36 protein-coding genes and 1 pseudogene are annotated in these 50,494 nt (G+C 68.7%); 17 read left to right on the forward strand and 20 right to left on the reverse strand.

Annotation, left to right across the window (positions count from 1 at the left end):
- The 8 genes and pseudogenes from ACQI46_RS25075 to ACQI46_RS25110 form a co-directional block, all read left to right on the forward strand.
- Positions 1 to 187, forward strand: a pseudogene (locus ACQI46_RS25075) (HNH endonuclease signature motif containing protein); the annotation flags it as partial.
- Positions 188 to 222: 35 nt separating this feature from the next.
- Entirely contained in the window at positions 223 to 618 is a 396-nt protein-coding gene (locus ACQI46_RS25080) for a GtrA family protein (protein ID WP_427096791.1), read from the forward strand.
- A gap of 32 nt (positions 619 to 650) precedes the next feature.
- Positions 651 to 2,033: an FAD-binding protein gene (locus tag ACQI46_RS25085; RefSeq protein ID WP_427096759.1), complete on the forward strand. Its 1,383-nt coding sequence runs from the start codon at positions 651 to 653 to the stop codon at positions 2,031 to 2,033.
- Positions 2,034 to 2,798, forward strand: a complete 765-nt coding sequence (locus tag ACQI46_RS25090; RefSeq protein ID WP_427096760.1) for a decaprenylphospho-beta-D-erythro-pentofuranosid-2-ulose 2-reductase — start codon at positions 2,034 to 2,036, stop codon at positions 2,796 to 2,798.
- Positions 2,798 to 4,672, forward strand: coding sequence for a galactan 5-O-arabinofuranosyltransferase (locus tag ACQI46_RS25095; RefSeq protein ID WP_427096761.1), 1,875 nt, complete (start codon positions 2,798 to 2,800; stop codon positions 4,670 to 4,672). Before ACQI46_RS25090 ends, ACQI46_RS25095 begins: the two co-directional genes overlap by 1 nt.
- A gap of 4 nt (positions 4,673 to 4,676) precedes the next feature.
- Entirely contained in the window at positions 4,677 to 7,919 is a 3,243-nt protein-coding gene (locus ACQI46_RS25100) for an arabinosyltransferase domain-containing protein (RefSeq protein WP_427096762.1), read from the forward strand.
- Between the two features lie 72 nt (positions 7,920 to 7,991).
- Positions 7,992 to 11,174, forward strand: coding sequence for an arabinosyltransferase domain-containing protein (locus ACQI46_RS25105; RefSeq protein ID WP_427096792.1), 3,183 nt, complete (start codon positions 7,992 to 7,994; stop codon positions 11,172 to 11,174).
- 98 nt (positions 11,175 to 11,272) lie between these two features.
- Entirely contained in the window at positions 11,273 to 14,392 is a 3,120-nt protein-coding gene (locus tag ACQI46_RS25110) for an arabinosyltransferase domain-containing protein (RefSeq protein ID WP_427096793.1), read from the forward strand.
- Positions 14,393 to 14,461: 69 nt separating this feature from the next.
- Here the strand turns inward: ACQI46_RS25110 and ACQI46_RS25115 are convergent, their stop codons facing one another.
- The 14 genes from ACQI46_RS25115 to glf all read right to left on the reverse strand — a co-directional run bounded on the left by ACQI46_RS25115 (position 14,462) and on the right by glf (position 36,419).
- Positions 14,462 to 15,796 (reverse strand): serine/threonine-protein kinase, encoded by a 1,335-nt coding sequence (locus ACQI46_RS25115; RefSeq protein ID WP_427096763.1) that lies wholly within the window; start codon positions 15,794 to 15,796, stop codon positions 14,462 to 14,464.
- Between the two features lie 32 nt (positions 15,797 to 15,828).
- A complete protein-coding gene (locus ACQI46_RS25120; RefSeq protein ID WP_427096794.1) occupies positions 15,829 to 16,746 on the reverse strand; it encodes a DUF4331 family protein in 918 nt (305 codons plus the stop codon).
- Between the two features lie 27 nt (positions 16,747 to 16,773).
- Positions 16,774 to 18,324, reverse strand: a complete 1,551-nt coding sequence (locus ACQI46_RS25125; protein WP_427096764.1) for an acyl-CoA carboxylase subunit beta — start codon at positions 18,322 to 18,324, stop codon at positions 16,774 to 16,776.
- Positions 18,321 to 23,786 (reverse strand): polyketide synthase Pks13, encoded by a 5,466-nt coding sequence (gene pks13, locus ACQI46_RS25130; protein ID WP_427096765.1) that lies wholly within the window; start codon positions 23,784 to 23,786, stop codon positions 18,321 to 18,323. The genes ACQI46_RS25125 and pks13 overlap by 4 nt, the downstream gene beginning before the upstream one ends.
- 64 nt (positions 23,787 to 23,850) lie before the next feature.
- A complete protein-coding gene (gene fadD32 / locus ACQI46_RS25135) occupies positions 23,851 to 25,740 on the reverse strand; it encodes a long-chain-fatty-acid--AMP ligase FadD32 (RefSeq protein WP_427096766.1) in 1,890 nt (629 codons plus the stop codon).
- Between the two features lie 200 nt (positions 25,741 to 25,940).
- Positions 25,941 to 26,948, reverse strand: a complete 1,008-nt coding sequence (locus tag ACQI46_RS25140) for a cutinase family protein (RefSeq protein ID WP_427096767.1) — start codon at positions 26,946 to 26,948, stop codon at positions 25,941 to 25,943.
- Between the two features lie 17 nt (positions 26,949 to 26,965).
- Positions 26,966 to 27,412, reverse strand: coding sequence for a DUF732 domain-containing protein (locus tag ACQI46_RS25145; RefSeq protein ID WP_427096768.1), 447 nt, complete (start codon positions 27,410 to 27,412; stop codon positions 26,966 to 26,968).
- A gap of 53 nt (positions 27,413 to 27,465) precedes the next feature.
- On the reverse strand, positions 27,466 to 28,368 hold the full coding sequence (locus tag ACQI46_RS25150) for an alpha/beta hydrolase-fold protein (RefSeq protein ID WP_427096769.1): 903 nt from the start codon (positions 28,366 to 28,368) through the stop codon (positions 27,466 to 27,468).
- A 138-nt stretch (positions 28,369 to 28,506) separates the two neighbouring features.
- The gene (locus tag ACQI46_RS25155; protein WP_427096770.1) at positions 28,507 to 29,580 is read right to left on the reverse strand and encodes an esterase family protein; all 1,074 of its coding nucleotides are present in this window, start codon (positions 29,578 to 29,580) and stop codon (positions 28,507 to 28,509) included.
- A gap of 217 nt (positions 29,581 to 29,797) precedes the next feature.
- A complete protein-coding gene (gene zomB, locus ACQI46_RS25160) occupies positions 29,798 to 31,807 on the reverse strand; it encodes a flagellar motor control protein ZomB (protein WP_427096771.1) in 2,010 nt (669 codons plus the stop codon).
- Positions 31,785 to 32,720: a decaprenyl-phosphate phosphoribosyltransferase gene (locus tag ACQI46_RS25165; protein ID WP_427096772.1), complete on the reverse strand. Its 936-nt coding sequence runs from the start codon at positions 32,718 to 32,720 to the stop codon at positions 31,785 to 31,787. The genes zomB and ACQI46_RS25165 overlap by 23 nt, the downstream gene beginning before the upstream one ends.
- Positions 32,717 to 33,256, reverse strand: coding sequence for a phosphatase PAP2 family protein (locus ACQI46_RS25170; protein ID WP_427096773.1), 540 nt, complete (start codon positions 33,254 to 33,256; stop codon positions 32,717 to 32,719). The genes ACQI46_RS25165 and ACQI46_RS25170 overlap by 4 nt, the downstream gene beginning before the upstream one ends.
- Positions 33,249 to 35,192 carry a glycosyltransferase gene (locus ACQI46_RS25175; protein ID WP_427096774.1) on the reverse strand — a complete coding sequence of 648 codons (1,944 nt, stop codon included), beginning with the start codon at positions 35,190 to 35,192 and terminating at the stop codon, positions 33,249 to 33,251. The genes ACQI46_RS25170 and ACQI46_RS25175 overlap by 8 nt, the downstream gene beginning before the upstream one ends.
- Positions 35,193 to 36,419: a UDP-galactopyranose mutase gene (glf, locus tag ACQI46_RS25180; protein WP_427096775.1), complete on the reverse strand. Its 1,227-nt coding sequence runs from the start codon at positions 36,417 to 36,419 to the stop codon at positions 35,193 to 35,195.
- A gap of 191 nt (positions 36,420 to 36,610) precedes the next feature.
- Here glf and ACQI46_RS25185 point away from each other — a divergent pair, with 191 nt between their 5' ends.
- Entirely contained in the window at positions 36,611 to 37,531 is a 921-nt protein-coding gene (locus ACQI46_RS25185; RefSeq protein ID WP_427096776.1) for a hypothetical protein, read from the forward strand.
- Positions 37,532 to 37,656: 125 nt separating this feature from the next.
- Entirely contained in the window at positions 37,657 to 39,288 is a 1,632-nt protein-coding gene (locus ACQI46_RS25190; RefSeq protein WP_427096777.1) for an N-acetylmuramoyl-L-alanine amidase, read from the forward strand.
- A 4-nt stretch (positions 39,289 to 39,292) separates the two neighbouring features.
- Here ACQI46_RS25190 and ACQI46_RS25195 read toward each other — a convergent pair whose 3' ends face one another.
- Genes ACQI46_RS25195 through ACQI46_RS25205 form a run of 3 tightly spaced genes read right to left on the reverse strand, consistent with a single transcriptional unit; the run spans position 39,293 to position 41,612 of the window.
- Entirely contained in the window at positions 39,293 to 40,111 is an 819-nt protein-coding gene (locus ACQI46_RS25195; protein WP_427096778.1) for an HAD family hydrolase, read from the reverse strand.
- Positions 40,108 to 40,854 carry a lysophospholipid acyltransferase family protein gene (locus ACQI46_RS25200; RefSeq protein WP_427096779.1) on the reverse strand — a complete coding sequence of 249 codons (747 nt, stop codon included), beginning with the start codon at positions 40,852 to 40,854 and terminating at the stop codon, positions 40,108 to 40,110. The genes ACQI46_RS25195 and ACQI46_RS25200 overlap by 4 nt, the downstream gene beginning before the upstream one ends.
- Before the next feature lie 2 nt (positions 40,855 to 40,856).
- Positions 40,857 to 41,612 (reverse strand): lysophospholipid acyltransferase family protein, encoded by a 756-nt coding sequence (locus ACQI46_RS25205; protein ID WP_427096780.1) that lies wholly within the window; start codon positions 41,610 to 41,612, stop codon positions 40,857 to 40,859.
- Between the two features lie 106 nt (positions 41,613 to 41,718).
- On the opposite strand from ACQI46_RS25205, the gene ACQI46_RS25210 reads away from it, so the two are divergent.
- Both ACQI46_RS25210 and ACQI46_RS25215 read left to right on the forward strand, forming a co-directional pair.
- Positions 41,719 to 43,281, forward strand: a complete 1,563-nt coding sequence (locus ACQI46_RS25210) for a Rieske 2Fe-2S domain-containing protein (protein ID WP_427096781.1) — start codon at positions 41,719 to 41,721, stop codon at positions 43,279 to 43,281.
- Positions 43,278 to 43,619, forward strand: a complete 342-nt coding sequence (locus tag ACQI46_RS25215; protein WP_427096782.1) for a hypothetical protein — start codon at positions 43,278 to 43,280, stop codon at positions 43,617 to 43,619. Before ACQI46_RS25210 ends, ACQI46_RS25215 begins: the two co-directional genes overlap by 4 nt.
- Here ACQI46_RS25215 and serS read toward each other — a convergent pair.
- Positions 43,616 to 44,875 (reverse strand): serine--tRNA ligase, encoded by a 1,260-nt coding sequence (gene serS / locus ACQI46_RS25220; RefSeq protein ID WP_427096783.1) that lies wholly within the window; start codon positions 44,873 to 44,875, stop codon positions 43,616 to 43,618. The genes ACQI46_RS25215 and serS overlap by 4 nt on opposite strands.
- Positions 44,876 to 44,967: 92 nt before the next feature.
- On the opposite strand from serS, the gene ACQI46_RS25225 reads away from it, so the two are divergent.
- From ACQI46_RS25225 to ACQI46_RS25235, 3 genes are all read left to right on the forward strand, one after another.
- Positions 44,968 to 46,344, forward strand: coding sequence for a septum formation family protein (locus ACQI46_RS25225; RefSeq protein ID WP_427096784.1), 1,377 nt, complete (start codon positions 44,968 to 44,970; stop codon positions 46,342 to 46,344).
- A gap of 4 nt (positions 46,345 to 46,348) precedes the next feature.
- Positions 46,349 to 46,699 (forward strand): metallopeptidase family protein, encoded by a 351-nt coding sequence (locus ACQI46_RS25230; RefSeq protein ID WP_427096785.1) that lies wholly within the window; start codon positions 46,349 to 46,351, stop codon positions 46,697 to 46,699.
- Positions 46,700 to 46,760: 61 nt separating this feature from the next.
- On the forward strand, positions 46,761 to 46,967 hold the full coding sequence (locus tag ACQI46_RS25235) for a hypothetical protein (RefSeq protein ID WP_427096786.1): 207 nt from the start codon (positions 46,761 to 46,763) through the stop codon (positions 46,965 to 46,967).
- On the opposite strand, the gene ACQI46_RS25240 is transcribed toward ACQI46_RS25235, so the two are convergent.
- Both ACQI46_RS25240 and pheA read right to left on the reverse strand, forming a co-directional pair.
- Positions 46,947 to 47,639 (reverse strand): histidine phosphatase family protein, encoded by a 693-nt coding sequence (locus tag ACQI46_RS25240; RefSeq protein WP_427096787.1) that lies wholly within the window; start codon positions 47,637 to 47,639, stop codon positions 46,947 to 46,949. The two genes, ACQI46_RS25235 and ACQI46_RS25240, sit on opposite strands and share 21 nt — an antisense overlap.
- The gene (gene pheA / locus ACQI46_RS25245) at positions 47,636 to 48,562 is read right to left on the reverse strand and encodes a prephenate dehydratase (protein WP_427096788.1); all 927 of its coding nucleotides are present in this window, start codon (positions 48,560 to 48,562) and stop codon (positions 47,636 to 47,638) included. Before pheA ends, ACQI46_RS25240 begins: the two co-directional genes overlap by 4 nt.
- Positions 48,563 to 48,676: 114 nt before the next feature.
- Here pheA and ACQI46_RS25250 point away from each other — a divergent pair, with 114 nt between their 5' ends.
- Together ACQI46_RS25250 and ACQI46_RS25255 are read left to right on the forward strand one after the other, a co-directional pair.
- Positions 48,677 to 49,456 carry a DUF2470 domain-containing protein gene (locus tag ACQI46_RS25250; protein ID WP_427096789.1) on the forward strand — a complete coding sequence of 260 codons (780 nt, stop codon included), beginning with the start codon at positions 48,677 to 48,679 and terminating at the stop codon, positions 49,454 to 49,456.
- A gap of 10 nt (positions 49,457 to 49,466) precedes the next feature.
- Positions 49,467 to 50,234: a CPBP family intramembrane glutamic endopeptidase gene (locus ACQI46_RS25255; RefSeq protein WP_427096790.1), complete on the forward strand. Its 768-nt coding sequence runs from the start codon at positions 49,467 to 49,469 to the stop codon at positions 50,232 to 50,234.
- The last annotated feature ends 260 nt before the right edge of the window (positions 50,235 to 50,494 follow it).

A 50,494-nucleotide genomic window follows, 5' to 3' on the forward strand; every position in this document is an offset into this window, starting at 1 on the left:
ATGGACCAAAGACCCACCCCCACCACCACCAACACACCAACGCCGCGGCACCATGATGCCCCGGCGCCGATACACCCGCGCCCAAGCACAAGCCCGCTACATCAACGTCCTCCGCCGTATCAACACCGAAGCCCTCACCACCAACGGCGAAGAACTCACCCCACCCGACGACACACCCCCGTTCTGAGCAGACCGTAAGCTGCCCGGGTGGCCGAGCCCCCGATCTCACCGCAGCTGAGCCTCCCCACTCAGATCTGGCGTTTCCTGGTCACCGGTGGACTCGCGGCCGTCGTCGACTTCGGCCTGTATGTAGCCCTGCTGGCTGTCGGACTGCACGTCAACGTCGCCAAGACACTCAGCTTCGTCGCGGGCACCACCACGGCCTACCTGATCAATCGCCGTTGGACCTTCCAGGCGCCGCCGAGCACCGCGCGCTTCATCGCCGTCGTCGTTCTGTACGCGATCACCTATGCAGTCCAGGTCGGCATCAACTATGTGCTCTACATGGAATGGGAAGATCAGGCCTGGCAGGTGCCGGTCGCGTTCGTCATCGCCCAGGGCACCGCGACGGTCATCAACTTCATCGTCCAGCGCACAGTGATCTTCCGGCTCCGCTGAATGACCGGCTCCTACCGGTACCCTCTGTGACGATGTTTGGCACCGAAGTTCCGACAACCCCGCGACGGCTGACCGGCTGGGGTCGCACTGCGCCGACCGTGGCGCACGTCTTGTCGACGCCAGACCCCGAGCTCATCGCGACGGCCGTCACGCGCGCCGCCGAGCAGGGTGGTCGCGGCGTCCTGGCGCGCGGGCTGGGCCGCTCCTACGGCGACAACGCCCAGAACGGCGGCGGCCTGGTCATCGACATGACCGCCCTCAACCGAATCCACACGATCAACTCCGACGACGCGCTCGTCGACGTCGACGCCGGGGTCAACCTCGACCAACTCATGCGCGCCGCGCTGCCCCTGGGTCTGTGGGTGCCGGTGCTGCCGGGCACCCGCCAGGTCACCGTCGGCGGCGCCATCGCCTGCGACATTCACGGCAAGAACCACCACAGTGCGGGCAGCTTCGGCAACCACGTGCGCTCCATCGATCTGCTGACCGCCGACGGACAGGTTCGGCACCTGACCCCGACTGGCCCGGAAAGCGAGCTGTTCTGGGCCACCGTCGGCGGCAACGGCCTGACCGGCATCATCCTGCGCGCAACGATCGCGATGACGCCCACGGAGACCGCGTACTTCATCGCCGACGGTGACGTCACCGGCAGTCTCGACGAGACCATCGCCTTCCACAGCGACGGGACCGAGGACAACTACACGTACTCGAGTGCGTGGTTCGACGCGATCAGCGCACCGCCGAAGTTAGGCCGGGCGGTGATCTCCCGCGGCTCGCTGGCGACGCTCGATCAGCTACCCGCCAAGCTCCGCAAAGAGCCACTGAAATTCGATGCGCCGCAATACTTCACAGCACCGGACGTGTTCCCCAACGGCCTGGGCAACAAGTACACCTTCGGTGCCATGACCGAACTGTGGTACCGGACCGGCAAGACCTACCGCGGCAAAGCTCAGAATCTGACGCAGTTCTACCACCCGCTCGACATGGTCGGCGAATGGAACCGCGCCTACGGTAAAGTCGGTTTCGCGCAATACCAATTCGTCGTGCCGACCGAAGCCGTCGACGAGTTCAAACGCATCATGGTCGACATCCAGCGCTCGGGACACCCGTCGTTCCTCAACGTGTTCAAGCTCTTCGGACCGGGCAACGACGCCCCGCTGAGCTTCCCGATCCCCGGTTGGAACGTCTGCGTCGACTTTCAGATCACGCCCGGGCTCAACGCGTTCCTCAACGGTCTCGACAAACGGGTGCTGGAGTTCGGCGGCCGGCTCTACACCGCCAAGGATTCCCGCACCACTGCCGACACCTTCCACGCCATGTACCCGCGCATCGACGAATGGATCTCGGTGCGCCGCAAGGTCGATCCCGACGGGGTCTTCGCCTCCGACATGGCCCGACGACTGGAGCTGCTCTAGATGGTTTTCGACGCGACGGGTAACCCGCAGACGATCCTGCTGCTCGGCGGCACCTCCGAGATCGGTCTGGCGATCTGCGAACGCTACCTGCGCAACGCCAAAGCCCGTGTGGTGCTGGCCTGCATGCCCGCCGACCCGCTGCGCGACGCTGCCAAACAGCAACTCGAACAGGCCGGGGCCAAAGAGGTCGAGATCGTCGACTTCGACGCCGTCGACACCGACAGCCACCCCAACGTGATCGCACAGGCTGCGAGTACCGGGGACATAGATGTCGCCATCGTCGCGTTCGGCCTCCTCGGCGACGCCGAGGAACTGTGGCAGAACCAGCGCAAGGCCGTCCAGATCGCCGAGATCAACTACACCGCAGCGGTTTCGGTCGGCGTGCTGCTGGCCGAGAAGATGCGGGCACAGGGCTTCGGTCAGATCATCGCGATGAGTTCGGCAGCCGGTGAACGGGTCCGCCGCTCGAACTTCGTCTACGGCTCCACCAAGGCCGGTCTCGACGGCTTCTACCTGGGTCTCGGAGAAGCCCTGCGCGAGTACGGTGTTCGGGTTCTCGTCATCCGTCCCGGACAGGTGCGCACCCGGATGAGCGCGCATGTCAAGGAAGCACCGCTGACCGTCGACAAGGAGTACGTCGCCGAGCTGGCGGTCACGTCCGCGGCCAAGGGCAAAGAGCTGGTGTGGGCTCCCGGCGCCTTCCGCTACGTGATGATGGTGCTGCGTCACATCCCGCGGCCGATCTTCCGCAAGCTTCCCATCTGATGCGTAGCGCCCTGGCCGCGCCGGCGAAAGTGGCCGGCCAGATGGTCGTCGCCGCGGCGGTTGCGGTGGCGGTCGCGGTGGTCAGCCTCCTCGCGATCGCCCGCGTCGAGTGGCCCGCCTACAACTCGTCGAACCAGCTGCACGCACTGACCACCGTCGGGCAGGTCGGCTGTCTGGCCGGCCTGCTGGCCAGCGGACTGCTGTGGCGCCGCGGCCGACGCACCCCTGCCCGCGCCGGGGCGCTGCTGTTCCTGGCCGCGTTCTCGGTCGTCACGTTGGCGATGCCGCTGGGCGCCACCCGGCTGTATCTGTTCGGCATTTCCGTCGACCAGCAGTTCCGCACCGAATACCTGACGCGCCTTGCCGATTCGCCGACGCTGAACGACATGACCTACATCGGTCTGCCGCCGTTCTACCCGCCGGGGTGGTTCTGGCTCGGCGGCCGCCTGGCCGCGCTCACCGGCACGCCCGCGTGGGAAATGTTCAAGCCCTGGTCGATCATCTCCATCACGATCGCCATCGTGCTGGCACTGGTGCTGTGGGCCGCGATGATCCGCTTCGAGTACGCCCTGGTGGTGTCCACGGCGACGGCAGCGGCGGCACTGGCTTACTCCCCCGCCGAGCCCTACGCCGCGATCATCGCGGTGCTGCTGCCGCCGGTGTTCGTGCTGGCGTGGTCGGGGCTGCGCGGCGGGAGCAGACACGGGGGCTGGGCCGCGGTCATCGGCACCGGCATCTTCCTGGGCGTCGCCGCGCTGTTCTACACGCTGCTGTTGGCCTACGCCGCGCTGACGCTGACCGTGATGGCGCTCCTTGTCGCTGCGTCCCGCAGGCATTGGGAGCCGCTGCTGCGACTGGCGGCCATCGCCGGCATCTCCGGGCTGATCGCGCTGATCGGATGGGGGCCCTACCTGCTGGCCGCGGCGCGCGGCACCCCGGCCGAAACCGGCACGGCCCAGCACTACCTGCCCAAGGACGGTGCCGAACTGTCCTTCCCGATGCTGCAGTTCACCCTGCTCGGCGCGCTGTGCATGCTCGGCACGGTGTGGCTGGTCGTGTACGCGCGCAGTTCCGCAAGAGCGGGCGCGCTGGGTGTGGCGGTCCTGACCGTCTATCTGTGGTCGCTGCTGTCGATGCTGACCACGCTGGTGGGCACCACGCTGCTGTCGTTCCGACTGCAGCCCACGCTGACGATCCTGCTGGCCGCCGCCGGGGCGTTCGGCTTCATCGAGGTGACGCGCGCCGCCGCGGCACGGGTGCAACGGACCAACGCCGGCAAGGTGGTGGCCGTGGCCACCGCGATCGGCGCGCTGGGCGCGGTCACGTTCAGCCAGGACATCCCCGACGTGCTGCGCTCCGACATTGTCGTCGCCTACACCGACACCGACGGCTACGGCGAGCGCGCCGACCGCCGCCCGCCCGGCGCCGAGCAGTACTACCGCGAAGTCGACGCCCGCATCCAGGAGGTGACCGGCAAACCACGCAACGAGACCGTGGTGCTGACCGCCGACTACAGCTTCCTGTCCTTCTATCCCTACTACGGCTTCCAGGGACTCACGTCGCACTATGCGAACCCACTGGCCCAGTTCGAGCAGCGGGCCGCAGCGATCGAGAGCTGGGCCAGGCTCGAGGACGCCGACGCATTCATCGAGGCGCTCGACGCCCTGCCCTGGGAGCCGCCGACGGTGTTCCTGATGCGCCGCGGCGCCAACGACACGCTGACCCTGCGGCTGGCCGAGGACGTCTACCCCAACCAGCCCAATGTGCGTCGCTACCACGTGTCGCTCGACGACGCGCTGTTCGACGATCCGCGCTTCGACGTGTCCACGATCGGCCCATTTGTGCTGGCCATCCGCAAGCCAATTACCATCTAGCCCCGTGGTGCGACAGCCTCAGTCGGCGGAGCCGGCGCCTGGAACGGGCGTGAACCACCGCACCGCGCGGCTCATCGCGATCGTCGCGGGCCTGCTGGGCACGCTCCTGGCCATCGCCACGCCGTTCCTTCCGGTCACCCAGACCACCGCGCAGCTCAACTGGCCGCAGAACGAGGTCCTTGCCAGCGTTGACGCCCCGCTGATCGGGTACGTGGCCACGGACCTCACGATCACGGTGCCGTGCAGCGTCGCGGCCGGCCTGGACCGGCCGGGCCGCACCGTCCTGCTCTCCACCGTGCCGAAGCAGGCGCCCAAGGCCGTCGACCGCGGGCTGCTCATCGAACGCGTCAACAACGACCTGCTGGTCATCGTGCGCAACACCCCCGTGGTCAGTGCTCCGCTGGACGCCGTGTTGAGTCCCGACTGCCGCGAGCTGACGTTCACCGCGCGCGCCGACAAGGTGACCGGCGAGTTCGTCGGCCTGACCCAGGGACAGGCCAGCGACACCGCGGAGAACCCCGACGAACCGCTGCGCGGCGAACGCAGCGGCTACGACTTCCGGCCCCAGATCGTCGGCGTCTTCACCGACCTGTCCGGACCCGCCCCGCCGGGCCTGCAGTTCTCGGCGACCATCGACTCCCGCTACAGCACCACCCCGACGCTGCTGAAGCTGCTCGCGATGATCATCGGCGTCACGATGACGCTGGTCTCCCTGGGTGCGCTGCATGTGCTCGACCGCGCCGACGGCCGCCGCCACAAGCGGTTCCTGCCGTCCCGCTGGTGGTCGTTCTCCCCATTGGACGGCCTGGTCGCCGCGGTGCTGGTGTGGTGGCATTTCGTCGGCGCCAACACCGCCGACGACGGCTACATCCTGACCATGGCCCGGGTGTCCGAGAACGCCGGATATATGGCCAACTACTACCGCTGGTTCGGCACCCCCGAAGCTCCCGTCGGCTGGTACTACGACCTGCTGGCGCTGTGGGCGCACGTGAGTACGGCCAGCGTGTGGATGCGCCTGCCGACGCTGCTGATGGCGCTGGCCTGCTGGTGGCTGATCAGCCGGGAGGTCATCCCCCGCCTGGGGTCGGCGGTCAAACACAGCCGCGCCGCCGCATGGACCGCCGCCGGCGTGTTCCTGGCGTTCTGGCTCCCGCTCAACAACGGTCTGCGACCCGAGCCGATCATCGCCCTGGGCATCCTGCTGACCTGGTGCTCGGTCGAGCGCGGCGTGGCCACCAGCCGGCTGCTTCCGGTGGCCGTCGCGATCATCATCGGGGCACTCACGCTGTTCTCGGGGCCCACCGGCATCGCCGCGATCGGTGCGCTGCTGGTTGCGGTCGGACCCCTGAAAACGATTGTGACCGCCCATGTCTCCCGATTCGGGTACTGGGCGCTGCTGGCTCCGATCGCCGCCGCCGGGACCGTCACGATCTTCCTGATCTTCCGCGACCAGACATTGGCCGCCGAACTGGACGCCACCAGCTTCAAATCGGCCGTCGGCCCCAGCCTGGCCTGGTTCGACGAACACATCCGCTACTCACGGCTGTTCACCACCAGTCCCGACGGCTCGGTGGCCCGCCGCTTCGCCGTCCTGACACTGCTGCTCGCGCTGGCCGCGTCGATCGCGATGACACTGCGGCGCGGCCGGATCCCGGGCACCGCGAAAGGCCCGAGCCAACGCATCATCGGCATCACCGTCATCTCGATCCTGGCGATGATGTTCACCCCCACCAAGTGGACCCACCACTTCGGGGTGTTCGCCGGTCTGGCCGGCAGCCTCGGCGCGCTGGCGGCGGTCGCCGTCTCCGCGGCCGCGATGCGTTCCCGGCGCAACCGCACGGTCTTCGCGGCGGCGGTGCTGTTCGTCACCGCGATCTCGTTCGCCACCGTCAACGGCTGGTGGTACGTCTCCAACTTCGGTGTGCCCTGGTCGAATTCGTTCCCCGAGTGGCGGTTCGGCTTCACGACCATCCTGCTCGGCCTCTCGGTCGTGGCACTGCTGGTGGCCGCGTGGTTCCACTTCTCCGGCCGCGACGGCTCCCCGACCAACGGCGGACGACGATGGCGGCCGGTGGCGCAGGCGCCGCTGGCGATCGTGACGTGGGCGCTGGTCACCTTCGAAGTGGTGTCGCTGACCGTCGCCATGGTCGGCCAGTACCCGGCGTGGACGGTGGGGCGCTCCAACCTGGAGGCGCTCACCGGAAAGACCTGCGGCATGGCCGAAGACGTGATGGTCGAACAAGACCCCACCGCCGGGTTGCTGACCCCCATCGGCGTGCCACCCGGCGAGGCGCTGGGTGCTGAGCTCTCAGAAGGATTCGGCCCCAACGGGATTCCGTCGGACGTCTCCGCCGACCCGGTGATGGAGCAACCCGGCTCGGACAACTTCGCCGACAGCGACAGCGGTGTGGTGACCGGCAGTGAAGCCGGCACCGAAGGCGGCACCACTGCCGCGGCCGGTGTCAACGGCTCCCGGGCGCGCCTGCCCTACGGACTGGACCCGGCACGGACCCCGGTGCTGGGCAGCTGGCGGGCCGCCACCCAGCAGCCCGCGTCGCTGCGCTCGGCCTGGTACCGGCTGCCCGACGGCTGGAGCGAACGGGACCGCACCGACTCGCTGCTCGTGATCGCCGCCGCAGGCCGGTTCGATCCCGGCGAAGTGGTGGTGCAGTGGGCCCGCGCCGACGGCGAACCGGCGGGCAGCGTCGAGTTCGCCGACGTCGGCGCCGCCCCCGCGTGGCGCAACCTGCGGGCCCCACTCACCGCGATCCCCGCCGAGGCCACCCAGATCCGCGTCGTCGCCAACGACGACGACCTGGACCCGCAGCACTGGATCGCCGTCACCCCGCCGCGCATCCCGACCTTGCGGACGCTGCAGGACGTCGTCGGCTCGGAAGATCCGGTGCTGCTGGACTGGCTCGTCGGGCTGGCCTTCCCGTGCCAGCGGCCGTTCGGCCACCGCAACGGCGTCATCGAGGTGCCCAAGTGGCGGATCATGCCCGACCGGTTCGGCGCCGAAGCCAACTCGCCGGTCATGGACTACCTCGGCGGAGGCCCGCTCGGCATCACCGAACTGCTCGTGCGCGCCGTCTCGGTGCCCACCTACCTCAAGCACGACTGGTTCCGCGACTGGGGCGCGCTGCAGCAGCTCATGCCGTATTACCCCGACGCCGAACCGGCCCGATTGGATCTCGGTTCGGCAACGCGCAGCGGCCTGTGGAGCCCGGCGCCGCTGCGCCTCAGCTGACTCCGTCTACCATCGAGCCTCGTGCCTGCCCCGTCTGCCCGTCTCGTCGCGTTCATCGCGGGGCTCCTGGGGATGGCGCTGTGCGCGGTGACTCCGCTGCTGCCGGTCACCCAGACCACCGCCTCGATCAACTGGCCGCAGTCCGTCGACGACGACGGCTTCGTCAGCGACGTCACCGCCCCGCTGGTGTCGGGCGCGCCGCGCTCCCTGACAGTGACCATCCCGTGCCGGGCGGTGGCCAGCATGCCGGCCGACGGCGGCGTCGTGTTCTCGACCATCCCGGCCGGCGGCATCGACGCCGGCCGCAACGGGCTGTTCGTCCGGGCCAACGACGACGTCGTCTACGTCGCGTTCCGCGACACCGTGGCCGCGGTCGCACCGCGCGCCGACGTCGACGCCGGGGCCTGCAACGAGCTGCGCATCTGGGCCGACGTCGCCGCCGTCGGCGCGGACTTCGTCGGAATCCCCGGTGCGACCGGCACGCTGAGCGTCGACAAACGTCCCCAGGTCGCGGGCGCGTTCACCGACCTCGAGGTCGGCATGGACGCCGGGCTGTCCGCGCACGTCGACGTCGACACCCGGTTCATCACCTCACCCACCGCGCTGAAGACCGCGGTGATGGTGCTCGGTGTGCTGTGTGTGCTCGCCTCGATCGTCGCGCTTGCCGTACTCGACCGCACCGCGGGCCGCCGGCCGCGCGCCCTCCGTCGACGTGTCGGCCTGTCGACCTGGCTGACCGACGCCGGTGTCGTCGGCGCGCTGCTCGTGTGGCATGTGGTGGGGCCGCAGTCCTCCGACGACGGCTACAACGCGACCATCGCCCGGGTGTCGTCGGAAGCCGGCTACCTGACCAACTACTTCCGTTACTTCGGGGCATCCGAGGCCCCGTTCGACTGGTATCAGGGCGTGCTCGCGCAGCTGGCGTCGATCAGTACCGCGAGCGTGTGGATGCGCCTGCCCGCCACGCTGGCCGCGATCGGGACGTGGTTGATCATCAGCCGGTTCGTCCTGCCGCGTCTGGGCCGGCGCATCGCCGACAACAAGGTCGCGGTCTGGACCGCCGCAGCGGTGTTCCTGGCCGCGTGGCTGCCGTTCAACAACGGTCTGCGCCCCGAACCGCTCATCGCGTTCGCCACCGTCGCGGTGTGGATGCTCGTCGAGATCACCATCGGGACGCGGCGGCTGTGGCCGGCCGCCGTCGCGATCGTCGTCGCGATGTTCGCCGTCACGCTGGCCCCGCAGGGACTCGTCGCGCTGGCGCCCCTGCTGGCCGGCGCACGCGCGGTCGCGCGACTGATCGCCGCCCGCCGTGCCACCGACGGACTCGGGGCGACGCTGACCCCGCTGCTCGCCGCCGCCTCCCTGGTGTTCGTCATCGTGTTCCGCGACCAGACGCTAGCCACCGTCGCCGAATCGGTGCGCATCAAGTACGTCGTCGGCCCCACGATCCCCTGGTACCAGGAGTTCCTGCGCTACTACTTCCTGACCGTCGAGGACAGTGTCGACGGCTCACTGAGCCGGCGCTTCGCGGTACTGGTCCTGCTGCTGTGCCTGTTCGGCGTGATCATGGTGCTGCTGCGGCGCGGCGCCGTGCCCGGTGCCCTCAGCGCGCCGCTGTGGCGGCTCGTCGGCACCACCGCGGTCGGACTGCTGCTGCTCACGTTGACCCCCACCAAGTGGGCCATCCAATTCGGCGCGTTCGCGGGGCTGGCCGGCGCTCTGGGTGGTGTCACCGCGTTCGCGTTCGCCCGCGTCGGACTGCACTCGCGCCGCAACCTCGCGCTGTACGTCACCGCGCTGCTGTTCGTACTGGCCTGGGCCACATCGGGGATCAACGGCTGGTTCTACGTCGGCAACTACGGCGTGCCGTGGTTCGACAAGCAGCCGGTGATCTTCAGCTACCCGGTGACGACGATCTTCCTGGTGCTGGCCATCGCGGGCGGACTGCTCGCGGGCTGGCTGCACTTCCGCATCGACTACGCCGGTCACACCCAGGTCGCCGACACCGGACGCAACCGCGCGCTGGCGTCCACCCCGCTGCTGATCGTCGCCACCATCATGGTGGTGCTCGAGCTCGGTTCGATGGTCAAAGCCACCGTCGGCCGCTACCCCGTCTACACGACCGGCGCGGCCAACCTCGCCGCGCTGAGTTCGGACACCAGCTGCGCGATGGCCGACGACGTCCTCGTCGAAGCCGACACCAACGCCGGACTCCTCGAACCGGTCCCCGGACAGCGGTACGGCGAGTACGGGCCGCTGGGCGGCGAGAACCCCGTCGGCTTCACCCCGAACGGCGTCAGCGACACCCTCGAGCCCGCCGAGCCGGTCGCCGCCAACCCCGGCACGGTGAACTCCGACGGGCCGGTCGACAAGCCCAACATCGGCGTCGGCTACGCCGCCGGGACCGGCGGCGGCTACGGCCCCGAAGGCGTCAACGGGTCACGGGTGTTCCTGCCGTTCGGGCTGGACCCGGACCGGGTGCCGGTCATGGGCAGCTTCGACGAGAACACCATCGCGGCCGAGGCCACCTCGGCGTGGTACCAGCTGCCACCGCGCACCGCCGATCGTCCGCTGGTGACCGTCGCCGCGGCCGGCGCCATCTGGTACTACGAGGAAGACGGCTCCTTCAACTACGGCCAGTCCCTGAAACTGCAGTGGGGTGTGCACCGCCCCGACGGCTCCTACCAAGCGCTCGACGAAGTGCAGCCGATCGACATCTTCCAGCAGAAGGCGTGGCGCAATCTGCGCTTCCCGCTGTCGTGGGCGCCGCCGGAGGCCAACGTGGTGCGCATCGTCGCCGACGACCCGAACCTGTCCGAGGACCAGTGGTTCGCGTTCACGGCGCCGCGGGTGCCGGTGCTGGAGACCGCCAGCGAGTACCTGGGCTCGGAGACCCCGGTCCTGATGGACATCGCGACGGCGGCGAACTTCCCGTGCCAGCGGCCGTTCTCCCAGCATCTCGGGGTCGCCGAGCTGCCGGAATACCGGATCCTGCCGAACTTCAAGCAGATGGTGGCGTCGTCGAACCAGTGGCAGTCCGCCGAGGACGGCGGCCCGTTCCTGTTCATCCAGGCGCTGCTGCGCACCGCGACGATCCCGACCTATCTGCGCGACGACTGGTACCGCGACTGGGGTTCGATCGAGCGCTACCTGCGCGTGGTGCCGGAGGACCGGGCACCTGACGCGGCGATCGAGGAGGGAACGACGCGAGTGTTCGGCTGGAGTCGCGGCGGACCGATCAGGGCGCTGCCGTGAACGGCAGATCGGGTGTAGCCGTGAACGGCAAATCGGGTGTAGCCGTGAACGACGTGAAGACGGCGCGGTGGGTCGCCACGATCGCCGGTCTGCTCGGGATGCTGCTGGCCGTCGCGACTCCGCTGCTGCCCGTCACGCAGACGACCGCGACGCTGAACTGGCCGCAGCAGGGCGAGCTGAACAACGTCACCGCGCCGCTGATCTCGCAGGCGCCGGTGGACCTGACCGCGACCATCCCGTGCGAGGTGGTGGCCGGCATGCCCGCCGACGGCGGACTGGTGCTGGGCACGGCCCCTGCCGAGGGCCGTGACGCGGCGTTGAACGCGATGCTGGTCACCGTCAACGAGTCGCGGGTCGACGTGATCGTCCGCAACGTCGTGGTGGCCAGTGTCGACCGCGACCGCATCGGCGGATGCTCGACCATCGAGATCACCTCGAACCTCGACGGCACCTACGCCGAGTTCGTCGGGCTCATCCAGGATTCGGGTGAGGACGCCGGCTCCCCGCAGCGCACCGGCTACCCGGACCCGAACCTGCGGCCCGCGATCGTCGGCGTCTTCACCGACCTCGTCGGGCCCGCCCCGCCCGGCCTGTCGTTGTCGGCGACCATCGACACCCGCTTCACCACCCAGCCGACCACGCTGAAGCTCCTCGCCATCCTGCTCGCGATCGCGTCCACAGCGATCGCCCTGATGGCGCTGTGGCGCCTGGACCGTCTCGACGGGCGGCGCATGCAGCGCCTCATCCCGACGCGCTGGCGCACCGTCACCGCGGTCGACGGCGTCGTGGTCGGCGGGTTCGCGCTCTGGTACGTGATCGGCGCCAACTCGTCGGACGACGGCTACATCCTGGGCATGGCCCGGGTCGCCGAACATGCGGGCTACATGTCGAACTACTTCCGCTGGTTCGGCAGCCCGGAGGACCCCTTCGGCTGGTATTACAACCTGCTGGCATTGATGACCCAGGTCAGCACCGCCAGTATCTGGATGCGCCTGCCGGATCTGATCTGCTCGCTGATCTGCTGGCTGCTGCTGTCGCGCGAGGTGCTGCCCCGGCTGGGTCCCGCGGTGGTGGCCAGTCGTCCCGCGCTGTGGGCGGCCGGTCTGGTGCTGCTCGGCGCGTGGATGCCGTTCAACAACGGGCTGCGCCCCGAAGGCCAGATCGCGACCGGCGCGCTGGTCACCTATGTGCTGATCGAACGCGCCATCCGGTCGGGACGACTGACCCCGGCCGCGTTCGCGATCATCACCGCGGCGTTCACTCTCGGCATCCAGCCGACCGGTCTGATCGCGGTGGCCGCGCTGGTCGCCGGCGGCCGGCCCATCCTGCGCATCCTGATGCGACGTCGACAGTGGGTGGGCACGTGGCCGTTGGTGGCGCCGCTGCTGGCCGCGGGCACCGTCGTGCTGGCCGTGGTGTTCGCCGACCAGACATTCGCGACGGTGTTGGAAGCCACCAGGATTCGCACCGCGATCGGCCCCAGCCAGGAGTGGTACACCGAGAACCTGCGGTACTACTACCTGATCCTGCCGACGGTCGACGGCGCGATCGCACGCCGCTTCGCGTTCCTGTTCACCGCCCTGTGCCTGTTCCCGTCGCTGTTCATGATGCTGCGGCGCAAGCGAGTTCCCGGCGTCGCCCGCGGCCCGGCCTGGCGGCTGATGGGCGTCATCTTCGCCACCATCTTCTTCCTGATGTTCACCCCGACCAAGTGGGTGCACCACTTCGGGTTGTTCGCCGCGGTCGGCGGCGCGATGGCCGCCCTGGCGACGGTGCTGGTGTCACGCACCGTGCTGCGCTCCGCGCGCAACCGGATGGCATTCCTGGCGGCCGTGCTGTTCGTCCTGGCGCTGTGCTTCGCGTCGACCAACGGCTGGTGGTACGTCTCGAATTTCGGTGTGCCCTTCAACAATTCGGTGCCGCAGCTCGGCGGTGTCACCGTCAGCGCGGTGTTCTTCGCACTGTTCGTCGTTGCCGCGGTGTGGGCGTTCCTGCTGCATCTCTCCCCCGACCGGGGCGCCCGCCTGGCCGACAAGGTGACCGCGGCGCCGATCCCGATCGCCGCGGGATTCATGGTCGTGGTGTTCGTGGCGTCGATGGCCATGGGGGTGGTCCGTCAGTACCCGACGTACTCGAACGGCTGGGCCAACATCCGCGCGTTCGCCGGGGGCTGCGGTCTGGCCGACGACGTTCTGGTCGAGCCCGATTCCAATGCCGGTTTCCTGCAACCATTCCCAGGCGATTACGGTGAGCTCGGCCCGCTCGGCGGATCGGACCCGATGGGCTTCTCCCCCGACGGTGTCCCCGATCGGATCATCGCCGAGGCCATCCGGCTGAACAATCCGCAGCCGGGCACCGACTACGACTGGAACCGGCCGATCGAGCTGTCACGGCCGGGAGTCAACGGATCCACCGTGCCGCTGCCCTACGGGCTGGATCCGGCGCGCGTTCCGGTCGCCGGCACGTATTCCGAAGGGTCCCAACAGGAAAGCAGGCTCGCCTCGGCGTGGTACGAACTGCCGGCACCTGACGAAGCGCATCCGCTGGTGGTGATCACCGCTGCGGGGACGATCGCCGGGCAGAGCGTCGCCGAAGGGGTCACCTCAGGGCAGACGGTCGCCCTGGAGTACGCGCTCCCCGGTCCCGACGGTGCGCCGGTGCCCGCCGGTCGCGTCGACCCGTACGACATCGGCCCGACGCCGTCCTGGCGCAATCTGCGTTATCCCCGCGAGGCGATCCCGGCGGACGCGGTCGCGGTGCGGGTGGTCGCCGAGGATCTCAACCTCGGTCAGGGCGACTGGATCGCGGTGACACCGCCGCGCGTGCCCGAGCTGCGCTCGGTGCAGGAGTACGTCGGCTCGGAGCAGCCGGTGCTGATGGACTGGGCCGTCGGACTGATCTTCCCGTGCCAGCAACCGATGCTGCACGCCAACGGCGTCACCGAGGTGCCGAAGTTCCGGATCTCGCCGGATTACAGCGCCAAGCTGCAGAGCACCGACACGTGGCAGGACGGCATCAACGGCGGCCTGCTCGGGATCACCGACCTGTTGCTGCGGGCATCGGTGATGTCGACCTATCTGTCGCAGGACTGGGGACAGGACTGGGGGTCGCTGCGCCGCTTCGACACGATCGTCGACGCCGAGCCTGCGGAGATCGAGCTGGGCGAATCCACCCACTCGGGGCTGTACTCACCCGGGCCGATCCGGATCCAACCGTAACCCTGCCGAAATTGCATTCCACGCGCGTCAAACTGCGAAAACTTCACGTGGAATGCAAGTTCGGCGAAGTTATGGCGTCTTGTCGTTGGCCGACGGGTCGGCGTTCTCCTGCAGGATGTCGTTGTGGCAGTCGACCTGGCTCTGCCCCGTCTGCTCCATGCACACCAGCACGGGGGTGCCTGCGTCGGACGCGGGTTGCGCTGTGGGATGGGCGATCTCACCGGAATACAAGGACCACAGCGGTGCGCCCGACGACGCCATCCGCGCACAGTAGGCCGGCTCACCGCGTTCGGTGACGCCCGCGGCGCCCAGCGTGGCGCAGTCGGCGCCGACGACCACCACCGGCAGCGTCACCCCCGCCGGAGTCGCGGTGGTGGCTTCGTTGCGGCCTTCGCGGCGTTCGTACTGCGCCAACAAGACCACCGCAGCGACCGCGGTCACGGCCAGCACCGCCGCCGCCGCGACCGCGACCCAGCGCCGACGGGATTTCGCCGCAGGGGCCGCCGGGGCGACCGGGGAATACACCGTCGCCTCCGGGTCGGCGGTCGGTGTGGCCAGCCCGACACCGCTGCGGTGGGCCAGCGCACGGGCGAAATCGACGCATCGATCGAACCGCTCGGCCGGCAACTTGGCCAGCGCCTTCCCGAAAACCGTTCCCAAGGAAGACAATTCGGGACGGTGGTCGGCGATCGACGGCGGCTGGGCGGTCAGGTGCCGACTGATCACGATGGCCGGGTTCTCGTGCTTGAACGGCGGTGAACCGGTCAGCAGCTGAAACGCGGTGGCAGCGAGTGCGTACTGGTCGGCGCGGCCGTCGATCTGCTCGTCGGCGGTCAGCTGCTCGGGCGCGCAGTAGGCGACTGTGCCCACCGTCATGTTCGTGCCCGTCAACGCACTGACCTCACCCACGCGGCGTGCGATACCGAAGTCGGCCAGCATGATCCGCTCGTTCTCGGTTTCCGGATCGGCTATCAGGATGTTGGCCGGTTTCACGTCGCGGTGCAGCAGCCCCTGCTGATGCGCGTAGTCCAGCGCCTCCCCCACCGCCATCACGATCCGCGCCACCAGCGCCGGCGGCATCCCGTCGGGGTAGCGGTCGGCCAGCAGCTGCGCGGCGTCGGTCCCCTCGACGTGGTCCATGGAGATCCACAGCCGGCCCTCGAACTCGCCACGGTCATGCACCGCGACGATGTGCGGGTGCCACAGCGTGGCGGCGATGTCAGCCTCGCGGTTGAAACGCTCGCGGTACTCATCGTCGGCGCACACACTGGCCGAGAGCACCTTCAAGGCGTCGTAGCGGGGCAGTCGTGGATGCTTGGCCAGGTACACCTCGCCCATGCCGCCCGCTCCCAAGAGCCGCGCGATCGTGTAGCCCGAGATCACCTCGCCGTCGCTGAGCGGCATGGGCGGAATCCTATGCCGTATGGCGCCGTCTGTCAGGGACGATCGGTCGGAGCGCCCAGGTACGGGAAATCGGGCAGCAGACCGGTCGGCGCGCTCAGACCGGAGAAGCTCTTCTGTCCGTTGGTCAGGAACTTCGACCGGTAATCGGCGACATCGTCGGTGAGCGTGCGGCCGTTGGGGTACTTCACCGGCTTGGACGGGTTGTAGGTCAACATGTCCGGCAGGGTGCCTTCGGCCTCGATCGCCGCAACCGCGTCGTCGCGGGTGTAGCCGCCGGTTTCGGCCATCAGCTCGATCAGCTGCGCCATCCAGCGCGCGCGGTCCTGGTTCGGTTCACCCGCGCTGTATTCGGCCAGCTCCTCTTCGGTGGTGAAGAAGCCGCTGACCCACGGGTGCCCGACACGGTCTGCGTGCACCCACTCGCCGTCGCGCAACAGGCTGCAGCGCGCCCAGATCCGCACGTCCGGTGCCGCGCCGAGGTAAGCCGTGGGCAGCTCCACCGCCATCGCCAGCACGTTGGTGTCGGCGAACGACGCGTCGGAGCGCACACCGGCGAACAGCGAGTACGAACCGGACTGCCACATCCGCGGGGTCTCGTCGAAAGACACCTCGACGTCACCGAAGATCCGCGAGCCCGCCGCGGCGTCGACGCGCGCGTCGGCCTGCAACGCCAGGTAGACGTCGACGCGTTGCTTGGGCGCCGCCTCGCTGCCGAACGTCTCACTGAAGACGAAGTTGAACGCGATGTCGTTGCGCAGATCGCCGTCGTTGTCGATGGCGATGCGATAGACCGCGCCCGGACACATCGCGCCCGCCTCCGGGTTGGCGGTGAGGATCAGCACCGTGCGGCTGGGGTCTTTTGGGGAGGCAAAGACGTACAGGTCGCACAAATCCAGCCGCGGGTCACCCAGCGGCGCGCCTCGTCGGAGCCCGGTGAAATCAGTCGACACAGGCTTCATCCAACCGCACCGCGACTACTAGATCGGGGTCAGGCCGTGTTTGCGCTGCACACGGCTGATTTGCTTGTCGCGGAGCAGGTGCAGCGACTTGCGCAGCAGCAGCCGGGTCTGGTGCGGCTCGATGACCCCGTCGATGAAGCCGCGCTCGGCAGCCACCCACGGCACGGCCATCGTGGCGTTGTAGCCCTCGATGAAGTCGGCCTTGATCTTCTGCACCTCGGGCGCGTTCGGGTCCGGGAACCGCTTGACCAGAAGCTGCGCGGCGCCCTCGGCCCCGATCACCGCGATCCGGGCTGTCGGCCACGCGAAGTTGAAGTCCGCGGTCAGCTGCTTGGAACCCATCACCGCGTACGCACCGCCGTAGGACTTGCGGATGGTGATGGTGATCTTCGGGACGTCGGCCTCCACGACGGCGTTGAGGAAGCGGCCACCGCGCTTGATGATGCCGCCCTTCTCCTGCTGCACGCCGGGCATGAATCCGGGCGTGTCGACGACGAACACCAGCGGGGTGTTGAACGAATCGCAGAACCGCACGAACCTGGCCGCCTTGTCGGAGGCCTCGTTGTCGATGGCACCGGACATGTACATCGGCTGGTTGGCGATCACGCCGACCGGGCGCCCGTCGACGCGCGCGAACGCGGTGATGATCGCCGGCCCGGATTGCTCGCCGACCTGGAACACGTCGCCGTCGTCGAAGATCCGCAGCAGGATCTCCATCATGTCGTAGGCCTGGTTGTCGGAGTCCGGCACGATCGAGTCCAGCTCCAGATCGTGCGGGGTGATCTCCGGTTCCAGGCCGGGGTTGACGATCGGCGGGTCGTCGAACGTGTTGGCCGGCAGAAAGCTCAGGTAGTCGCGCACGTACTGGAACGCCGCGGCCTCGGACTCGACGACCTGGTGGATGTTGCCGTACCGGGCCTGGGCCTCGGCCCCGCCCAGCTCGTCGAGGGTGACCTCCTCACCGGTGACGTCCTTGATGACGTCGGGACCGGTGACGAACATGTAGCCCTGGTCGCGCACCGCGACGATCAGGTCGGTCTGGATGGGCGAGTACACCGCACCACCGGCGCACTTGCCGAAGATCAGCGAGATCTCGGGCACCAGGCCGCGCAGCAGTTCGTGGCGGCGGCCCAGCTCGGCGTACCAGGCCAGCGACGTCGCGGTGTCCTGGATGCGCGCGCCGGCCGAGTCGTTGATCCCGATGATCGGGCAGCCGACCATCGCGACCCACTCCATCAGCCGCGCGACCTTGCGGCCGAACATCTCGCCGACCGAGCCCTGGAAGACCGTCTGGTCGTGGCTGAACACCCCGACCGGGCGGCCGTTGATGGTGCCGTGGCCGGTGACCACGCCGTCGCCGAACAACGCGTCCGGATCGCCGGGTGTCTTGGCCAGCGCCCCGATCTCGAGGAAGCTGCCCGGGTCCAGCAGCGAGTGGATGCGCTCACGCGCGCTCGGGATGCCCTTCTTGGCGCGCTTGGCGATCGCCTTCTCGCCGCCCGGCTCCTTGGCCTGTTCGAGCTTCTCGCGCAGTTCGGCGAGCAGCTCGGCCGTGGTCTTCGTCGTCACTTGCTTTCACCCTCGATCGCGTTGATGGCCGCGCTCATGTGTGCACCGACTTTTGCAATGTACGGCTCGTCGATGGCCTGGATGTGCTCGCCCCCGATCGGCACCACCTCGAGCTCGCTGACGAATTCACCCCAGCCGCCGTCGGGTTGGCGGATGCCGTAGCGCGGCTCGAAGAAGATCGCGTCGTCGTGGTACCGGTCGGCCATGTACAGGGTCACGTGACCGTCGTAAGGCTTGATTTCTGCGGTCTCGAGGAGGCGATTGTCCAGGTAGGACGTGCGCTGGTGCTCGATGATTCCGCCGGGGATGTCCACGCCGCTCTGCTTGACCGCGTCGAGGATGAACTGCACCTGGCCCTCGTCGTCGAGCTCCTCGAGCTGCTCGTAGGGAATCGGCGGCACGTCGACGTTGAAGGTGCGCTGAGCGAACAGCGCGTAGCGGTCCCAGCGGGCCCGGGTCTCCTCCTGGGTCTGCGGGATCTCTTCGCCGGGACGCACGGTGTCGATCAACCCGACGAAGCGGACATCGCAGCCGTTCTGTTTGAGCCCGAGCGCGCAGGCATAGGCCAGCGCCCCGCCCAACGACCAGCCGGCCAGGATGTACGGGCCTTTGCCCTGGATCTCCATCAGCTTGGGCACGTACTGCGCGGCGCGCTCCTCGACGGATCCCTCGACACGCTCGAGGCCGAAGATCGGGGTGTCGGCCGGCAACCGCTTCATCAACGGCTCGTAGACCACCGTCGAACCACCGGCGGGGTGGAACACGAACACCGGGACCTGGTCCGAACCCTCTTGGCGGGGACGCAGGGTGCGCACGAACCCGTCGACCACTCCGGCGTCCATCAGGTCACGCACGATCGTCGCCAGCTGCTCGATGGTGCGGGCACCGGTGACCTGCTCGGCGGTGATGGTGCCGTCGGCACGTTCGGACAGTCGCGCCGCCATCTTCTCGGCGGTGTCCCCGGACAGGGCCGGCAGCTCGTTGAAGATGCCGCCCGGTGACTTGCCGGTCACGATCGCCCACGTCGCGAACGTCATGCGCTCGGCGGCGTCGCGAGGCGGCACGTCGGCGCCCAGCGCCTCGGTGACGGCCTCCTGGGTCAGCACCTTCGCGGCCGCCTTCGCCGCGGACGCCTTGGCAGCGTCGGGCGTCGGTCCGCTCGGGTCGGTCGGCGGCGGTGGGATCGGCGGGCCGTCCTGGGTGCTCGGCTCGGCCTGCGGATCGGGCACCGCAGTGGTGGCCGTCGTGAGGTTCGCACCGGACATCACCGCGGCCTGCTCGGCGGCCTGCTCGGCGTCGGCTTCCCCCAAGGGATGACCGGCCTCGGCCAGCTTGGCCTCCAGCTCGGCGACCGTGCTGGCGCCGCCCATCAACTCGGCCTGGGCAGCCGCGATCTCCTCGGCGCTCATGCCCTTCTGCGACTCGGCGATCTGGTCGACCTCGTCGCGGTGCTCGATCGCGTAGGTGATCAGCTTCTCGACGGCGTACAGGTTCGCGTCGCGCACGGCGGTGAGCTGGATCGGCGGCAAATCGAAGTCGTACTCGACGCGGTTCTTGATCCGCACCGCCATCAGCGAATCCAGTCCCAGCTCGATCAGCGGCACCTCCCACGGGAGGTCCTCGGGCGCGTAACCCATGGCACCGCCGACGATCGCGCCGAGCCGGTCGGCGATCGTCTCACCGGAGTCCGGCGACCACTTCGCGAAGCCCGCGGCCAGACCGGCGCCGGCGGTGAGGTTGTCCTGCAGGATGGCCGGAGCCGCGTCAGCGGCGACATCAGAGTCAGCGTCGACTTCCACCGGCGCCTGGGCGACCGGTGATCCCTCGGCGACGGTGCCGGCACCCACTGCCGTCGGCAGCGCGGACTGCGCCCCGGCGCGGGTGACGATCGCGTCGTAGACCAGGGTGAACGATTCCTCGATCCGAGCGTGCACCTGCACGCTCGCTCCGCCCGGGTGCCGGGTCAGGGTGGTCACCAGCCGCGCGTCGTCGGCGGGCACCGCCCGCTGTTCCGAAGCGGTCAACTTGGCATCCGGAAGCACTGCTGCCGCAGCGGCTTTCACCAACGCTGCGAGCGCCTGCCCGTCCACGGGCCCGCGCGCGCTGTACTCCCACACGTGCCGGCCGTCGGGGGTGGCGACGTGGTTGCCCGGCATGATCGACGAGCTGTCGCCGGTGAATCTGACGTCGAGCCAGTGCGGCTTGCGCTTGAACCGGGTCGGCGGTATGTCGGCGAAATCCAGTGCCCCGCCTAGGCCCCGCGACCGGCGCGGGAACAGGGTGCGGAAGTCCAGATCGTGGCCGTACACGAACAGGTGCGCCATGGCCGTGGTCATCGAGTCGACCTCGTCCTGCTTGCGCGCCAGCGTCGGAATCAGTTGCGCGTCATGCAGACCCGTGGCTGCGGTGGTCAGACCCACCTGCATCAGCGCCACCGGGTTGGGCGCCAGCTCCAGGAAGGTGGTGTGCCCGTTCTCCACGGCATTGCGGATGCCGTGGGTGAAGTACACGCTGTGGCGCAGACCCTTCTTCCAGTAGTCGACGTCGTGGATGGCGTCGGATCCGGCGCGGACCAGGCTGCCCTCGTGGACCGTCGAGTAGTAGGGCACCTGCACCGGACGCGCCTCGATGCCCTGCAGTTCGGCGGCCAGTTCGCCCAGCAGCGGATCCATCTGGGAGGTGTGGCTGGCGCCCTTGGTCTGGAACTTGCGGGCGAACTTCCCCTCGGACTCGGCGCGCGCGATGATCGCGTCCACCTGGTCGGGGGGGCCGCCGATGACGGTCTGGCTGGGCGCGGCGTAGACGCACACCTCGAGGTTCTTGAAATCCGAGAACACCGTCTCGATCTCCTCGGCCGAGTACTCGACCAACGCCATCAGCCGGATGTACTCGCCGAACAGCATGGCCTCGCCCTCACCCATCAGGTGCGAGCGCGAACAGATCGTGCGGGTGGCGTCCTCCAGCGACAGACCGCCGGAGAAGTACGCCGCGGCCGCCTCACCCAGCGACTGTCCGATGAGCGCACCAGGTTTCGCCCCGTGCGCCTTGAGGAGTTCGCCGAGCGCGATCTGGATCGCGAAGATGACCAGCTGCACCTTCTCGATCGGGAGCTCGGTGGTCTCGTCGGTGTAGTCGATCGCGTCGTCGAGGATGAGCTCGACGATCGAGTGCCCGCGCTCGTCCTGGATGAGGCTGTCCACCTTGTTGATCCACTCGGCGAACGTCTCGTTGCGCAGATACAGGCTCTTGGCCATCTTGCGGTGCTGCGCACCGAAACCGGCCAGCACCCACACCGGGCCGTTGGTGACGGGTCCGTCGGCGGCGATGACGGTCGGGTGCGGCTTGCCCTCGGCCAGGGCACGCAGCCCGGTGATGGCCTCGTCGTGGTCGTGGGCGAGCACCACCGCGCGGGAGCGGCCGTGGTTGCGCCGCGACAGCGAACGACCGATCGACTCCAGCGACGACGCCCGCCCCGCGGGGCTGTCGATCCAGCCGGCCAGCTCGGCCGCGGCGGCGCGCTTGCGCGAGGTCAGGAACCCTGAAACCGCAAGAGGGACAACCGGAGTGGGCGGGTTCTCGGCGTCGGCGGCGGCCAGCTCCTCGCGGGCAACCTCGAGCAGGCGCAGCGCCTCGTCGGTCAGGCCCGGCAGTTCCGGCTCGTCGTCACCCACGACGCCGTAGAACTCGGGGTCGCGCGCGTCGTCGCCGAACTCGTCCTCGTCGTCGTCCTCCACCAACATGCCGCCGACGTAGACGGCGGGCTTGCTGTCACCGGCCGGGGTGACCACGGCCACCTCGGGTTCGGGCGCGGGCTCCACCAGGTCCGACGGCAGCACCTCGCGGACCACCAGATGCGCGTTCGCGCCGCCGAACCCGAAGCCCGAGACCCCGGCGATCGCGTGACCGCTGTAGCGCGGCCAGTCGCTGGCGGCGTCGACGACCCGGAGGCGTTCGGCGTCGAAGTCGATGTACGGGTTGGGCCCCGCGTAGTTGATCGACGGCGGAATCTTGTTGCGGGACAACGATAATGCCACCTTGGCGAGGCTCGCCGCGCCGGCGGCCGACTCCAGGTGGCCGATGTTCGATTTCACCGCGCCCAGCAGAGCCGGCTTGTCGGCGGCGCGACCCCGGCCGACGACCCGGCCCAGCGCGTCGGCCTCGATCGGGTCACCCAAGATGGTGCCCGTGCCGTGGGCCTCGACATAGTCGACGGTGCGGGGGTTGACGCCGGCGTCCTTGTACGCCTTGCGCAGCACCGCTTCCTGCGCGTCGGGGTTCGGCGCGAGCATGCCGTTGGAGCGGCCGTCATGGTTGACCGCGCCGCCGGCGATGACCGCCAGGATCTCGTCGCCGTCGCGGCGGGCGTCGGCGAGGCGCTTGAGCACCACCATGCCGCCGCCCTCGGAGCGGGCGTAGCCGTCGGCGTCGCTGGAGAACGACTTGATCCGGCCGTCCGGGGCCAGCACGCCGCCGACCTCGTCGAAGCCCAGCGTCACCAGCGGGGTGATCAACGCGTTGACGCCACCGGCGACCACCACGTCGGCGTCGCCTGCGCGCAGGGCCTTGACGCCTTCGTGCACCGCGACCAGCGAGGACGAGCACGCGGTGTCGATGGCCATCGACGGGCCGCGGAAGTCGTAGAAGTACGAGACCCGGTTGGCGATCACCGCACTCGAGTTACCGGTGATCGCGTACGGGTGCGCGACGGCCGGGTCGGCGACCGACATGAACATGTAGTCGTTGGTCGAGCTGCCGATGAAGACGCCGACGTTCTCGCCGCGCAGGCTCGAGGCGGGAATCCTGGCGTGCTCCAACGCTTCCCACGTCAGCTCCAGCGCCATCCGCTGCTGGGGGTCGATGTTGTCGGCTTCCATCTTCGACAGCGCGAAGAACTCCGAGTCGAAACCCTTGATGTCGGACAGGTAGCCACCGCGGGTGCGCGCCTTGGCCACCCGCTCGGCCACGCGGGGCTCGGACAGGAACTCCGACCAACGCCCTTCGGGCAGGTCGGTGATCGCATCGCGGCCCTCGAGGAGCGCCTCCCACATCTGGTCGGGGGTGTTCATGTCGCCCGGGAAGCGGGTGCCCACGCCCACGATCGCGATGTTCAGCCGGCCTTCGTCACCGTCGCGGGACCAGTCCTCGGCCTCGAGCGCCTCGGTGTCCTGTTCCGGCTCGCCCTCGACGATGACGGTGGCCAGCGACTCGATGGTCGGATGGCGGAAGGCGACCGTCGCGGTCAGCGTGACACCGGTGAGGTCCTCGATGTCGCTGGCCATCGCGACCGCGTCACGCGACGACAGGCCCAGCTCCACCATCGGAGCCGATTCGCTGATCGAGTCCGGTGACTGACCCGTGGCGTTGCCGATCCAGTTGCGCAGCCACTCGCGCATCTCGGCGACGCTCAGATCGGGCCCGTTCTTGGGCGCCGCGGGCGAAACCGAATCCTGCGGTTCAGTCATGTTCAGATAACCTCACGATCGGCGACCGGGTCGGTCGCCGTTTGGCGTTGATGGAGTTGAAGCGTCAATCCGTCTCGTCCGGGAACGCGTTGGCGATCTTGCCACTGCGCAGGCTCCCGTCGAGGTACGCCGAACGGCATGCGCGCCGGCCGATCTTGCCGCTGGAGGTGCGCGGGATCGCGCCGGCGGCGGTGAGCAGCACGTCACGCACCGCCACACCGTGCCGGACCGCGATCGCGGCGCGGATTTCGTCGACGATCGGGCCCATCTCGAGCTTGTGCGCGCCGGGCGCACGCTCACCGACGATCACCAACTGCTCGGAGGTGTCGTCGGGATCGCGCTTGAGCCCGGAATGGGCGTCCTCGAACACCTCGTCGGGCAGCTGGTTGGCCGGCACCGAGAACGCCGCGACGAAGCCGGTCCGCAGCGCCTTGCTGGCCTCCTGCGCGGAGTACTCCAGATCCTGCGGATAGTGGTTGCGTCCGTCGATGATCACCAGATCCTTGACGCGACCGGTGATGTAGAGCTCGCCGTCGTGGTACGCGCCCAGGTCACCGGTCCGCACCCAGGTGGAATCGTCGGGAGCGCCCTCGGCGTGCGACGGGTTGGTGCGCGACTTCAGGATGTTCTGGAACGTCGCGATCGTTTCCTCGGGCTTGTTCCAGTAGCCGGTGCCCATGTTCTGTCCGCTGATCCAGATCTCCCCGATCTGCCCGTCGGGCAGCTCGGTGGCGGTGTCGTTGTCGACGATCACCGCCCACTCGGCCACACCGATCTTGCCGGCGCCGGCCTGCGGCACCGCCTTGGGCGAATCGTCGGGGACCGGGACGAACCGGTGGTTGTTCAGCTCGTCGCGGTCGACCGAGGTGATCGTCGGCATGTGTTCCATCGGCGTGGTCGACACGAACAGCGTGGCCTCGGCCAGGCCGTAGGACGGCTTGATGGCCTGCGGCTTGAACCCGAACGGACCGAACGCGTCGTTGAAGCGCCGCACGGTCGCCGCCGAGATGGGCTCGCTGCCGTTGAGGATGCACTTGATGTTGGACAGGTCCAGCGGCTCTTCACCGTCTTTCGGCACGCCGCGCGCAGCGGCGTGGTCGAACGCGAAGTTCGGGGCCACCGAGATCGTGCCGCCCGTGTCGTCGGGTTTGCGTGCCATCTCCCGGATCCAGCGGCCCGGCCTGCGGACGAACGCCGCCGGCGTCATGAAGGTGATGTAGTGGCCGAGCATCGGCGACAGCAGCACGGTGATCAGGCCCATGTCGTGGAAGAACGGCAGCCACGACACGCCGCGGTCGCCCTCCTCCCCTTCGAGGGCTTCGATGACCTGCACGACGTTGGTGGCCAGGTTCAGATGGGTGATCTGCACGCCGGTCGGGATACGCGTCGAGCCCGAGGTGTACTGCAGGTAAGCGATGGTGTCGTGGGCGACGTCGATGGGCTCCCAGGTGGCGCCGACCTCGTTGGGCACCGCGTCGACGGCGATGACGCGCGGACGCTGGTCGGCCGGCCGGGTGCGGAAGAACTTCCGCACACCCTCGGCGGCGGCGGTGGTGGTCAGGATGGCCGACGGGCTGCAGTCGTCGAGCACCGCATGCAGACGGCCCACATGGCCGGGCTCGTTCGGATCGAACAGCGGCACCGCGATACGGCCCGAGTACAGGGTGCCGAAGAACGCCACCAGGTACTCGAGGTTCTGCGGGCACAGGATCGCGACGCGGTCACCGGGCTGGGTGACCTGCTGCAGACGGGCTCCGACGGCGCGGTTGCGGGCACCGAAGTCGGCCCAGTTCAGGTCGCGGGCCACCCCGTCGCGTTCGGTCGAGAAGTCCAGGAACCGGTAGGCCAGCTTGTCACCACGTACCTTCGCCCATCGTTCGACGTGTTTGACCAGGCTCCCGTTGTCCGGGAACTTGATCAATCCGTCCTTGATGAACGGGTTGTGGAAGGCCATCTCTTCTCCAATCAAGCGGGAGCCCATCCCGCTGAAATCCGTGCGGGCTCGACATCCCGAACCCGACGAGCGTACCGGGGAGTAGGCCCCCCACCCCATCAGCCGCCGGCGCCGCTCTTAGATTCCCCTTAATGTGCTCGTAATGCTAAGCGACCTGCGCGGGCGTGCCAAATCTCTGAGCGGTCCGTGTCGGTCACGGGTCAGCCATGTTTCGGCTGCGGCGCGTTATCGATCAGGTTGCGAGCCCAGTTCAGCGCCCACTGCGTCGCCGACTGGCCGTCGATGTTCCAGAACTCCGGCGTGGCGTACATCGCATGGACCGGCTGCCCCGCGCCGCCGGCGAGCACCTGCAGCGTCTGCGGCAACGCGGCGATGTTGAACGCCGATTCCGGGGCCGCGCAGATCAGGTCGCCGCGCGCGCAGATCTCGTTGGTGCGGTCGTTGAGCGCTCCGAACCCACCGGGCCGCGGCCCGGTCATCGACAGGCCGAGCGCCGACAACGTCGGCACCTCGTGCAACGTGATCTCGGCGCCCTGCCCGGGCGGGTTGGGCCCGACGTCCTGCCCGACACCGGCCTGGCGCCGACCGTCCGCGATCAAGGTCACACCGAGCACCAGATCCTGGTCCACGGGACCCCGGCCGTTGCCGATGTCGCTGGCGATGTCACCGGCGATCACCGCGCCCTGCGAGAAGCCGATCAGCACATAACTGGTCAGCGGGCAGCGGTTGTTCATGTCGGTGATCGCCTGCACCGCCGCGCGGGTGCCTTCGGCGCGGCTGTCGTTGTAGGACATCTGGTTGTCCGCCGACAGCGGATTGTGGAACTGCGCGGTGTACGGGACGGTGTACACCTCGAGGCGGTCCGCGCCGAACTCCTGCCGGATCGGGTTGGTCACGTTCAGCAGCAACGCCGCCGGAAATTGCACGGGGTTGAACGGGTCCAGCGCGACCGAGGACTCCCAGGTGCCCGGGATCGACACCAGTTGCACGTCCGGGCAGCTCGCGTCCTGGAAGTCGGGACGCGGCTTCGTCGTCGGCGGCACCGCGGTCGGTGGCACGGCGGTCGGCGGGATGGCCGTCGGCGGCGCGTCCGGGCGCCGCAACACGACGATCACGATGGCCACGATGAGCACCACGACAAGGCCCACGGCGCCGGCGGCGAACAGCGCGAGCAAGCGGTGGCGTTTCCGCCGGTTGGTCTTCGCCATGAAGGTGAGCGCTCCTGTTAGCAGAGTCGGTCGGTAGCGATGCGAATGTAGTCGGCGGTGGTTTCGTGAGTTTCGGGGTCATTCCCGTCGGCACCGACCATAGGCGCGATGAAGTCCCAAACCGCCTGCTCAGAATGCTTGGCCACACGGGCCTGACACACGTAGGAGCCGATGCTCAACGCCGTCAGGTCACTGGGCGGGTCGATGCCCGCATCGTCGAGCGCATCGAGGTACTCCTGCTGGCGCGGCGTGACGACCAGCGCGTTGGACTGGATGTCGGGCTGACCGGGACCGGGCGGCTGAGCCGACGACTGGCCGTGCGCGGGTGCCGGCTCGGTCTCCGAACCCATCCCGGACATCACGTCGTCACCCAGCGCGCAGCTGCTCAACACCACCGCCGGCACGGCGAGCAGCGCAGACAACCCTGCCCGTCCCCCGAACGTCGACCGTGACCCGTGTTGCACGCCGTCCAAAGTACCGGCAGGTAGCTGAGGATCAGCTGAGCGACGTGGCGAACTCAGCGCAGTACGGCGGCCAGTTCGCCCGACATGGCGGCCAGCTGCGCACTCCAGGACCCCCAGTCATGGTTTCCGGAGGTCGGGAAGTCGAAGTGGCCGTTGCCGCCTCCGGTAGCGCGGTAGTGCTGATAGAACGAGCGGTTGCTGCCCTGGGCCTGATCGCAGTAACCGATCATCGCCGGCACATCGGTGCACGTTGTCGCTGCCGGACTGTAGACCCACAACCGGGTGTTGTTGTTCACCAGCAACTGCACGTGCACGTCGGGGTCGTGCCACTTCCAGCGACCCAACTGCGGCAGGCCCCACATGTTGCGGGTGTCGACGCCGCCGAACCGCGCCAGCCCGGCGGTGATCGCGCCGTTCATCGCGGTGGCCGACGGGGTCAAGAACCCCGAGAGCGACCCGGCGTAGCGGTACCGGGCGGGATGGAACGCGGCCAGCGTCATCGCCCCGGTGCCGCCCTGCGCGGCACCGACGATCCCGTGCCCGCCGGCGGCCAGCCCCTTGTTGGCGGCCAACCAGTTCGGCAGCTCATCGGCCAGGAAGGTCTCCCACTGCTTGCTGCCGTCCTGTTCCCAGTTGGTGTACAGGCTCCAGGCGCCGCCGGCCGGAGCGACCACCGACACCCCGGATCCAGCCAACGTGCTCATCGCGTTGCCCGCGGTGACCCAGTTGCTGACGTCGGGCGCGGCGTTGAACGCGTCGAGCAGCACCACTGCGTGCGGACCGCCGCCCTGGAACGCGACCGGGATGTCGCGGCCCATCGCCGGCGACGGCACCATGAGGAACTCCACCGCCTGGGCGTGCGCGGGCGCGGTGTGCCCGGTCCAGGGCGTCACCCCGGTCGACCACAGCGCGACGGCCGCCACCGCGGCCAGGACCGAACGCATCAACGCACGCATCACATTCACCTTTGCTCGGGTCGGGTACCGCAAGGTAGTGAATCACACCACAAAGACCGGTCGGGGCCGGATCGGTGCCGAGAACGACGGACGGCGGCGACCCCGCAGGGTCACCGCCGTCGCGTCGAATGGTGAGGCCTAGCCGCCCGAGGAGACGGGCGCGGCCGCGGCCGCGGCGTCAGCCGGCGCCACCGGAGCCGAGGGCTGCGGCACCGCGCCGAGCACCCGCTGGACGTCCGGCTTCATCTGCTGCAGCTGCTGACCCCAGTACGGCCAGTCGTGCGTGCCGCCCGACGGGAAGTTGAACACGCCGTTCTTGCCGCCCGCGGCGATGTACTCCTCCTGGAAGGTCTTGTTGGTACGCAGCGTGAGACTCTCCAGGAACTTCGCCGGCAGGTTGTCGCCCGCCACGGTGCCGTTGACCTCGGCCGGCTTGCCGTTGCCGCAGAAGACCCAGATGCGGGTGTTGTTCGCGACCAGCTTGCCCATGTTGACCATCGGGTCGTTGCGCTTCCAGGCGCTGTTCGGGTCCTCGGTCGGGCCCCACATGTCGTTGGCCTTGTAGCCGCCGGCGTCACCCATCGAGATGTTGATCAGGAACGGCCACCAGCCCTCGGACGGGTTCAGGTAGCCCGACAGGGACCCGGCGTACTGGAACTGCTGCGGGTGGTAGATCGCCAGCGTCAGCGCCGCCGAACCGGCCATCGACAGACCGACGGCGGCGTTGCGGTTCGGGTTCACACCCTTGTTGGCGGCCAGGTATGCGGGCAGCTCCTGGGTCAGGAACGTCTCCCACTTGTAGGTGCTGCAACCGGCCTTGCCGCACGCCGGCTTGTACCAGTCGCTGTAGAAGCTGGACTGGCCGCCGACCGGCATGACCACGGCCAGGCCCGAGTCGAGGTACCACTCGAAGGCCTGGGTGTTGATGTCCCAACCGTTGAAGTCTTCCTGCGCACGCAGACCGTCGAGCAGGTAGAGGCCCGGCGCGTTGGGGCCTCCGCTCTGGAACTGGACCTTGATGTCACGGCCCATTCCGGCCGACGGCACCATCAGGTACTCGACCGGCAGGCCGGGACGAGAGAACGCCCCGGCGGTCGCCGAACCGCCGATCGTGCCGACCAGCGCGGGCAGAACCGCCGCCACCATGGCTGCCACCGTGAACCGGCGCCACGAGGATTTGGCTGCCCCGCGCAGCCTCCCAACCAACTTCATGCGTGTGTCAATCCAATCTGTCGTCAAGCAGCGGCGGACCATCGGTGCTTCGAAACGCTCCCGGCCGCAATGATGCTGCCCATGTAGTCAACCACACCCTTGTGGTGAACTCCTCGCGTCGCGATCGTCCCGCGACACCCGTCACATGCCTTATCTGACCGACATGGCTGCAGCGTTACGTAAGCAGAAGAACCGCGTGGTCAACAAATCGGCTGCGTCACGGCCCGGTGGCCGGCATCCCGGTGTAGGGCGGATTTATCCGTTCGGGCACCGGCAGCCCGCAGCGCTTCAGTTCGTAGAGCGGTACCCGATCGATGCGGTACCGCGTGTACTCCGCGGCGTGGACGAGGTTCGACAGGAACCGCCGCGGACCCATCGGGGCGCGTCGCGCTTCGAGCACCGCTACGGTCTCCGGGCACTTCAGCGCCGCTTCGGCCTGCCGGATCCAGTCCTCGTCCAGATACTGCGGGATATACGGCCGCTCCTTGAGGAACGGGCCCTCGGCCACCGCCCAGTCGGGAAAGAGGTTCTTGTCGTGGCCGATTCGTCCGTCCTCGAGCCGCTCGGTGTGCGCGGCAAGCGGGTTGGCCAGCCCGATCTGGTCGATCACGCGGATGTCCAGGCCGAGATTCATACCGGTCATGCCGAGGTTGGTGAAGAACACGGTGTGGGGACCGCGGTAGTCCGGGGTGCGCAGCTCGGGGGGCGGCGGGATGGCCGGCACCACATCCCACATGTCGTAGTTGCCCGCCGGCAGCAGCAACGCACCGTCGGGGGTGTTGTCGATCGCGGTGAGTACCGCGCGCATCCGCGGATAGTCGAGGTAGTCGGCCGCGGTCAACGGATGCGCATGACCGGTGGCCTGCGAATAGAACCGCCGCTCGTCGACGATGCCGGTGTAGGTGACGCGGGTGGCGTCGGCGCCCATACCCGGCGAATTGGCCGCCCACAGCGCCCATACCGCGACCGCGAGCCACAGCAGCGCGGTCGCGCCGGCATAGAGATAGCCGGCGCCGCGCGCCATACGCGACTTGTCCGGCAGCATCAGCGGGATCACCGAAACCGGGGCCAGCAGGCAGAACAGCGGGGTCAGCAGGACGCGGCCGTGCATGAAGTCACCGCCCTGCCGGACCCAGTACACGGCTTGCAGCGCACCGCTGACGAGCATGAAAACGACCACGGCAGTGGGGTTTTGCACGACGCGGGCCCAGCGGGCGGTGCCTTCGGGTGCGCGCCGGTTCACCCAGGACGGCCGGCCGCGCAGCAGCATCACCATCAGCGCCAGGCCGATCAACAGCACCGCGGGTGCCCACAGCAGGTAGGGCTGGTTGAAGTTGGCCAGATAGGTCAGCCCCTGCTCCCATTTGGCGCCCGACGCGTCCTTGGCCAACGCGGTGCCGGGAAAGAGCAAGCCGTAGTAGCCCATTCGGAAGATCTGGTAGCCGACCGGCAGCAGTCCGCCGGCGACGAGGATCACGGTGCGGCGACGCCAGTCAGGGGCGGCCACCAGCATCATCAGCAGGGCCACGCCACCGATGAGCGCCAGCTCCGGCCGAACCAGCACCGACAGGCCGGCGACGAATGCCAGTGCCGCATCGAAGGTTTGCCCGCTGCCCCGGCCGTTCCGAGGCCCGCGCAGTGCCTGCGACCAGCACACCATCATCCACCACAGCAGCCCGAGATACGCCAGCACCAGGCCGTTTTCGAGGCCGGACGTGGCGAAGTCGCGGGCCGGCGGCACGGCGATGTACACCAACGCTCCCGCGGGCAGCAGCACCGCGGGCCGGCCGGCCAGGCTCGGGGCGTACAGCCGGGCGGTGCCGAGCATGACGAACACGATGCCGAGGACCGACAGCACCAGGGCGAACACCAGCACCACGTACTCCAGCCGGGCCGCTCCGCTGACCAGGCTGCCGAAGTAGACCAGATAGGACCACACCGTGGAGGTGTTGGCCTCGACCCGCTCGCCGGCGTTGAACACCGGTCCGTTGCCGGCCAACAGATTTCGCACCGTGCGCAGCACGATCAGGCCGTCGTCGGCGATCCACCGACGCTGCCATGCACCCCAGCCGAACAACACCGCCACCGCGGTGACGCTGAGCCACAGGCTGACCCGCACCCACACGTGGTACGGGTAGGTGGGCCACTGGCGCAGCAACCGGTCCGCGGTCGCCGACTGGCGGGTCCCGGGAGGTGGTGTGCGCTCAGCTAAGGAAGATTGCGCCACCGATGGTTCCGATCCACGCGACCGCGAGCAGCTGCAGCACCCGGTCCTTCAACGCGATCTCCTCCGGCTCGCCGGCCAACCCACCGTCGACGTCGACCGCGTAGCGCAGGATCGCGATGACGAACGGGACCATCGACACCACGAACCACGACGTATCACCGGTGGCGTCGCGTTCGAACGCCCACAGGCCGTAACACAACACCAGCGCCGTCGCCGACAACGTCCACACGAAACGCAGGTACGAGCTGGTGTACGCCTCGAGCGACTTGCGGATCTTCGCTCCCGTCCGCTCGGCGAGCTGCAGTTCGGCGTACCGCTTTCCGGCCGCCATGAACAGGGAGCCGAACGCCATCATCAACAGGAACCATTGCGACAGCGGCACACCGGCGGCCACGCCACCGGCGATCGCGCGGATCAGAAAGCCCGAGGACACGATGCAGATGTCGATCACGGGCTGGTGCTTGAGACCGAAACAGTAGGCCAGCTGAATGGCGATGTAGATGGCCATCACCAGCGCCAGGTCCGGTGTCACCAGCCACGAGATCACCAGCGAGGCCACCCCGAGCCCGACCGCGAGGCTGTAGGCGAGCCACTCGGGCACCACGCCGGCCGCGATGGGGCGGAAGCGTTTGGTCGGGTGCGCGCGGTCGGCTTCGACGTCGCGTGCGTCGTTGACCAGGTAGACGCAGGAGGCGGCCAGGCTGAACACGACGAACGCGAGCAGCACGCGGACCAGTACTTCGCGGTAGTCGTAGGCGTAGCGGTCGTCGCCCAGGGCGGCCACCGGGGCGGCGAAGACGAGGACGTTCTTGACCCATTGCCGCGGCCGCAACGCCTTGACGATTCCGGCGCCCAGGCTCTTGGGCGGTCCGACCGTCGTTCCGCCCTGCTGGCCGACCCGCGATGTGCTCATCGGTACCTTCCTTCACCCGTGTCGGCCCACCGAGCCGCCACCTTCGCCGCGATCCTGGCGACAGTGGCCCCGACCGCGACCCCGGTCAGTACGTCGCTGGGATAGTGCACGCCCAGCACCAGGCGCGACAGCGCCATCGGCGGCACCAGCACAGCAGGCAGCGGCAACCCGGTGGTGCGGGCCAGCAGAACAGCGGCCGCCGTCGTCGAGGTCGCGTGCGCCGACGGGAAACTCAATCGGCTCGGGGTGCCGACGTGCACCGCGATCGCCGGATGGTGGGGCCGCGGCCGGCGTACCACCCGCTTGATCAGCACCGCTGCGGCGTGCGCGGCGAACGCACCGGCACCGGCGGTGACGTACGCGCGGCGGCGAGATGGCACCAGCACCGCACCCAGCGCCGCCAGCGCGAGCCACCCGAGGCTGTGTTCCCCGAAGTGCGACATGGTCCGGGCGGTGGTCAACACCCCTGGTCGGTCCGCCAGACCGGACTGCACGGCCACCAGCACGGCATCCTCGCCGCGCGGGCGCTCAGCCATGGGCGGATTCCAGCGCCGGGTCGAGCAGCACGCTCTCCCACTTCTGGGGACTGGTCAGCATCGGCAGCGCGGCGCGGTACTCCTTGCGCAGCTTGTCGAACTTGCGCACCAGCAGCGCCTGCCGTTTGAGCGACTCGCGCAGCAACTCGGCCATCTTGTCGCGGTCGCGCTGCCGGTAGACCACACCGCGTCCGTCGGCCGTGGTGACGGTGACGCCGTCGACCTTGCACAGCGTGAACCACCGCGCGTCCTGGGTGGCGACGTTGAGCTGGGGCCGGTGGTGGTGGGTGGGGTCGTGCGGCTTGAGCTGGTGCGCGACGCCGCGCGCCAGCCTCGTCAGGATCGCCGGTGCGTTGACCGGGATCTTGACCGGCCGGCGCCGGCGGTCCGATGGCGGCGGCAGCGCAGTGGCCCCCGGCAGCACCACCGCATCGGGGTACTGCTCGCGCAGCGCACGCACCTCCGGCAGCGCTGATTCCAGGATGGAGAACAGGTTGTCCGGGCCGGCCAGGAAGTCGTCCATCGCCTTGTTCTGGATCGCGACTGTCGAATACTCAAGGCAGAGAAGGTGTTTCATCGTGGCCTTGAAGTGGCTGGCGACCAGACCGCGGATGTCGCCGTCCCAGTGCAGGGCCGCGACGATCAGGCGGTTGCGCAGGTGGAAGTAGGCCTGCCAGTCGATCGCGTCGTCTTTGTCGCTCCAGGCCATGTGCCAGATGGCGGCTCCGGGCAGTGTGACGGTCGGGTAGCCGTGTTCGCCGGCGCGCAGACCGTACTCGGCGTCGTCCCACTTGATGAACAGCGGCAGCGGCTGCCCGAGTTCCTCGGCGACCCGACGCGGGATCATGCACATCCACCAGCCGTTGTAGTCGACGTCGATGCGGCGGTGCAGCAACCGGCTGCGCGGCTCTTCCTCGTCGGCCAGCGGGTACTTGGCGAAGTTGTGGTCGTACTCGGTGTTCAGCGCGTTGGTCCACATGAAGTTGGCCTGGTCGACCATCTCGCCCATGACGTGCAGGTGCGACGGCTCCTGCAGGTTGAGCATCTGACCGCCGACCAGGGTGGGGGTCTTGGCGAACCGGCTGAGCGCCAACGCGCGCAGGATCGAGTCCGGCTCGACGCGGATGTCGTCGTCCATGAACAGGATCTGTTCGCAGTCGGTGTTCTTCAGCGCCTCGTACATCACCCGGCTGTAGCCGCCGGACCCGCCGAGGTTCGGCTGGTTGTGGATGGTCAGGCGGTCGCCGAGCGCCTCGGCCGCGGCGTCGAAGCCGGGATGGTCCTTGGCCTTCTTGTTGCCCTGGTCGGAGACGATGACCGCACCGATCACCTCGTCGACCAGCGGGTCGGAGGTCAGCGCGGCCAGGGCGTTTACGCAGTCGGCCGGACGGTTGAAGGTCGGGATGCCGACCGCGACGTCGGCCCGGCCGGGCGCCGGGACGGGCGCGTACCAGCCCGCCGCCTGCAGCGTCGACGCCGAGTCGGTGGTGATGTCGAACCACACCCAGCCGCCGTCCTCGAACGGCGAGAGGTCGATCTCGAATTCGACGACCGCGTTGTCATCGGCGGAGGCGCTGACGATGGGTGCGCCGCCGACGGTGATCCGCGCTCCGGTGGACTTCGAGCGGTAGACGTCGACGCGGGCGCTGCCGGACAGCTCGACGCGCAGTACCACCGAATCGAGCGTCGACCAACGCCGCCAGTAGCTGGCGGGGAACGCGTTGAAGTAGGTGGCGAACGACACCTCGGAGTCGGCGCCGATCTCGAGCGTGGTGCGCGTCGGCGCGTGGGCCCGCCGGGCGTTGGTGTCGGACTCTTCGATGTAGAGCTTGCGAACGTCGAGTGGTTCGCCGGGTCGCGGCAGGATCACGCGGGCCAGCAGGCTCACCGCACGTGACTGCCCGGCCTCCAGCGCGCCGGACGGAATGTCACTCATTTATCGGGTGCTTTCTGTGTCGGGATCGCTCAGCGGCGCACCGTCGCGCAGGTGGGGCGCGAGCGTGTTGTCGTACATGTTCAGCGCGCTGGCGATCGCCATGTGCATGTCCAGATATTGATAGGTGCCCAGCCGGCCGCCGAAGAGGACCTTCGACGACGCGGTCTCGGCCTTCGCGCGCGCCCGGTAGGCGGCCAGGGTCGCGCGGTCGGTGTCGGTGTTGATCGGATAGTAGGGCTCGTCGTCGTCCTCGGCGAACCTCGAGTACTCCCGCATGATGACGGTCTTGTCGGTCGGGTAGTCGCGTTCGGGATGGAAGTGCCGGAACTCATGAATGCGCGTGTGCGGGACATCCGCGTCGTTGTAGTTCATCACCGGGGTGCCCTGGAAGTCTCCGGTGTCGAGCACCTCGAGCTCGAAGTCCAGGGTGCGCCACCCGAGCCGGCCCTCGGCGTAGTCGAAGTAGCGGTCCAGCGGTCCGGTGTAGACCACAGGGGCGTCGGGGCTCTGGGCGCGCAGCTGGTCGCGCACCTCGAACCAGTCGGTGTCCAGGCGCACCTCGATGCGGTCGTCGGCGGCCATGTTCTCCAGCCAGGCGGTGTAGCCGTCGACCGGCAGACCCTCATAGGTGTCGTTGAAGTAGCGGTTGTCGAACGTGTAGCGCACCGGCAGGCGGGTGATGTTGCTCGCCGGCAGCTGCTTGGGGTCGGTCTGCCACTGCTTGGCGGTGTAGTGCTTGACGAACGCCTCGTAGAGGGGTCGGCCGATCAGCGAGATGGCCTTCTCCTCGAGGTTCTGCGCGTCGGCGGTGTTGATCTCACTGGCCTGCTCCTTGATCAGTGCCCGGGCCTCGTCCGGGGAGAAGTACCGGCCGAAGAACTGGCTGACCAGCCCCAGGCCCATCGGGAACTGGTAGGCCTGCCCGTCGTGCATCGCGAAGACGCGGTGCTGGTAGTTGGTGAAGTCGGTGAACTGGCGCACGTAGTCCCAGACGCGCTGGTTGCTCGTGTGGAACAGGTGGGCGCCGTACTTGTGGACCTCGATGCCGGTCTGCGGTTCGGGCTCTGAGTACGCGTTGCCGCCGATGTGGCCGCGGCGTTCGATAACGAGGACCCGCTTGTCCAACTGGGTCGCCACCCGCTCCGCGATCGTCAGACCGAAGAAGCCGGAACCGACGACGAAGAGATCGAAAGTACCGGTCGCGGGGCGGGGATCAGGAGAGATCATCGGCAGCAAGGGTATCGGACTGCGCCCGCAGGTCCCGATTCGGCGCAGCGACGCAGGTCGCGATTCGCTCACGATTCCATATCGTCACTCTAGTCACAGCTGTCACTTCAGTACCATCGAACGCGTATCGCCATTTACACGTCCTACCTGCATCAAGTCGAAAATGTAGTCCATGTATTGAGGAGACTTCCGTGCCTAACCGACGTCGACGCCGGCTCTCGACAGCCTTGAGCACAGTCGCCGCTCTGGCAGTCGCGGGTCCTGTTGCAGTGGCAGCCGTGTCCGAGTTGTCCACCGAGAACGGCGCACCGCAGCACCGCGAGTTCGTGCAGGCCGCCAACATCACCGACCTTCCGGGCGAACTGATGTCCGCGCTGTCGCAGGGTCTGTCGCAGTTCGGGATCAACCTCCCGCCCATGCCGAGCCTGCTCGGGTCGGGAGCGAGCACCCCGACCACGCTGACACCGGGCCTGGGCACCGGCCTGGGCACCGGTCTGGGCACGCCGACCCTGACCGATCCGGCGCTGGCCAGTCCGGGGCTGACCAGCCCCGCGCTGACCGACCCGTCCCTGACCAGCCCGGCTGGGCTCACCCCCGGCCTGACGACCCCGGGCCTGACCACGCCGGGTCTGACCACGCCGGCACTGACCGACCCGTCCCTGACGAACCCCGGCCTGACGACGCCCGGCCTGACAACGCCCGCCCTGACGGATCCGGCGTTGGCCACACCCGGACTGAGCACGCCGCCGGCACTGACCGATCCGGCGCTCGGCACCATCCCGATCTCGACCTCCGGACTGCCGGCGACCGGCGAGATTCCGATCTCCGCGCCGGTGGGCCTGGATCCGGCCCTGGGCACCTACCCGATCCTCGGTGACCCGTCGCTGGCGGTGGCACAGCCGGTGGCTTCCAGCAGCGGAGGCCTGCTCTCCGACCTGACCAGTGCCGCCAACCAACTCGGTGCGGGTGAGGCGATCGACCTGCTCAAAGGCATCGTGATGCCGGCGATCATGTCCGCGGTCAAGCCGCCGGCTCCGGTGCCCGCGGCGCCGGTGGCCCCCGCCGCCGGCGAGGCGCCGCTGGGCGCCGCCGAAGCCGCACCCGGCGCCTGAGTCCTTCACACAGGACGGCACCGCAGATGCCACGGCTCTGCGGTGCCGTTGCCGTGTGTGAAAATTTGTGCGTCAGAGCCGTGTCGCAACACAAGTAACAATTGGCACATACGTAACATCGGCTCGTGCTGTGTCGGCGTCCCGCACCATCGATCCTGTTCACCGCAGTCGCGGCGACAGTGATGCTGTTGCCGTGGGCGATTCACGGCGTCCCGGGTGACGACGCACCGGCGCCGCCGACCATGGGCGCCCCGCAGATGGCGGAGCAACCCCTCCCCGCCCTCGGCGGTGGGGAGACGATCCGCGAACTCCACCAGGACGTCCCGTTCTCGATGGTCGCGCTGACCGCCGCCGACCTCACCGGGACCTCCGCACGCGTGCGCGCCAAGAAGGACGACGGCTCCTGGGGCCCCTGGTATGACGCCGAACCCATGGAGGGCGTCGGCGCCGACCTGCCCGGCCCGCGCGGCACCGAACCCATCTTCGTCGGGCGCACCACCACCGTGCAGATCGCGGTCACCCGTCCCGAGGGAGCCGAACCCACCGCACCGGCGGCCGACGACGCCGGCACCCCTCCCGAGGGCACCGACCTCGGCTACATCCCGGCCAACACCGAGCAACCGTTCGGCGAGAACGTCAGCGCCATCCTGATCAGCCCGCCCGAGGCCCCGGTCGACATGATGCCGCTGCCCAACGCAGCCACCCCTCCAGGCCAACCGCCCAACATCATCCCCCGCACCGGCTGGGGCGCCGACGAGGCGATGCGGTGCGGAGAACCGCGCTACGACAACAAGATCCGCGCGGGCATCGTCCACCACACCGCCGGCAGCAACGACTACACACCGCAGGACTCCGCGGCGATCATCCGGTCGATCTACGAGTACCACACCCGCACGCTGGGCTGGTGCGACATCGCCTACAACGCCATGGTCGACAAGTACGGGCAGGTGTTCGAAGGACGCGCCGGCGGCATGGGCCGGCCCGTCGAAGGGGCGCACACCGGCGGCTTCAACCACAACACGTGGGGCGTCGCGATGCTCGGCAACTTCGACGTCGAACCGCCCACGCCGATCCAATTACGCACGACCGCACGGCTTCTGGGCTGGGTGCTGGGCCAGTCGGGAGTAGACCCGCTGGCCACGGTGGCGCTGCCGTCCGAGGGCGGGTCGTTCACCAAGTTCCCATTCGGCTCCTCCCCACTGCTGCCGACCATCTTCACCCACCGCGACGTCGGCGCCACCGAATGCCCGGGGGCCGCGGCGTATGCACAGATGGACATGATCCGCGAGATCGCCGCGCGGTTCAACGATCCGCCCGGCCCCGAGCAGCTCGCCGAATCACTGCGTGGCGGAGCCATTTTCGCCAAGTGGGAGTCGCTGGGCGGCATGAACAGTTACCTCGGCCGTCCCACCTCGCCGGAGGCGTCCGGGGAAGGGGCCACCCGCTACGTCACCTTCGAGCGCGGCGCGATGTACTGGTCACCGGCCACCGGCGCCGAACCCATCACTGGTGAACTCTACAAAGCCTGGGGTGCACTCGGTTTCGAACGCGGCGCACTGGGCCTGCCCACCAGCGCCGAGATCGCCGAGCCGTTGTGGATCGTGCAGAACTTCCAGCACGGCACACTGAACTTCGACCGCGAGAAACAGACCGTCACCCGGGTGATCGACGGTGTGCCGGTCGAACTGCCGCCCGCCCCGGCCGACATGGCGCCGATCCAGCTCGAGCGCTTCACGCCGCCGATCAACCCGGCGTAAAGCGTCAGTCCGCCTTCCAGAACCGTTCCAGCACCTGCGCCACCCCGTCCTCGGCGTTGGTGACGGTGATCTCGTCAGCGGCGGCCAGTGCCTCGGGATGCGCGTTGCCCATCGCCACTCCCAGGCCAGCCCAGGCCAGCATCGGCACGTCGTTGGGCATGTCACCGAACGTGATGATGTCGGCCGCCGAGATGCCCAGCGGGGTGGCCACCTCCGTGATACCGGTGGCCTTGCTGATGCCCCGCGGGACAACCTCGATCAGCCCGTTGTTCGTCGAGTAGGTGATGTCCCCGGCGTGGCCGATGTGTCCGGCCAGTACCTCGGCCATGTCGGCGCTGTTGGCGCCGGACTTGCGGATCAGCAACTTCACGGCCGGCGCGCTCAGCAGGTCCTCCACCGACACCTCGGTGTTGTCCGGGTTCAGCCAGGCATGCTCATAGCCCGGCGAGCTGACGAACTGCGGCGTGGCCGCGTCATGGGCACTGCGCCCGACCCGCTCGACCGCCAGCCCGGCACCCGGGATCAGCCGCGTCGCGATCTCGGCCAGCTCACCGAGCGCCTCGGTGGACAGGGTGCGCGCCGAGACGATGCGGTCGGTGCCGGGGTCGTACACCACGGCTCCGTTGGCACACACCGCCATCGGGGCGAAGCCCAGCTGGTCGACGATCGGGCCCACCCACCGCGGTGGACGGCCGGTGGCCAGGACGAAATGCGCACCCGAATCGATGACGGCCTGCACGGCGGCGCGGGTCCGCGGAGTCACCCGCTCGTCGTCGTCGATCAGGGTGCCGTCGACATCGGTGGCGACCAGTTCCGGCGTCATGCGCGCCCGGTCCGCCTGCGGGCGCGGCGCGCACGCTCGTCGGCGTCGAGGCGCTCGGCCTCCTCGGGCGTCGGCGCACCACCGCCCAGCCGGCGCGGAACCCAGAACGCACCGGGGGGATGGTCGTGGTCCGCCTGAGCGGCGTGCAGCAACTCGGTCATTTCCCTCCGCAACGTCGCCAGTAGTTCTTCGACCGTACCGCGCGACGGTATCGGCTCGCCGACAGCGACGGTGACGTCAAAACGCTTCCGCCCCAACGCGCGCGGATGGTCCTTGGTCCAGATCCGCTGAGCACCCCAGACGATCAGCGGCACGATCGGCACCTGCGCCTCCAGCGCCATGCGCGCCGCCCCGGTCTTGAAGCCCTTCAACTCGAAGCTGCGGCTGATCGTGGCCTCCGGGTAGACGCCCACCAACTCGCCGCGGCGCAGCGCTCGCACCGCATCGACGTAGGCGGCCGCACCGGCCTGCCGGTCGACCAGAATCGTGCCGGTGTGCTTGATCAGGAACCGCACCACCGGCACGTCGTTCATCTCCGCTTTGAGCATGAAGCGCAGCCGGCGCCGTCGGCGTGCCACGGCCAGCCCCGCGGGCAGGAAGTCGACATAGCCAGTGTGGTTGATGGCCACGACGGCACCACCGGAGGCCGGGACGTGCTCCAGTCCACGGAAGGCGATCCGGGTGCCCGTCGCCGCGACGAGCGTCGACGCCGTGGCCTCCAGCGTGCGGTAGACCGGCTCCACGACTACCCCGGCTGCGCGCGGCGGGCCGCCTTGGCGGCCGCCTCCTCGGCATCCAACCGGCTCGCCTCGGCCAGCGTCGGCGCACCTCCGCCGAGCCGGTGCGGCACCCAGAACTCCCCGGCCGGGTGCGGGCCGTAGGCGTCCTGCACCTGTTCGAGCAGATGCTGCATGCGCGAGTGCAACAGTGCGGTCAACTCGGCGGCCGGCAGCGTCGGCTGGATCGGCTTTCCGACGGCGATGTGGATGGGCACCTTGGGGCGCCACATCTTCTTCGGGTGGTCCTTGGTCCAGATCCGTTGGGCGCCCCAGACGATGTGCGGCACGATCGGCACGTCGGCCGCGATCGCCATGCGGGCGGCGCCGGACTTGAATTCCTTGATCTCAAAGCTGCGGCTGATGGTCGCTTCGGGGTAGACGCCGACGAACTCGCCCTCGGCGAGCCTGCGGCACGCCTCCTCGAACGACGCGGCTCCGCTCTGCCGATCGACCTCGATGTGGCGCAGGCTGCGCATGATCGGCCCGGTGATCTTGTGGTCGAACACCTCTTTCTTGGCCATGAACCGCACTTTGCGGCCAAGGCCCTGCCGGTAGGCGGGCAGCCCGGCGAAGGTGAAGTCGAAGTAGCTGGTGTGGTTGATCGCGATGACTGCGCCACCGGTGCGGGGCAGGTTCTCCACGCCGGTGACGGTGAACTCGAGACCTTGCACACGCCACACCAGACGAGCGAGCTGGATCACTGTTCCGTATACCGGTTCCACAGCGAATCAGCGTAATGCTCGCCCGCGCGCCGCTGCGCCGGACCGACCGCCCGCCCGCGCGGGGCTAAGCTGCATACCGGAACCGCAGACACCTGAAAGGATATTTGTGCAGGTCACAAGCGTCGGGCATGCCGGCTTCCGGATCGACACCAAGGCCGGGAGCATCCTGTGCGACCCGTGGGTGAACCCCGCCTACTTCGCGTCGTGGTTCCCGTTCCCGGACAACAGCGAACTGGACTGGGCGGCCCTGGGCGACGTCGACTACCTCTACGTCTCCCACCTGCACAAAGACCACTTCGACCCGGAGAACCTGCGCGCGCACGTCAACAAGGACGCGATGGTGCTGCTGCCGGACTTCCCGGTCCCGGATCTGCGCCGTGAGCTGGAGAAACTCGGGTTTCACCGGTTCTTCGAGACCACCGACTCGGTCAAACACCGCGTCAGCGGGCCCAAGGGCGACCTGGATGTGATGATCATCGCGCTCCGGGCACCGGCCGACGGGCCGATCGGCGACTCGGGCCTGGTGGTCGACGACGGTGACACCGTCGCCTTCAACATGAACGACGCCCGCCCCGTGGATCTTGATCTGCTGCACGTGGAGTTCGGACAGATCGACGTGCACATGCTGCAGTACTCCGGTGCCATCTGGTACCCGATGGTCTACGACATGCCCGCACGCGCCAAGGAGGCGTTCGGCGTGCAGAAGCGGCAGCGGCAGATGGACCGCTGCCGGCAGTACATCGCGCAGGTCGGCGCCACCTGGGTGATCCCGTCGGCCGGACCGCCCTGCTTCCTGGATCCGGAGCTTCGCGACCTCAACGACGACCACGGCGATCCGGCCAACATCTTCCCCGACCAGATGGTCTTCCTCGGCGAGATGAAGGTGCACGGCCATGACGGCGGGCTGTTGATGATCCCCGGGTCGACCGCCGATTTCAGCGGCAGCCAACTGAATTCGCTGACCCACCCGGTGCCCGACGACGAGGCCGAGGCGATCTTCACCACCGGCAAGGCCGATTACATCGCCGCCTACGCAGAGCGGATGGCACCGGTGCTGGCCGCCGAGAAGGCCCGCTGGGCGCCGGCGGCCGGCGATCCACTGCTCGAGCCGCTGCGCGCGGTGTTCGAGCCCATCATGCTGGCCAGCGATCAGATCTGCGACGGCATCGGGTACCCGGTCGAGCTGCGCATGTCCGGAGGCGGACACGACGAAACCGTGGTGCTGGACTTCCCCAAACGTGTGGTGCGCGAACCCATCCCGGACGAGAAGTTCCGCTACGGGTTCGCCGTCGCCCCCGAACTGGTGCGCACGGTACTGCGCGACGACGAGCCCGACTGGGTGAACACCATTTTCCTGTCCACCCGGTTCTCCGCCTGGCGGGTCGGCGGCTACAACGAGTACCTCTACACGTTTTTCAAGTGCCTGACCCCCGAACGGATCGCCTACGCCGACGGCTGGTTCGCCGAAGCGCACGACGACAGCGCATCGATCACCATGGACGGCTGGCAGATTCAGCGCCGCTGCCCGCATCTGAAGGCAGACCTGTCGAAGTTCGGGGTGGTGGAGGGCAACACGTTGACCTGCAACCTGCACGGTTGGCAGTGGAATCTGACCAACGGCAGGTGCCTGACCACCAAGGGCCACGAACTACGGTCGGAGAAGCTGTGACCGATACCGAGACCCTGTACTACGACGACGGCCGCATCCAGCTCGACAAGGAGGCGCTGACGTTGCGGCGCTACCACTTTCCGTCGGGGACGTCGAAAGTCATTCGGCTGCGCGACATCCGGAGCTACTCGGTCGATCCGCTGGGCGTGTTCACCCACCGCTTCCGGATGTGGGGCAGCTCGGATCTGCGCCGCTGGCTGCCGCTGGACATGAGCCGGCCGTGGCGGTCGACGCTGGTGACGCTCGACGTGGCGGGTACCCGGCTCAAGCCGGCCTGCACCCCGGCCGACCCTGACGAGTTCGTCCGGGTACTCGACGAGCTACTCGGCGCCCGTTAGCTTTTCGGAATCAGGACGTCGGTTCCGACGTAGGGCACCAATGCCTGGGGCACCCGCACGCTGCCGTCGGGCTGCTGGTGGTTCTCCAGGATCGCCACCAGCCACCGGGTGGTGGCCAGCGTGCCGTTGAGCGTCGCGGCGGTCTGCGGCTTGCCGTTGGTGTCGCGGTAGCGCACCGACAGCCGGCGCGCCTGGAACGTCGTGCAGTTCGACGTCGAGGTCAGCTCCCGGTAGGTGTTCTGCGTCGGCACCCAGGCCTCGCAATCGAATTTGCGGGCCGCCGAGGAGCCGAGGTCGCCTGCGGCGATGTCGATCACCCGGTAGGGCACCTCGATCGCGGCCAGCATCTGCCGCTGCCAGCCCAGCAGCCGCTCGTGCTCGGCCTCGGCCTCTTCCGGCGTGCAGTAGACGAAGCCCTCGACCTTGTCGAACTGGTGCACCCGGATGATGCCGCGGGTGTCCTTGCCGTAGCTGCCCGCCTCGCGGCGGAAGCAGGACGACCAGCCGGCGTAGCGCAGCGGCCCGCCCGACAGGTCCAGGATCTCGCCCGAGTGGTAACCGGCCAGCGGAACCTCCGAGGTCCCGACGAGATAGAGGTCGTCGGCCTCGACGCGGTACACCTCGTCGGCGTGCGCCCCGAGGAATCCGGTGCCGGCCATGATCTCGGGGCGCACCAGCACCGGCGGGATCATCAGGGTGAAGCCGTTCTCCACCGCGGTGCGCACCGCGAGCTGGAACAGACCGAGCTGCAGCAGCGCACCGGGGCCGGTCAGGAAGTAGAAGCGGGACCCCGACACCTTGGCGCCGCGCTCCATGTCGAACAGACCGAGGGACTCGCCGAGTTCGACGTGGTCCTTCGCGTTCTCCAGCGCCGGCGGCTCCCCCACCGTGTCGAGGACGACGAAATCGTCCTCACCGCCGGCCGGCACGCCGTCGATGATGACGTTGGAGATGGCCATGTGCGCGGCGGTGTAGGCCTGCTCGGCCTCGGCCTGCTCGGCCTCGGCGGCCTTGACCCGCTCGGCGAGCTCTTTTGCCGCGGCCAACAGTGCGGGCCGCTCCTCCGGCGAGGCCTTGCCGACCAGCTTGCTGGCCGACTTCTGCTCAGCGCGCAGGTTGTCGGCGGTCGAGATCGCCGCCCGCCGCGCGGCGTCAGCCTCGGCCAGGGCGTCGACCAGGCCAGGGTCCTCACCGCGGGCCCGTTGGGATGCTCGGACGACGTCGGGATTTTCTCGCAGCACCTTGAGGTCGATCACGGAAATACCCTACGGGGTGCCCGCGGGCCAGGCTCCAACCGCATAACGTTACAACTGCATCACTTGTCACATGGTCGGACACGCCTGTCACAATGGAGCGGATGTCCGACCAGACCCCTTCCCGCGGCTGGTGGCGGAGCCTGCAGGCCGAAGCCACGCGTCGCGCGCTGCTTCTGACCGCGCTGGGCGGTCTGCTGATCGCCGGCGTGATCACCGCGCTCCCGCAGACCGACCCGGCCAGCGGGTTGACCGCCAACTCCATCTCGTTGGGCTCACGCGGCAACGCGACGTTCGACCACGCCAAGAGCGGTGACTGTCTGAACTGGTCGGACGGCACCCCGGACTCGGCGCAGATCGTCGACTGCGCCGGTGAGCACCGGTTCGAGGTCGCCGCCTCGGTCGACATGCGCACCTTCCCCGGCAGCGAGTACGGTCCCGAAGCCGAACCGCCGACACCGGCCCGCATCCAGCAGATCAGCCAGGAGCAGTGCACCGCTGCGGTCAAGCGCTACCTGGGACCGCGCTTCGACCCCAACAGCCGTTTCACCGTGAGCATGTTGTGGTCGGGAGACAAGGCATGGCGGCAGTCCGGCGAGCGCCGCATGCTGTGCGGTCTGCAGCTGCCCGGACCCAACAACCAGCAGCTGCCGTTCTCCGGCCGGGTGGCCGACGTCGACCAGTCCAAGGTGTGGCCGCCGGGAACGTGCCTCGGCATCGATCCCGGCACCAACCAGCCGACCGACATCCCGGTCGACTGCGCCGCCCCGCACGCGATGGAGGTGACCGGAGCGGTCAACCTGGCCGAACGGTTCCCCGACGCGCTGCCGCCCGAGCCGGAGCAGGACACCTACATCAAGGACACCTGCACCAAGCTGACCGACGCCTACCTGGCCCCGATCCCGCTGCGCAACACCACCCTGACCCTGATCTACAGCACGATCTCGCTGCCGAGCTGGGCCGCCGGCAGCAAGCAGGTGTCCTGCAGTATCGGCGCCACCCTCGGCAACGGCGGTTGGTCCACGCTGCTCAACAGCGCCAAGGGCCCGCTGTTGATCAACGGCCAGCCGCCCGTGCCGCCGCCGGACATCCCGGCCGAACGGCTCAACCTGCCCCCGATCCCGATGCCTGAGCTCTCGGAGTCTTCGTCGTCGTCCTCGTCGTCGTCGAACTCGTCGTCGTCGGACTCGTCGTCGCAGCAGTCGAGCGGTTCGTCGAGTTCGGCGGGAAGTTCGTCAGGAACACAGAGCGACAGCACGTCGACGCAGCAGACCGAGCACATGCCGGCGCCGGCCGCCGCGCCTGAGCCCGCCGCACCGGCTCCGGAACCGGTACCGGCTCCGGGTGCTCCGTTGCCGCCCGCTCCTGCCCCGGAAGTGCTGCCGCCGCCTCCGGCGCCGCTCTTCCCGCCGCCGCCCGCCCCGCCGGCTGACCCGGCAGCGCCTGCACTCCTTCCGCCGCCGGGGCCCTAGTCCCGTGGCCGTGCGGATGAGCCATCAGCGGTTCGACGAGCTGGTCGGCGACGCCCTCGACCTCATCCCCCCGGAGTTGGCCGCGGCGATCGACAACGTCGTGATCCTGGTCTCCGACCGGCACGACGAGGAACCCGACCTGCTCGGGCTCTACGAAGGCGTGGCGTTGACGGAGCGGGATTCCTGGTACGCCGGTTCGCTGCCCGACACCATCACGATCTACCGCGGCGCGCTGCTGGAGATTTGTGAAACCGAGGAGCAGGTCGTCGACGAGGTCGCCATCACGGTGATCCACGAGATCGCCCACCACTTCGGCATCGACGACGACCGGTTGCACGAATTGGGTTGGGCCTGAAACCCGTTGCGGCCGGGCGCGGCAGCCGTGAGCTGTCGGTCCCGGATGCTATGAACGGAACATGACCACACCGTGCCGCGCCTGTCAGGCAGGTCTGGAGCACTGCCACGGGGCCCTCATCCATCACGCCTATCAGCGCGACGAATGCACCGAGCCCGACTGCTTCTCCGCTGCCGCCGCACATGACGTGCACCTCGACTGCAGCAGCGTCGGATGCGTCTGCGACGAGGTGATGTCCGGACTGCGGTCAGCCCATCGGGTCGGTTGACCGGCCGGGATCGGTGACCACGGCCGGCTCCGGCCCGAACGGCGGCGTCAGCACGCCCCACTGCACACAACTCCAGCGGCCCGCCCCCTCCGGCGCCAGAATCACCGCCTCGGTGTTGGCCAGGTGGTGGTCGACGGCGAAGTCGCTGGCCACGTCGGACAGCAGCGCCCCGATCAACCTGATCGCCGCACCGTGGCTGACCACCACGATGTCCTCGCGCCAGGTGTCGTGATCGAGGTACTCGGCGCGCAACGCGTCGAGGACCGGCACGTAGCGGTCGAGCACGTCGCGTCCCGACTCCCCGCCCGGCATGGCGACGTCGAGTTCGCCGCCGTGCCATCGCCGGTAGATCGCGTTGAACTCGTCGTGGGCCTCGTCGTCGTTGCGGTTCTCCAGCTCTCCGACCTGCACCTCGTGGATGCCGTCCAGCGCGCGGGCACCGACCCGCGCGGACGGACTGATCACTTGGTGGATCTCCGAGGCCGTCTGCACGGCGCGCGTGGCGATGGAATGCGCCACGATGCCGGGACGACGCGACAGCCCCCGGCCGAACGTGCGGGCCTGTTCGCGGCCCAGCTCGGTCAGCTCCGCTCCCGGCGGCAGGGTGTCCAACCGCCGATCCACGTTGCCGCGCGACTGGCCGTGCCGCACCAGCACCAGACGGCCGCTCACGACACACCGTCCCGTAATCCGCGCAGCCACGCCGCGGCCTCGTCGAGCGACGGTGGTGCGGCGCCGACGGGCTTTCCGGTGGGCCACGAACCCAGGTAGCGCACGTCGGCGCAACGCCGGTGCAACGCACGCATGGCCTCGGCGACCGACTCGTCGTCGATGTGCCCGACGAAATCCAGGAAGAAGATGTACGTGCCCATCTCGGTGCGCGTCGGTCGGGACTCGATCCGGGTCAGGTCGATGTCGCGGATGGACAGCTCGGTCATCGCCGAGACCAACGCCCCCGGCACGTTGTGCAGGCGCAGCACCACCGACGTGCGGTCGGCCCCGGTGCGCGCCGGCGGCGGCCCCGGGGTTCCGACGAGCGCGAACCGGGTTCGGGCGTTGGCCTCATCGACGATCCCGGCTGCCAGTTCGGTGAGCCCGTAGCGTTGCGCGGCCAGCGCGGTCGTCACGGCGGCGTCGGCGCGTCCGGCGGCGACGTCCTGCGCCGCGGCCGCATTCGAATTCGCCGGTACCAGTTGACTTTCCGGCAGGTGCTCGGCCAGCCAACGCTTGACCTGGGCGGCGGCCACGGGGAACGCGGCGATCGTGCGCGGTTGCTCGCCGTCACGCTGCGGAGCGGCGGCGATGGTGAAGCACACGTCGAGGGTCAACTCGGCGTAGATCTGCAGCGGGGTGCCGTCGGCGAGGCTGTCGAGCGTCGGTAGCACCGAGCCGTCGATCGAGTTCTCGATCGGCACGCACGCGAAGTCGGCCTCGCCGCTGCGCACCGCCGCCAGAGCGGCGGGGGTGGTGTCCTTGGCCAGGGGCTGCACGCGCGCCGAGGACGTTCCGCCGGGGATCAGTCCGTCGGCCTCGATGGCGCGCAGCGCAGCCTCGGTGAAGGTCCCTTCGGGTCCGAGATAGGCGATGCCGGGCACCGCAACAGCCTATCGGTCGGCTGCGGTAATCCCATTCCGCTGCGAGGAAGCCCTTGCATCACGCCCGCCCGCCTAGTTAAGTTAGGCAAACCTTACCAAGAGAAAGGCGGCGTGATGGCTTCTTCAGCACCGACGACGGCCGAGCGGATCCGCAGCCTGTGCGCACGAACGTGCGGCGCGATCATCGCGGTCGAAGGACTCGACCCCACCCCGACGCCCGTGCACCACCTGCTCAGCGACGGATCGTTCGCGATCACCGTTCCGGTCGGCGACGTCCTCAACGGCTTGGTGGTCTCGGCCGGACACGCAGGGGTGCAAGCAGTCCTCGAGATGACCGACTATGCGCCGCTCCCCCTACGCGAACCGGTGCGTTCACTGGTGTGGATTCAAGGCCGGTTGCGCGCGGTACCCGACGGCGAAGTGTCCGCGCTTCTCGACCTCATCGCCGCGGCCGACCCCAATCCTGCTCTGCTGCAGGTCAATCCGGGCCAAGACGACGAACACCGGGTGGCGTTGATGCGGCTGGAGATCGAGTCGGTCGTGGTGGCCGATTCCACCGGCGCCGAGTCGGTTCCACTGTCGGTGCTGCTCGGCGCGCGCCCCGACCCGTTCTGCGCCATGGAGTCCTGCTGGCTGCAGCACATGGAGTCGGCTCACCGCGACATCGTCGACCGTCTCGCGGCCCGACTGCCCAGCTCGCTCAGGCGTGGCCGCGTCCGCCCCCTGGGCCTCGACCGCTACGGCGTGCAGCTGCGCGTCGAGAGCGCCGACGGCGACCATGACGTGCGGCTGCCGTTCACCAAGCCGGTCGACGACGTCTCCGGACTCAGCCAGGCCATCCGAGTATTGATGGGGTGCCCCTTCCTCAACGGTTTGCGCGCCCGCGGGGTCTAGCGTTGCTGCGGTGAGCGGCACCCTCGACGATCTCGACGGCGGCGCGCGACGCGCCCTGCGTATCGAAGTGGCCGTCGTCTTGACGGTCACCTTCGCGCTCAGCGCCTACACCGCGCTGCTGCGTCTCATCGAGGGCGTGCTGATCGGGCTGTCGGACCAGACGGTCGCGGTCAACCCGCGCCGCTCGTCGTTCGACCTGATCGATCTCGGCCTGAACCTGGCCTCGCTGTTCCAGCTGCTGGCCTGGGGCGCCCTGGCGGTGTACCTGCTGTGGCGCAGCGGTCTCGGCCCGGCTCGCATCGGCTTGGGCGTGATCCGTTGGCGCGGCGACGTTCTCGGCGGGGTCGGTCTGGCACTGCTGATCGGCGTCCCCGGACTGGCGCTCTACCAGATCGCCCGCATCCTGGGCCTGAACGCCTCGGTCGCGGCTGCCGAACTCAACGACACCTGGTGGCGGATCCCCATGCTGCTGCTTTTGTCGTTCGGCAACGGCTGGGCCGAGGAAGTGATCGTCGTCGGCTTCCTGTTGACCCGATTGCGCCAACTCCGGGTCAACCCGTGGGTCGCGCTGGTGGTGTCGAGCCTGCTGCGCGGCGCCTACCACCTGTACCAGGGATTCGGCGCCGGACTGGGCAACGTCGCGATGGGACTGGTGTTCGGTTACGTATGGCAGCGCACCGGCCGGCTGTGGCCGTTGATCATCGCGCACACGCTGATCGACGCCGTGGCATTCGTCGGTTACTCGCTGCTGGCGGGGCAACTGGGTTGGCTGCGCTGATCCGACTAACCTCTGTCTGTGACCGGAGCAGGACCACCGGACCGGCGACGTGAACCGCCGCACGTGATTCGGCGCGACCCGAATCACCGTCCGGTGTGGCCGCCCAACCCGCCGACGCCACCACGGCGAGCCGTGAATCCGACCCAGCGGCGGGCCGGCCGGGATAGTCGGTCAGCGCGGTGACCCGCTGCAGCGACAGGTCGATCCACACGGCGGCGGCGACCGTCGCGGTGACCAGCACCAGCAGCATCGCAAGGATG

The organism is Mycobacterium sp. SMC-4 (assembly GCF_050205565.1).
In the GTDB taxonomy this organism is placed as follows: domain Bacteria; phylum Actinomycetota; class Actinomycetes; order Mycobacteriales; family Mycobacteriaceae; genus Mycobacterium.

Excerpts from the sequence above, each read along its gene's own strand:
- ACQI46_RS25085 (WP_427096759.1), top strand. The coding sequence starts at position 651 with ATGTTTGGCACCGAAGTTCCGACAACCCCGCGACGGCTGACCGGCTGG.
- ACQI46_RS25090 (WP_427096760.1), top strand. The coding sequence starts at position 2,034 with ATGGTTTTCGACGCGACGGGTAACCCGCAGACGATCCTGCTGCTCGGC.
- ACQI46_RS25095 (WP_427096761.1), top strand. The coding sequence starts at position 2,798 with ATGCGTAGCGCCCTGGCCGCGCCGGCGAAAGTGGCCGGCCAGATGGTC.
- ACQI46_RS25105 (WP_427096792.1), top strand. The coding sequence starts at position 7,992 with ATGGCGCTGTGCGCGGTGACTCCGCTGCTGCCGGTCACCCAGACCACC.
- ACQI46_RS25110 (WP_427096793.1), top strand. The coding sequence starts at position 11,273 with ATGCTGCTGGCCGTCGCGACTCCGCTGCTGCCCGTCACGCAGACGACC.
- ACQI46_RS25115 (WP_427096763.1), bottom strand. The coding sequence starts at position 15,796 with ATGCCGCTCAGCGACGGCGAGGTGATCTCGGGCTACACGATCGCGCGG.
- pks13 (WP_427096765.1), bottom strand. The coding sequence starts at position 23,786 with ATGACTGAACCGCAGGATTCGGTTTCGCCCGCGGCGCCCAAGAACGGG.
- fadD32 (WP_427096766.1), bottom strand. The coding sequence starts at position 25,740 with ATGGCCTTCCACAACCCGTTCATCAAGGACGGATTGATCAAGTTCCCG.
- ACQI46_RS25140 (WP_427096767.1), bottom strand. The coding sequence starts at position 26,948 with ATGGCGAAGACCAACCGGCGGAAACGCCACCGCTTGCTCGCGCTGTTC.
- ACQI46_RS25150 (WP_427096769.1), bottom strand. The coding sequence starts at position 28,368 with ATGCGTGCGTTGATGCGTTCGGTCCTGGCCGCGGTGGCGGCCGTCGCG.
- ACQI46_RS25155 (WP_427096770.1), bottom strand. The coding sequence starts at position 29,580 with ATGAAGTTGGTTGGGAGGCTGCGCGGGGCAGCCAAATCCTCGTGGCGC.
- ACQI46_RS25165 (WP_427096772.1), bottom strand. The coding sequence starts at position 32,720 with ATGAGCACATCGCGGGTCGGCCAGCAGGGCGGAACGACGGTCGGACCG.
- ACQI46_RS25170 (WP_427096773.1), bottom strand. The coding sequence starts at position 33,256 with ATGGCTGAGCGCCCGCGCGGCGAGGATGCCGTGCTGGTGGCCGTGCAG.
- ACQI46_RS25175 (WP_427096774.1), bottom strand. The coding sequence starts at position 35,192 with ATGAGTGACATTCCGTCCGGCGCGCTGGAGGCCGGGCAGTCACGTGCG.
- glf (WP_427096775.1), bottom strand. The coding sequence starts at position 36,419 with ATGATCTCTCCTGATCCCCGCCCCGCGACCGGTACTTTCGATCTCTTC.
- ACQI46_RS25195 (WP_427096778.1), bottom strand. The coding sequence starts at position 40,111 with ATGACGCCGGAACTGGTCGCCACCGATGTCGACGGCACCCTGATCGAC.
- ACQI46_RS25225 (WP_427096784.1), top strand. The coding sequence starts at position 44,968 with ATGGAGCGGATGTCCGACCAGACCCCTTCCCGCGGCTGGTGGCGGAGC.
- ACQI46_RS25235 (WP_427096786.1), top strand. The coding sequence starts at position 46,761 with ATGACCACACCGTGCCGCGCCTGTCAGGCAGGTCTGGAGCACTGCCAC.
- ACQI46_RS25250 (WP_427096789.1), top strand. The coding sequence starts at position 48,677 with ATGGCTTCTTCAGCACCGACGACGGCCGAGCGGATCCGCAGCCTGTGC.